This is a genomic window from Chengkuizengella sp. SCS-71B, from assembly GCF_040100845.1.
Classification (GTDB): Bacteria; Bacillota; Bacilli; order Paenibacillales; family KCTC-33759; genus Chengkuizengella.
This window is the reverse complement of the sequence record NZ_JAZHSH010000002.1, coordinates 1-42010: the sequence shown is the minus strand read 5'-3', so window position 1 is coordinate 42010 and position 42010 is coordinate 1. Positions and strand designations below refer to the sequence as shown.

Annotated in this window: 42 protein-coding genes and 9 tRNA genes; 48 read left to right on the top strand and 3 right to left on the bottom strand. The window is 34.7% G+C overall.

The genetic code is table 11. The features are described from left to right. Positions 1 to 38 precede the first annotated feature (38 nt). From VQL36_RS20890 to VQL36_RS20800, 19 genes are all read left to right on the top strand, one after another. Positions 39 to 129: transfer RNA gene (locus tag VQL36_RS20890), tRNA-Ser, on the top strand. Positions 130 to 146: 17 nt separating this feature from the next. Continuing rightward, positions 147 to 223: transfer RNA gene (locus VQL36_RS20885), tRNA-Met, on the top strand. Positions 224 to 285: 62 nt separating this feature from the next. After that, a tRNA-Val gene (locus tag VQL36_RS20880) sits at positions 286 to 361 on the top strand. Between the two features lie 3 nt (positions 362 to 364). Further along, positions 365 to 440, top strand: a tRNA-Thr gene (locus tag VQL36_RS20875). 11 nt (positions 441 to 451) lie between these two features. Further along, positions 452 to 528: transfer RNA gene (locus VQL36_RS20870), tRNA-Asp, on the top strand. Between the two features lie 258 nt (positions 529 to 786). Continuing rightward, positions 787 to 862, top strand: a tRNA-Phe gene (locus VQL36_RS20865). Positions 863 to 880: 18 nt separating this feature from the next. Beyond that, positions 881 to 965 (top strand) — tRNA-Tyr (locus VQL36_RS20860). A 6-nt stretch (positions 966 to 971) separates the two neighbouring features. Continuing rightward, a tRNA-Lys gene (locus tag VQL36_RS20855) sits at positions 972 to 1047 on the top strand. A gap of 314 nt (positions 1048 to 1361) precedes the next feature. Then, a complete protein-coding gene (locus VQL36_RS20850; RefSeq protein WP_349251265.1) occupies positions 1362 to 2159 on the top strand; it encodes a ParM/StbA family protein in 798 nt (265 codons plus the stop codon). Beyond that, positions 2156 to 2380, top strand: coding sequence for a hypothetical protein (locus VQL36_RS20845; protein ID WP_349251264.1), 225 nt, complete (start codon positions 2156 to 2158; stop codon positions 2378 to 2380). Before VQL36_RS20850 ends, VQL36_RS20845 begins: the two co-directional genes overlap by 4 nt. Positions 2381 to 2516: 136 nt before the next feature. Further along, positions 2517 to 2601, top strand: a tRNA-Leu gene (locus VQL36_RS20840). Positions 2602 to 2820: 219 nt separating this feature from the next. Further along, positions 2821 to 4242 carry a dihydrolipoyl dehydrogenase family protein gene (locus tag VQL36_RS20835; protein ID WP_349251263.1) on the top strand — a complete coding sequence of 474 codons (1422 nt, stop codon included), beginning with the start codon at positions 2821 to 2823 and terminating at the stop codon, positions 4240 to 4242. Positions 4243 to 4259: 17 nt separating this feature from the next. Continuing rightward, a complete protein-coding gene (locus VQL36_RS20830; protein WP_349251262.1) occupies positions 4260 to 4913 on the top strand; it encodes a TVP38/TMEM64 family protein in 654 nt (217 codons plus the stop codon). Positions 4914 to 4935: 22 nt separating this feature from the next. Further along, positions 4936 to 6183 carry an ABC transporter substrate-binding protein gene (locus VQL36_RS20825; protein ID WP_349251261.1) on the top strand — a complete coding sequence of 416 codons (1248 nt, stop codon included), beginning with the start codon at positions 4936 to 4938 and terminating at the stop codon, positions 6181 to 6183. Further along, positions 6167 to 7057, top strand: coding sequence for a sugar ABC transporter permease (locus VQL36_RS20820; protein WP_349251270.1), 891 nt, complete (start codon positions 6167 to 6169; stop codon positions 7055 to 7057). The genes VQL36_RS20825 and VQL36_RS20820 overlap by 17 nt, the downstream gene beginning before the upstream one ends. Next, the gene (locus VQL36_RS20815; RefSeq protein WP_349251260.1) at positions 7048 to 7851 is read left to right on the top strand and encodes an ABC transporter permease; all 804 of its coding nucleotides are present in this window, start codon (positions 7048 to 7050) and stop codon (positions 7849 to 7851) included. Before VQL36_RS20820 ends, VQL36_RS20815 begins: the two co-directional genes overlap by 10 nt. A gap of 33 nt (positions 7852 to 7884) precedes the next feature. Further along, complete coding sequence (locus tag VQL36_RS20810) at positions 7885 to 8985, top strand: ABC transporter ATP-binding protein (RefSeq protein WP_349251259.1); 1101 nt, start codon at positions 7885 to 7887, stop codon at positions 8983 to 8985. A 33-nt stretch (positions 8986 to 9018) separates the two neighbouring features. Beyond that, the gene (locus tag VQL36_RS20805) at positions 9019 to 9606 is read left to right on the top strand and encodes a CDP-alcohol phosphatidyltransferase family protein (protein ID WP_349251258.1); all 588 of its coding nucleotides are present in this window, start codon (positions 9019 to 9021) and stop codon (positions 9604 to 9606) included. Positions 9607 to 9802: 196 nt separating this feature from the next. After that, on the top strand, positions 9803 to 10837 hold the full coding sequence (locus VQL36_RS20800; protein WP_349251257.1) for an FUSC family protein: 1035 nt from the start codon (positions 9803 to 9805) through the stop codon (positions 10835 to 10837). Positions 10838 to 11016: 179 nt separating this feature from the next. Here the strand turns inward: VQL36_RS20800 and VQL36_RS20795 are convergent, their stop codons facing one another. Next, positions 11017 to 11595, bottom strand: a complete 579-nt coding sequence (locus VQL36_RS20795; RefSeq protein WP_349251256.1) for a cupin domain-containing protein — start codon at positions 11593 to 11595, stop codon at positions 11017 to 11019. A 163-nt stretch (positions 11596 to 11758) separates the two neighbouring features. On the opposite strand from VQL36_RS20795, the gene VQL36_RS20790 reads away from it, so the two are divergent. The 6 genes from VQL36_RS20790 to VQL36_RS20765 all read left to right on the top strand — a co-directional run bounded on the left by VQL36_RS20790 (position 11759) and on the right by VQL36_RS20765 (position 17886). After that, complete coding sequence (locus VQL36_RS20790) at positions 11759 to 12718, top strand: MraY family glycosyltransferase (RefSeq protein ID WP_349251255.1); 960 nt, start codon at positions 11759 to 11761, stop codon at positions 12716 to 12718. 508 nt (positions 12719 to 13226) lie between these two features. Beyond that, positions 13227 to 14966 carry an ABC transporter ATP-binding protein gene (locus VQL36_RS20785; RefSeq protein WP_349251254.1) on the top strand — a complete coding sequence of 580 codons (1740 nt, stop codon included), beginning with the start codon at positions 13227 to 13229 and terminating at the stop codon, positions 14964 to 14966. Between the two features lie 14 nt (positions 14967 to 14980). Continuing rightward, positions 14981 to 17005 carry an ABC transporter ATP-binding protein gene (locus VQL36_RS20780; RefSeq protein WP_349251253.1) on the top strand — a complete coding sequence of 675 codons (2025 nt, stop codon included), beginning with the start codon at positions 14981 to 14983 and terminating at the stop codon, positions 17003 to 17005. A 25-nt stretch (positions 17006 to 17030) separates the two neighbouring features. Then, entirely contained in the window at positions 17031 to 17189 is a 159-nt protein-coding gene (locus VQL36_RS20775) for a hypothetical protein (protein WP_349251252.1), read from the top strand. A 153-nt stretch (positions 17190 to 17342) separates the two neighbouring features. Then, entirely contained in the window at positions 17343 to 17543 is a 201-nt protein-coding gene (locus tag VQL36_RS20770; RefSeq protein ID WP_349251251.1) for a DUF378 domain-containing protein, read from the top strand. A 133-nt stretch (positions 17544 to 17676) separates the two neighbouring features. Continuing rightward, on the top strand, positions 17677 to 17886 hold the full coding sequence (locus VQL36_RS20765; RefSeq protein WP_162037967.1) for a DUF378 domain-containing protein: 210 nt from the start codon (positions 17677 to 17679) through the stop codon (positions 17884 to 17886). A 118-nt stretch (positions 17887 to 18004) separates the two neighbouring features. Here VQL36_RS20765 and VQL36_RS20760 read toward each other — a convergent pair whose 3' ends face one another. Together VQL36_RS20760 and VQL36_RS20755 are read right to left on the bottom strand one after the other, a co-directional pair. Further along, complete coding sequence (locus VQL36_RS20760; protein ID WP_349251250.1) at positions 18005 to 19216, bottom strand: MFS transporter; 1212 nt, start codon at positions 19214 to 19216, stop codon at positions 18005 to 18007. A gap of 181 nt (positions 19217 to 19397) precedes the next feature. After that, positions 19398 to 19859, bottom strand: a complete 462-nt coding sequence (locus VQL36_RS20755; protein ID WP_349251249.1) for a MarR family winged helix-turn-helix transcriptional regulator — start codon at positions 19857 to 19859, stop codon at positions 19398 to 19400. Between the two features lie 261 nt (positions 19860 to 20120). Between VQL36_RS20755 and VQL36_RS20750 the strand changes: the two genes are divergently transcribed. The 23 genes from VQL36_RS20750 to VQL36_RS20640 all read left to right on the top strand — a co-directional run bounded on the left by VQL36_RS20750 (position 20121) and on the right by VQL36_RS20640 (position 41979). Continuing rightward, on the top strand, positions 20121 to 21191 hold the full coding sequence (locus VQL36_RS20750; protein WP_349251248.1) for a PucR family transcriptional regulator: 1071 nt from the start codon (positions 20121 to 20123) through the stop codon (positions 21189 to 21191). An 86-nt stretch (positions 21192 to 21277) separates the two neighbouring features. Then, positions 21278 to 22399, top strand: a complete 1122-nt coding sequence (locus tag VQL36_RS20745; protein WP_349251247.1) for a sn-glycerol-3-phosphate ABC transporter ATP-binding protein UgpC — start codon at positions 21278 to 21280, stop codon at positions 22397 to 22399. A gap of 192 nt (positions 22400 to 22591) precedes the next feature. Beyond that, positions 22592 to 23527 carry an HPr(Ser) kinase/phosphatase gene (gene hprK, locus VQL36_RS20740; RefSeq protein WP_349251246.1) on the top strand — a complete coding sequence of 312 codons (936 nt, stop codon included), beginning with the start codon at positions 22592 to 22594 and terminating at the stop codon, positions 23525 to 23527. Between the two features lie 39 nt (positions 23528 to 23566). Then, positions 23567 to 24472 carry a prolipoprotein diacylglyceryl transferase gene (gene lgt, locus VQL36_RS20735; RefSeq protein ID WP_349251245.1) on the top strand — a complete coding sequence of 302 codons (906 nt, stop codon included), beginning with the start codon at positions 23567 to 23569 and terminating at the stop codon, positions 24470 to 24472. A gap of 37 nt (positions 24473 to 24509) precedes the next feature. Then, positions 24510 to 24995 carry an acyltransferase gene (locus tag VQL36_RS20730; RefSeq protein ID WP_349251244.1) on the top strand — a complete coding sequence of 162 codons (486 nt, stop codon included), beginning with the start codon at positions 24510 to 24512 and terminating at the stop codon, positions 24993 to 24995. Positions 24996 to 25139: 144 nt separating this feature from the next. Further along, positions 25140 to 26318 (top strand): ATP phosphoribosyltransferase regulatory subunit, encoded by a 1179-nt coding sequence (locus tag VQL36_RS20725; protein ID WP_349251243.1) that lies wholly within the window; start codon positions 25140 to 25142, stop codon positions 26316 to 26318. Beyond that, the gene (gene hisG, locus VQL36_RS20720) at positions 26319 to 26960 is read left to right on the top strand and encodes an ATP phosphoribosyltransferase (protein ID WP_349251242.1); all 642 of its coding nucleotides are present in this window, start codon (positions 26319 to 26321) and stop codon (positions 26958 to 26960) included. Positions 26961 to 26964: 4 nt separating this feature from the next. After that, entirely contained in the window at positions 26965 to 28254 is a 1290-nt protein-coding gene (gene hisD / locus VQL36_RS20715; protein WP_349251269.1) for a histidinol dehydrogenase, read from the top strand. Continuing rightward, positions 28247 to 28840, top strand: a complete 594-nt coding sequence (hisB, locus tag VQL36_RS20710) for an imidazoleglycerol-phosphate dehydratase HisB (protein WP_349251241.1) — start codon at positions 28247 to 28249, stop codon at positions 28838 to 28840. Before hisD ends, hisB begins: the two co-directional genes overlap by 8 nt. A gap of 3 nt (positions 28841 to 28843) precedes the next feature. Continuing rightward, a complete protein-coding gene (gene hisH, locus VQL36_RS20705; protein ID WP_349251240.1) occupies positions 28844 to 29461 on the top strand; it encodes an imidazole glycerol phosphate synthase subunit HisH in 618 nt (205 codons plus the stop codon). A gap of 28 nt (positions 29462 to 29489) precedes the next feature. Continuing rightward, on the top strand, positions 29490 to 30221 hold the full coding sequence (hisA, locus tag VQL36_RS20700) for a 1-(5-phosphoribosyl)-5-[(5-phosphoribosylamino)methylideneamino]imidazole-4-carboxamide isomerase (RefSeq protein WP_349251268.1): 732 nt from the start codon (positions 29490 to 29492) through the stop codon (positions 30219 to 30221). A gap of 3 nt (positions 30222 to 30224) precedes the next feature. Further along, positions 30225 to 30998, top strand: a complete 774-nt coding sequence (gene hisF / locus VQL36_RS20695) for an imidazole glycerol phosphate synthase subunit HisF (RefSeq protein ID WP_349251267.1) — start codon at positions 30225 to 30227, stop codon at positions 30996 to 30998. Positions 30999 to 31012: 14 nt separating this feature from the next. Beyond that, the gene (hisIE, locus tag VQL36_RS20690) at positions 31013 to 31678 is read left to right on the top strand and encodes a bifunctional phosphoribosyl-AMP cyclohydrolase/phosphoribosyl-ATP diphosphatase HisIE (RefSeq protein WP_349251266.1); all 666 of its coding nucleotides are present in this window, start codon (positions 31013 to 31015) and stop codon (positions 31676 to 31678) included. Further along, positions 31668 to 32474 (top strand): histidinol-phosphatase HisJ, encoded by an 807-nt coding sequence (gene hisJ, locus VQL36_RS20685; protein ID WP_349251239.1) that lies wholly within the window; start codon positions 31668 to 31670, stop codon positions 32472 to 32474. Before hisIE ends, hisJ begins: the two co-directional genes overlap by 11 nt. 18 nt (positions 32475 to 32492) lie before the next feature. After that, positions 32493 to 33443 carry a ribose-phosphate pyrophosphokinase gene (locus tag VQL36_RS20680; RefSeq protein WP_349251238.1) on the top strand — a complete coding sequence of 317 codons (951 nt, stop codon included), beginning with the start codon at positions 32493 to 32495 and terminating at the stop codon, positions 33441 to 33443. Between the two features lie 221 nt (positions 33444 to 33664). Then, entirely contained in the window at positions 33665 to 35353 is a 1689-nt protein-coding gene (locus VQL36_RS20675; RefSeq protein WP_349251237.1) for a tetratricopeptide repeat protein, read from the top strand. Between the two features lie 99 nt (positions 35354 to 35452). Then, on the top strand, positions 35453 to 36406 hold the full coding sequence (gene trxB, locus VQL36_RS20670; RefSeq protein ID WP_349251236.1) for a thioredoxin-disulfide reductase: 954 nt from the start codon (positions 35453 to 35455) through the stop codon (positions 36404 to 36406). A gap of 379 nt (positions 36407 to 36785) precedes the next feature. Next, positions 36786 to 37736: an ROK family glucokinase gene (locus tag VQL36_RS20665; protein WP_349251235.1), complete on the top strand. Its 951-nt coding sequence runs from the start codon at positions 36786 to 36788 to the stop codon at positions 37734 to 37736. 23 nt (positions 37737 to 37759) lie between these two features. Beyond that, the gene (gene rapZ / locus VQL36_RS20660; protein WP_349251234.1) at positions 37760 to 38644 is read left to right on the top strand and encodes an RNase adapter RapZ; all 885 of its coding nucleotides are present in this window, start codon (positions 37760 to 37762) and stop codon (positions 38642 to 38644) included. A gap of 15 nt (positions 38645 to 38659) precedes the next feature. Next, positions 38660 to 39637: a YvcK family protein gene (locus tag VQL36_RS20655; protein WP_349251233.1), complete on the top strand. Its 978-nt coding sequence runs from the start codon at positions 38660 to 38662 to the stop codon at positions 39635 to 39637. A 5-nt stretch (positions 39638 to 39642) separates the two neighbouring features. Continuing rightward, positions 39643 to 40569 carry a DNA-binding protein WhiA gene (gene whiA / locus VQL36_RS20650; RefSeq protein ID WP_349251232.1) on the top strand — a complete coding sequence of 309 codons (927 nt, stop codon included), beginning with the start codon at positions 39643 to 39645 and terminating at the stop codon, positions 40567 to 40569. Positions 40570 to 40687: 118 nt separating this feature from the next. Then, positions 40688 to 40957, top strand: coding sequence for an HPr family phosphocarrier protein (locus VQL36_RS20645; RefSeq protein ID WP_162037945.1), 270 nt, complete (start codon positions 40688 to 40690; stop codon positions 40955 to 40957). 272 nt (positions 40958 to 41229) lie between these two features. Beyond that, positions 41230 to 41979 (top strand): SIMPL domain-containing protein, encoded by a 750-nt coding sequence (locus tag VQL36_RS20640; RefSeq protein ID WP_349251231.1) that lies wholly within the window; start codon positions 41230 to 41232, stop codon positions 41977 to 41979. The last annotated feature ends 31 nt before the right edge of the window (positions 41980 to 42010 follow it).

Below are 42010 nucleotides of genomic sequence, written 5' to 3'. Positions count from 1 at the left end.
CAGGGAATAATACCTGAAAATAATTGATTTGACTTATTGGAGAGATACCCAAGTGGCTATAAGGGGCTCCTCTGCTAAGGGAGTAGTCGTGTAATGCGTGCGTGGGTTCGAATCCCACTCTCTCCGCCAGATCAAAATATTAATAGGGCGGTGTAGCTCAGCTGGCTAGAGCGTACGGTTCATACCCGTGAGGTCGGGGGTTCGATCCCCTCCACCGCCACCAAAAAGTACTTGATAAAGTGGACAGACCATGATAATATAGATAAAGTCTTGTCAAAAAGATAAGGACGCTTAGCTCAGCTGGGAGAGCATCTGCCTTACAAGCAGAGGGTCGGCGGTTCGATCCCGTCAGCGTCCACCATATGCCGTTGTAGCTCAACTGGTAGAGCAACTGACTTGTAATCAGTAGGTTGGGGGTTCAAGTCCTCTCGACGGCACCACTTTAAAATTAGGAGCTGTGGTGTAGAGGCCTAACATGCCTGCCTGTCACGCAGGAGATCGCGGGTTCGAATCCCGTCAGCTCCGCCATTACAATTATTATTAGGGATGATGAACCCATTGGGTTCGTCGGAGCATAAGCTTCTGAAGGATTGCATCGCAGTCTCGTAAAGAAGTGAAGAGTATCCCGTCAGCTCCGCCATTACAATTATTATTAGGATGATGAACCCATTGGGTTCGTCGGAGCATAAGCTTTGAAAGGATTGCATCGCAGTCTTGTAACGAAGTGAAGAGTATCCCGTCAGCTCCACCAATTATGTCCGGGATCCCCGGAAAGCGGTATAGTAGGGCTCGATAGCTCAGTCGGTAGAGCAGAGGACTGAAAATCCTCGTGTCGGCAGTTCGATTCTGTCTCGAGCCACCATTTCAATTGAATACTTGTGGAGGATTAGCGAAGTGGCCAAACGCAGCAGACTGTAAATCTGTTCCCATCGGGTTCGGTGGTTCGAATCCATCATCCTCCACCATTTTGAGAGCCATTAGCTCAGTCGGTAGAGCACCTGACTTTTAATCAGGGTGTCGAAGGTTCGAATCCTTCATGGCTCACCATTTTATTTCAAATCAACTTCCAATTGGAAGTTTTTTTTGTTTTTATTAAATGAAAAACTTTACTATTATTGATCCAAAATATTTTTGCGTACAGACGCCCATCTCTATAGATGCTATCTTCAAATCAGGTGGAGTACAGTCTCCATCTGATTTCTCGATGTTTAAGCTTTGCTTAAACGAGTTCACTAACAACGAATAAGCTACAGGGTCGTAGAATAAAATAGCATGTTGACCAATCCGTCGCACATAAATATTTATTATAGGTGAGTAATAAATGTAATTATTAACCTATTGATGTGCAAGGGAGGGATTTGATGAGTGCAGTTATCGGTTTAGATATAGGTAGAAGTTATGTGAAATCATATACTGGTACTAAAATATTTCATTTTCCTGGGATTATTGGAGAATGGAGAGAACGTAAGTTAATAACTGATTACGGTGAGAATGCGATTGAATGTAGATTTAATAATGAGAGATTTTTTATCGGAACGCTGGCGCAAAATGAATCAGATTTTTGTAGAAATATGATGACAGAGAATAAATCTCATGATGATGCACGTTTGTTAGCTTTAATATCCATTCATAAAGCAGCACTATCAGAAAATATAACAGTTGTCACAGGTTTGCCAGTAGCACAGCATAACGAGTCAAATAAAAAAGAATTACGGGACTTATTAACTGGTTATTGGGAAATTGAAGTAAACGGCATTCAAAGGAATTTTCATATTTCAAAGGTGAAAGTAGCTGTAGAAGGTGGGGCTGCTTTTTGGTCGTCACCTAAAGATGGATTAATTCGAGTTATTGATGGAGGAAGCAAAACGATTAATTATGTAACAATGGTCAATCGACGTTATGTTGATCGTGAATCCGGATCACTTCCTTTTGGGTTTGGCACGAATAAATCTGACAATCATAAAGAGCTTGCAAATCGAATAGCTGGAGAAGTAAGTAAGAAGTGGGGAGATTACGATGAAATATGGGTTGTTGGTGGGTGTGCAAGGGAGTTAGCGGGTTTATTACAACCTTATTTCCCTAATTCCAAATCATTACAAAATCCTTTATATGCGAATGCAATTGGTTATTATCGCATAGGAAAATCGGTAGAATCATGAATTACAAAAGAAAAACAGTATATTTCAATATGGAAAATGAAAAACAAAAAGAACTATATGAATGGTGTACTAGTGAAAGTTATAATTTTAGTATGTTTATAAGAACATTATTATCCATATATAAGGATAATAATGTATTAATTGAAAATACGTCAGTAGAAGACCTTTCTAAATTACAATCCACTGAAAAAGATAAAGTGTATATGAATGATATACTATAACTAAAATGTGTATGTAAATCGTGTGGATTCATTTTAAATAAATATAGTTTGTAATGTTAGCCAGTAGTTGACACTTAGCAGAAAAGTATGATAACATCAACTAGCATCATATTTTATTTTAATAATTTTATACTATGCGCGTGTGGCGGAATTGGCAGACGCACTAGACTTAGGATCTAGCGTTTTACGACGTGGGGGTTCGACTCCCTTCACGCGCACCAACCACCCGAACACTATTCACCGACAGGTGATTTTTTTTATTTTCTCATTAAACATTCTTACTCCGTACTTACGAATAATCCCTTTCATATTTGGACAAGTTTTTAAACGCTTACATATTTAATATGGATGTAATTTATATTACAGATAAATGTAATAACTTTTTGATATATTCATTTTAGAAAAGAAAATATCCTTTGCGGAAAAAAGGTGAGGAATAAATGAAACAATATGATCTAATAGTCATCGGAGGTGGGGCAGGTGGTTTAACTGCAGCTGCAGGTGGTGCAAATTTTGGAGCAAAAGTTGCTTTAATCGACAAAGGTTCATTAGGTGGAGATTGTCTATGGACTGGATGTGTACCTACCAAATCATTAATTCAATCAGCTAAAATTGTACAGACAGCAAAAAAAGCCAATATGTTTGACATAGAAGCTAAAGGTGTGCCAAATTTTAAGATTGCAAAAGATCGTTTAAATCAATCCATTGCAACAATTCAAAAACATGATGATGATCAGCGGTTTATTGACATGGGGATTGATGTATATCATGGAACTGCATCATTCAAAAATGCAAACGAAGTGAACATTGACAGACAAATAACGATAAAAGGTAAACGAATTGTAATAGCAACAGGTTCGAGACCCATGATCCCACCTATCGAGGGTATTAAAGAGGCAGGATTCCTAACAAATGAAACCGCTCTACAATTAGACACACAGCCTAAGTCGTTATTAGTGGTTGGGGGAGGTCCTATAGGATTAGAATTTGCACAATCGTTTACTAGGTTTGGAACCAAGGTAACCGTAATAGAAATGGGAACTTCTATTTTAGGTAAGGAAGATTCAGAACTTGTTCCTTATGTAATTGAATCTTTAGAAAAAGAAGGCGTTCAATTCATTACAGGTGCAAAAGTTTTAAAAACAGAGAGAACTGAATCCGGGAAGAAAGTTACAATTGAACAAAACAATCAGAAGAAAACTTTACAATTTGAAGAGATATTATTGGCTTCTGGTCGTGTTCCAAATTCTGATAAATTAGGGCTCGAAAATGCTGCTATCAATTCTAATCGAGGTTACATTACAGTAAATCAAAAATTACAAACAAATGTCCCTCACATATACGCTATTGGAGATGTGAATGGATATTATCCTTTTACTCATAAGGCTGGTTATGAAGGAAAACTAGTGGTTTCCAATGCTGTATTTGGTTTGAGGAGAAATGCTAATTACTCAAACCTCCCTTGGGTTACTTACACGGACCCTGAACTATTCCATTTAGGACTAACAGAGGAAGAAGCGAGAAAAACGGGGAAAGAGATTAAAGTATACAAAACAACATTAGATGATGTGGATCGTTTTGTATCCGATCATGAAACCAAGGGTTTAATAAAAATAATTACAGATAAAAAAGGTGTTATTTTAGGGGCGCATGCAGTTGGACCATCTGCAGGAGATTTCATGCAAGAGGTTGTTTTTGCAAAACAGTATGGTCATAAAATTGGCTCCATATCAAATGTCATTCATCCTTATCCAACACATGTTGGAGGCGTTCAGAGAACAGCGGATTTATATTGGAGAGAGAAGCTTAATTCAAGCTCAATCACAAATATTTTAAAAAAGTATGTGAAATGGTTTAGGTGAGAGGAGGGTGGAATAATATGCGAAAGAGTGGTCTCAAAAAATTACTATTATTTGCATTATTTATTGCTGTTGGAATGACCATTTTATTTGTTTTTGATCTTCGTCGATTTACTCCTGAAAATATAAGGGATTTTATTTTATCTTTTGGAATATGGGCGCCTTTATTATATATATTTCTTTATACAGTTCGACCTTTAGTTTTTTTTCCAGCCATCGTTTTAACTTTATCTGGAGGATATACTTTCGGTCCGTGGTGGGGTACCTTATACGATTTAATTGGGGCAACGCTTGGAGCATGTTTGGCTTTTGTTATTGCACGATCTTTGGGAAGAGAAACCATAGAACGTTGGCTTGGTGATAAAATGAAAAAAATGGATGATATTTCAGAGGAAAAAGGATTCCGTACCATTTTGTTTTTTCGCTTAGTTCCTTTGGTTCCTTTTGATGTAATAAATTATGGAGCAGGTTTATCTAAGGTAAAATTAAAAGACTATGCACTGGCTACTTTAATAGGAATTATACCTGGGGCATTTGCTTACAATTATTTGGGTGCATCCTTTCATAATTTTTCCTCACAATTTTATTCTGCAATCACATTAGTGCTTATTTTAATGCTGATTCCAACCGTATATAAATGGGCAAAAAAAAGAAAAAGTAAATTGAATATTTAGGATTTAAAAAGGGGATGTTTTTTTGAGAAAAATAATCTTTACTATAACAGGTTTTATTCTAATTTTTTCTATTGTTTTAACAGGATGCGGAGTTCAACAAGAGCAAGCAAAAGAAGACTTGACTTTAAACCTACTAGAAGCAGACTGGGAATCGATTTTAGAAGAGGCTAAAGGGCAAAAGGTCAATTTTCATATGTGGGGCGGAGATGATCGCTATAATCGTTATATTGATGAATGGGTTGCCCCTAAATTAAAAGAAGAAACAGGAGTTACTTTAAACCGAGTTGCAATTGCAGATACGAAAGATGTTATCAATAAATTACAAAATGAACAATCTGTTAATAAAACAGACGGGACTGTAGATATCATTTGGATAAATGGCGAGAACTTTAAACTAGCTAAAGATATTGGGTTGTTATGGGGCTCATTTGCTTCACAGTTACCTAATGTGAATCAATATGTAGATATCAATGCACCCGACATTCAATTTGACTTTGGTGAAAATACAGAAGGGATGGAAGTTCCTTGGGGAAAAGCACAATTTGTTTTTATATATGATCAAACAAAAATAACACAACCGCCAAAATCAATGAAGGAGCTGGGTGATTGGATCAAACAAAACCCAGGTAAATTTACTTATCCTGCTCCACCAGATTTTACGGGAAGTGCATTTGTACGACAAGCTTTATATGAAACTACAGGTGGTTATGAACAGTATTTAAATTCTGAAAAGGAAGAGGAATTGGACTTCAATCCATTATGGGATTATTTAAATAAAATTGAATCGAATTTATGGAGAGGTGGAGAAACCTACCCAGAGAGTTTAGCCAAGTTAGATCAGCTTTATAGCAACGGAGAAGTTTGGATGACGATGGCTTATGATCCAGGAAAGGCATCCAGTCAAATTGAAAAGGGAGTTTTCCCTGAGACAACAAGGACATTTGTTTTAGAAGGAGGTACATTATCTAATACACATTATTTGTCCATTCCTTTTAATTCGAAACATCAAGCAGGAGCGATGGTTGCTATTAATTATTTATTGTCACCTGAGGCACAACTTACAAAGATGAATCCAGCACATTGGGGAGAAGGGATGTCGTTAGACCCCTCTAAACTATCCAATAAAGATCGTGAACAATTAAACTTGTTGGATCTTGGCGAAGCTACTTTACCAGCGGATGAACTTGCTAAATTTAAAGTGCCAGAAATACCAGCTAATTATGTAAAAAGGATAGAGGAAGGCTGGTTTGAGTATGTGGCAAAAAGGTAATCCATATCTGTATGTGTTACCTGCAGTACTTTTTATGATTATATTTTTTTTCGGCGGGATTATACAGGGAGTGCTTCAAAGTCTTGGTGTATCGATACTTCATGATACACAGTTTACATTCAAAGCTTATCAGAAGTTAGCGCAATCTATGGACTTTTGGCAGTCCCTAATTCTAACCTTTAAAGTTTCTTTTATATCCACTTTATTATCGGCTATGTTAGGTATGATGTTTGCTTTTATTTTATTTATAATATCTTTAAAATCATACACGAACAAAAGTTATTCTTATTTTTATCGAATATTTCAATATCCTTTGGTGATACCCCATCTAGCAGCTGGTTATTTATTTTTACTGTTGTTGATGCAAAGTGGTTGGATTTCTAGAATAAGTTATCACTTAGGATGGATTGAAGAAATACATCAGTTTCCTGTGCTTGTGAATGATTCTTTTGGTTGGGGAATCATTTTAACTTACACTTGGAAAGAAGCACCCTTTATTACTTTAATGGTTTATCCTGTTTTGTTAAGAATTCATAGATCATGGTATGAAGTTGCAAGATTGTATGGTTCGAATACGAGTAATTTTATTAAGGATATTGCAGTTCCACTTGTTTTACCTGCTTGGTTATCTTCCATATTTATCGTATTTGCATTTACATTTTCAGCTTTTGAAATTCCATATTTATTAGGAGTGACTTATCCGCGGCTGCTTCCTGTTTACTCTTTTGATTTATTTATGGATGGGGGATGGGAGGAGCGTTCGCAATCTTTAGCATTAAATATAATTTTGGCAGTTATTACAGCGGTACTGGGAATGTTATCCTATAAAATGAGCAAACGTTGGTTACCTAGTGAGAGGAGAGGATGGGAATAAAGCTGAAAAATGGTTGGCAATTCCTAATGATTTTTGTATTAATTTTGTTTTCCATCCCACTTTTGCCGCTTGTTATCACTAGTTTTTCTGCAGGATGGAGATGGCCTGAAATTTTACCAAATCAGTTTAGTTTGAGAGCATGGGAATATGTTTTCTCACCTTATGCTGGCACTTGGGAAGCCATTGGGAATAGTGTATTCATAGCGATGATGGTAACTTTTATAAATATTCTTCTTTGTTTACCAGCGGCAAATGTAATTGCTAGAATGAGTTTTAAGGGAAAAATATGGATCGAGGGTGTATTATATTCACCTTTAATTATACCGCCATTTATTACAGTAATGGGAATCCATCTTACCTTCATTTATTTAGGTTTTACAGAATCCCTATTTGGTGTGATTATAGCTCATGTAGCACCAACTATGCCATATATGTTAAGGGCATTAGTTATTAGTTTTCAAACGTTAGGATACCAATGGGAGGAGCAGGCAAGAATGTTGGGTGCAGGAAGGTTAAATCGGTATCGACTTGTTTTGCTGCCTCACATACTTCCAGGTATCGTAGCAGGTTCTAGTCTGACGATTCTTATTTCATTAAGTCAATATTTAATTACCCTACTCATAGGTGGGGGTCATATAGTTACACTACCTATCATTTTGTTTCCATTTATCAGTGGTGGGGACATAGCCATAGGTTCAGCTTACACTATCATTTTTGGTGGTCTTGCTTTGTTATCCCTTTGGAGTATGAATGCGTTGTTAAAACGTTATTATAGAGCACGTATCACTTTATAGGTAATTTTAATTCATTTCAGAAGGAGGATATAAATGGGGGATTTAACGATTAATAGCGTTACGAAAAAGTTTCATAACCATCATAAAACTTCAAGTCAAAATCCTTTTTTTCAATTATATCCTATAGATCTAACTATAAAAGAAGGTGAATTTTTTGGAATTATTGGACCTTCAGGTTGTGGAAAAACAACGTTTCTTAAATGTATTGCTGGGTTAATTGTCCCGGATTCGGGGAAAGTGTCGTTAGGAAAGGAAAATTTAACGAATGTCCCTCCAGAGAAAAGACAATTTTCTATGGTGTTTCAACAGCCATTATTATTTCCTCATTTGAGAGTGATTGATAATGTTGCTTTTGGTTTAAAAATGCAAGGGATAAATAAAAAAGTGCGGTTAAATAAAGCAAAAGAAATGCTGCAAGCCGTCGGTTTATCTGGATATGAATTAAGACATCCCTCTGAATTAAGTGGAGGGCAGCAGCAGAGAGTTTCTTTAGCAAGAGCGATCATTATGAATCCTAAAGTGTTATTTTTAGATGAACCATTTAGTGCATTAGATCCTGATTTAAGAGAAGAAATGAGGGAGCTCGTAAAAAAACTTCATCAAACATTTAAGGTAACTGTATTAATGGTTACACATGACAGAGAGGAAGCTTTTCAACTAGCAGATCGACTTGCCATAATGGATGAGGGTAGAGTTTTGCAAGTAGGTACGCCAAAAAAATGTTATGAAGAACCTGAGAATATTAAAGTAGCGCAGTTTTTAGGTTCAAAGAATATGTTAGAAGGTGAAATTGCTAAAAGTAAATTTATCGGGAAATATATTGAAACATCTTTTAGTTATGATACCTTTAATAAATATAAAGGTTGGCTGATCATTCGACCAGAGTTATTTAAGCGCAATTATTCTAATGAATCGGATAATGAGGATCAGGATATGGAGGACTTTAGAGGGAGAATTAAGGAAGTATCTTATCGCTCTGGTTTTGTTCATTATAAAGTAGATGTAAACGGACAATCTCTTTATGTAATTGAACCAAATCAGTCTGATTTACCTAAGGTGAATGATAAGGTAACTTTACAGCTAAACATGGAAAAAGCCCACTTTATCCCGCAAAAAAGAGGAATAAAGGATTGAGGATAGTGTATAAAGTTGAGGAGTGAGTGTTGGATGTTAGATACACATGCACGACATATCGTACAACCCTTTATAAAACGAACAGCAATTTCACTTTTAAACTTAGGGTTTACAGCTAATCAAGTCACATGGATTGCATTTATTATCGGTATTAGTACTGGTATTTTTATATATTTAAATTATTTGGTTATTGCTGTTATCTTGCTTTGGATATCTGGATTTTTAGATGCAGTGGACGGTTCTATGGCTCGAGAGCAGAAGAATGCAACAGCTTGGGGTACGGTCATGGATATTACCTTTGATAGAATAGTAGAACTTTCTGTGATCATTGGATTAGCTATCGCTTTTCCAGAAGCACATTTTGTTTTATTGTTATTAACGGCATCGATTGTATTTTCAATGACTGTATTTTTAACCGTTGGTGCATTATCAGAGAAAAAAGGGATTAAATCTTTTTATTATCAAGCAGGATTAGCAGAACGAACAGAAGGGTTTATTTTGTTTTCACTCATGATTTTATTAAATAACTGGTTGATATGGATTACGCTTCTATTTTTTATCTTAGAAATGATTACGGCATTGCAACGATTGTTAGAAGCAAGAAAGATTCTGAAAGATTAGACATTGCCGTCTTTAGACGGTTTTTTTCTTTTTTCTAGACCAATGATCATAAAAGTAGTAAATTTATATAATAAAGAAATATAATTTAAGCATTTGTTAATTTAAGTGTATTTTAGACCGCTTTATTGTATAATGTAGGGTCACCGAGGGGTATTTTTTTAGTAGTTAATGTAATAGGAATTGAAGGGATCTAGACATGGATAAAGTAAAAAAATGGTTTGCTGTGTTACTTGGAAAACGAATTTTTAAAACTGGATTATCCGTTTTTATAACAGCAACCATTTGTGAATTTTTAAATTGGCCAGTATTGTTTGCAATCATTGCTGCAATTGTAACAATAGAACCTACAGTAAATGCATCGATTCAAAAAGGGAAAATTCGTTTACCAGCTGCCGCAATGGGGGCTGGTGTTGCTATGTTATTTGATTTTGCACTGGGACAATCTCCAATCTCCTATGCATTAGCAGCATCCGTTACAATATTATTATGTCATAAGTTTCGTTGGGACGATGCAATTATCGTCGCTACTTTAACAGCTGTAAACATGATAGCCATAACTGAAAATGATTTTTTCATTAGTTTTTTAACAAGAGTAGGTACAACTTCTGTAGGTATAATCACCTCTATTATTGTAAACTTTTTTGTGCTTCCACCTAATTTTATGGGACAAATATCGAAAGCCAAAATAAATTTAATGTCCGATACTAAAGAATTAGTAGACAAAATTATATCTTTTCAATTGGACCATAAAGGTAATTTTGAGGATTTGGAAAAATCACTGACTTCATTGCAGAAACGAGTAAATCATACGATTAAATTAATTGATTACCAGAAGGAAGAATACCGTTATCATCGTTTTAAAAAAACAGAATACAAACTATTAAAAAATATTCAGACAAAGATGAATCTTTTAGATAAAATAAATCATCATGTAGCGGACCTGTTGTATTTAACTTCTGAGGATCAATGTTTGCAGATCGATGATAAGGAAGTTCTAAAGAAGGCTTGGAGTGATATATCATTGTATTTTGATTGGCAGCAAAAAAATGATGATAAGACATATGAAATTCAACAGAATATTTCTTCACTCTTTTATATATTGCATCGACAAATTGATGTTGAGAAAACGGAAGATTATATGGATAAAAGTAGCTCAATTGCGTATGAGTTGTTAGCGATTCATTCTCTAATCTGCAAAAAGTCATTTTTAAAACCAACTGAAATTACTTAAAAAATATAATTGTTTAATTTAACAATCTGGAATAAAATTACATAAAAAAATTATTAAGTAACATGTTTATGTTACTAATATGTAATCCTAATCAACTCAAATACTTAAGTATTTGAGTTGATTAGGATATTTGAAAGAGTCGACTACTTCTACGAGAAGCTCCGATAGGAGCTTTTGTTCTAATAGTTAGTACGTTCTTCAGGAGGAGGCCCGATCACTACTCCTTCTGTTCCCTCGATTGGCTCAAGTGCACGGGAAATTTCTCTTGGATTGATATTGTATGCATTTTGATAAACTTCAGGAGGTATTCTGGTTAGTCCTACAGATTGTTCTACTGACATAAATTGATCGTTGTTAAAAAAGAGCAATAATTTAGTATTGTCTGATTTTGCTGATATCCAATGCATCCATCCCATAGGAATAAATGCTGTTAATCCAGGTCTATTTAATTTATAAGTAACTACATTGTTATTAACGGGATTAAGGATAGAAACATCTGCTTCACCTGATACAAGATAATCCAGTTCCCATGCATTTGTATGCCAATGTGGCTCTCGAATAAAACCTTTTGATAATTGTAAATCTGCAATGGACCCTCCAATCATGGAAGGCATTTGAGTCGATGTCAGAGCAAATGCAATATTTTCTGGATTTCTTTCAAACAAAACATTTTGCTTAATATCAAAAGAAAGGTTGGGTGTGCCTGCACCAACTAAATTTCGATTATCTGTGACATAACCTGAAACTGGGGTTGTCATGTTTTCACCTCCTTTCGAGAATGATAGTATTCGTTTTATCATATGTATCCACCGTTAGTTTTGAATGTGTGTATGTCCTCATGTATTTGAATCAATTTTTTTTGCTGTCGTATGAGCCAATGTCATTTCGGAAAAACTAACGATCATTGACGTGTTAGAGGATGTGATCGTAATTTTAATTTATCTAATCCCATTTATCGTGGCTTTTGGAACAGTGTATGTATTAGTACCTGTAATGAAGGATACAGCAGTAAAAATTAAATTTGTCGATCAGCCGAATAAAAGGAAAATACATCATAATCCGATTCCTTTAATGGGTGGTGTGATCATTTATCTCGGTTGTATATGCTCAATGTTGATTTTTGATGGATTTTCATCAAGGACATTGACATTGCTCATTGGAGGGACGATGCTGCTGTTCACAGGATTAATGGATGATTGGTATAAAACAAAAGGATTAGATTTTCCGGTACTACCTAGAATCATTGTTTATCTGTTAGCAGCATCTGTTCCAATTTATTATGGGTTGGAAATTAAAGGAATAACTAATATTACTGGACAAGGGATGATATTCTTCCCAAGCTGGATTAGTTGGGTAGTAACGATTCTTTGGGTTTTTTGTATTACAAATATGATAAATTTTATTGATGGGGTTGACGGTTTAGCGACAGGGATTGTGACTATATCTGCATGTACTTTATTTGTAGTTTCAATGTTAAAAGATCAGCAGGGATCAGCCATTATGGCAATCATAATTGTTGCATGCTGTTTAGCTTTTCTTGCATATAATTTTTACCCAGCAAAAATATTTATGGGTGATGCTGGCGCTATTTTTTTAGGTTATGCGCTCGCTATTCTCTCTTTGGATGGGGCCTTAAAAAGTGCGACAGTAGTTTCTATAATTGTATCTGTATTTGCAATCGGTGTTCCTATTTTCGATACGATTTTTGTATTGATCAGAAGAATGATTCAAAACAAAGGGTTGCATAAAGCAGATAATCTTCATACACATCATAGTTTAATGAAATGGGGACTAACCCAAATTCAAACGGTATCTTTTTTATATTTAATCGGTGTTGTTTTTTCATTGTTGTCTATCATTATATTTCTTGTTTTTAAATAATAAATGGGTGATTGTGTAAAAAATAAATTGACAACATTCTTGTTTTAGTGTTAAGGTTATATAGAAATTTTTTATATGAAATTTTTAGAAAAGGAGGGTTTTTAATGAACATTATGACAATGTTATTTCAAAAGTTTGATTCTAGAATTAATTTTAGAACATTTCATATCAATTTAGTGACCTCTCCGTCGGTGGATTTATATTAAAAAATAATCCATTTCATTTTCATAATCGATGGCACAGGTCACTTTATCTGATCTGTGCCTTTTTATTTTCTCTTTTTAGATAAAAGGCATATCATTCATTGGTATTGCCTTTTTTGTTTCTCTAAAAAGTGAAAATATAACAAAAATTAGTTTTATTTTCATATGAAAATGATTGATATTTTTAATGGAGGTGATGTTTATAGGAAAAAATAACTTGAAAAAGAACATGTGTATGATAATATATGGATACAAACATGTGTTCGTTAAAGTGTTAAATGCTTTTTATGAAAGGGGGAGAAACTTTGTTTTCAGTATTAGTGAAATTAAGCTGGTTCTTTAAAAGACATTGGATTCGTTACAGTATAGCTATATTCTTACTCATCTTAGTAGGTGTATTGGAAATCATTCCACCCAAAATGTTAGGAGTAGCCATAGATTATATTCAGGATGGTTCACTAACATTTAATAAATTGCTTGATTTGATTTTGATATTAGGTGGATTGGCACTTGTTATTTATGTGATTACCTACGTTTGGATGTATCAATTATTTGGTGGTTCATTTCTAGTTGAACGTACAAAACGCTCTAGACTCATGAAGCATTTATTGAAAATGACACCTACTTTTTATGAAAAAAACAAAACCGGTGATTTGATGGCTCGAGCTACGAATGATTTAAAGGCGATATCTATGACAGCTGGATTTGGTGTATTGACACTTGTAGATTCATCGATTTATGCCTCGGTCATATTATTGTCTATGGGTTTTATGATTAGTTGGAAGTTGACATTTGCAGCAATTATCCCGCTTCCTTTAATGGCTTTGGCAATGAATAAATACGGTAAAGTTTTGCATGAAAGATTTATAGAAGCTCAAAATTCATTCGGTGAGATGAATGACCAAGTGCTAGAATCCATTGCAGGTGTTCGTGTAGTTCGTGCTTATGTGCAGGAGAGAGCGGATCAGGGAAGATTTGCAGCAGCTACAACAGATGTATACAACAAAAATATATCAGTCGCAAAGGTTGATTCATTGTTTGAACCGACCATTAAAATATTGGTAGGATGCAGCTATTTAATTGGGTTAGGTTATGGAAGTTATCTTGTATTTCATAATGAGCTTACATTAGGGGAACTTGTCACTTTCAATATTTATTTAGGTATGATGATCTGGCCTATGTTTGCCATTGGCGAATTAATCAATGTAATGCAGCGTGGGAATGCATCTTTGGATCGCGTTAGTGAAACACTTTCGTATGAACCAGATATTAAGGAGAAGGAACAAACATTAAAAGTGATGGCTGCCAAGGATATTCAATATAAAAATGTCACTTTTAGATATCCATCTTCAACATTTGACAACTTAAAGGATATATCTTTCTCACTTGGTCGTGGTGAAACTCTTGGCATTGTAGGTAAAACAGGCAGTGGTAAAACTACTCTTCTAAAGCAGTTGTTGCGTGAGTATCCTCTTGGAAAAGGGAACATAACAATTACCGATACATCAATTGATGATATGTCACTCCATGATTTAGGAAAATGGATTGGGTATGTGCCACAAGAACAAATTTTATTTTCAAAAACCGTTCTTGAAAATATTTTGTTTGGAAAAAATGATGCAGACAAACATGACATTGAAAAAGCATTGGATCTCGCTTCGTTAAAAAAAGACCTGAATACCTTGCCTGAAGGATTAAATACTTTAGTTGGAGAGAAGGGTGTAGCCTTATCAGGTGGTCAAAAGCAAAGAGTTTCTATAGCTAGAGCGATAATTGCCAATCCAGAGATCCTAATTCTTGATGATGCATTATCTGCTGTAGATGGCAAAACGGAAGCAAGAATTATAAATAATTTACAAAGAGAACGAAAAGGAAAAACAACGCTCATATCTACACATCGTTTATCAGCTACACAACATGCGGACTGTATTCTTGTACTTGACAATGGAGAGATTGTACAACAGGGAACACATGAACAATTAGTTAAAGAAGATGGTTGGTATAAGGAGCAGTATGAACGTCAGCAGCTTGAGGACGTGGAATAGGAAGAGGTGGAAATATGAGTACTGGAAAAAGATTGTTTGCTTATGCAATGAAGTTTAAAAAGACGATTATATTGGCTTTGTTAATGTTATCTGTAGCAGTAGTGGCTGAATTGTCAGGTCCTTTAATTGCGAAGCAGATGATTGATAAACACATTCTAGGAATTGAATATAAGTGGTATGAAACTTCAGGCAAAGATGAATATTCTGTTCAATATGAAGGTCAATGGTACAAACGTAGTGATCATTTTGAAGGAATCGAGGAAAAAGGTTCAGAAATTCGAGTGCTTCAAGTGGAAAGAGATTATTATTTTATAGATGAACCCGTTTTATTTGATGGGAAGAGAAGTGTTGAAAACAATACTTTAACGATAACAAAGGGTAAGGAAATAGCAACTTATCCTGCAGAAAAATTGACAGCGGCACAACTGTTTCAGTTTTATAAACCAGAAACAAAAAGTTTAATTCAATTAAGTGGTATTTATTTGGTATTAATTTTGATTTCGGCTTTATTTCATTATGGTCAGACGTTTTTCCTGCAAAAATCAGCAAATCAGATCGTTCAGAAAATGAGGTCAGATGTATTTGAGCATATTCAAAAACTGCCTGTCCAGTATTTTGATCATCGACCTGCTGGAAAAATAGTATCTAGAGTAACTAATGATACCGAGTCAATTAAAGAGTTGTTTGTCAATGTATTAGCCAATTTTTTTACAAGTGCCGTATACATGATTGGAATATTCGGTTTTGTTTTTGTTTTAGATTATAAACTTGCTCTTATTACTTTAATTGTCATTCCAATCTTGATGATATGGATTGTTGTTTATCGAAAATTTGCATCTAAGTATAACCATGTTATTAAATCTAGATTGAGTGAAATTAATGGAATGATTAATGAATCCATACAAGGGATGACTATCATTAGAGCCTTTCGTAGACAAAAGGAAACAACAGAGGAATTTGAATTTTTAAATGAGGAATATTTTAAACATCAAAACAAATTACTGAATTTAAACTCATTCACATCTCATAACTTAGTTAACCTACTAAGAAACGGCTCATATGTAGCTATAATTTGGTACTTTGGAGGTGCCTCACTAGGAGTAGGAACGATTATTTCAGTAGGAGCATTGTATGCTTTCGTTGATTATTTAAACCGTTTGTTTCAACCCATTACTGGGGTAGTGAATCAGTTGGGTCATATGGAGGAAGCCATTGTCTCAAGTCAACGTGTTTTTCAATTATTAGATGAAAAAGGAGAAGCATTCTCTGATGGTCAAATGGAAAGATATCGTGGTCATGTCGTGTTTGATCAAGTGTCATTTGCTTATAAAGATGAAGATTATGTGTTGAATAACATCTCATTTGAAGCAAAACCTGGAGAAACAATTGCACTAGTAGGACACACAGGTTCGGGTAAGAGTTCAATCATTAACTTGTTATTGCGTTATTACGACATACAAAAAGGGAAAATTAAAATAGATGATCAGGATATTTCTGGATTTCCAAAACAGCTGATCAGACAGCATATGGCCATAGTATTGCAGGAACCGTTTCTTTTTACAGGAACCATAGCTTCCAATGTGAGTTTGAATGATCCAGCAATAGATCGATCCAAGGTTGAAAAAGCATTACAAGATGTTGGTGCAGATCAATTAATCAAAAATCTAGCAAAAGGTTATGACGAACCAGTAATTGAGAAAGGGAGTACATTATCTGCGGGTCAGCGTCAACTCATTTCCTTTGCAAGGGCGTTGGCATTTAATCCAGCGATTCTGATATTAGATGAAGCAACTGCAAATATCGATACAGAAACAGAAGCTATTATACAGAAAGCATTGGACGTACTGAAGAAAGGAAGAACGACGTTTATTATTGCACATCGTTTATCAACAATTCGAAATGCAGATCAAATTATCGTGTTAGATCATGGGAGGATATTAGAAAAAGGTAGTCATGAACAACTAATGAAAAATAAAAGTAATTATTATCAAATGTATCAAATGCAGCAAGGGAAGAAGAAAATAGCTTTAACAACATAAAAATGAAAATAAGGAGAGATTTATAATGAGTACATTATTAATTTTTATTATTGGTATGGTGAGTGGTGCAGGTTTAGTGGCAGGGAAAAGTAATGGTGGAGAGAATAGAAAAGTCTATATAAGGGAGTATTTTTCTTCCATGCCTTTTGATGGTGACGACGGCATTCGGAAACATGATTATTAGTGATGGGAAATTTGGTGATTTGGGATCTAATTTATTAGGTATACAGAAATTAATTTAAAAAAGTGAAATATTCCGTTCAATTCACCAATATACATGGTAGTGAAAGTAAATTCATGTAAATTCATTAAAAGGACGAATGGGAGGGGATTTCCTATGAAAACTTGTAATGTAATTGCTCTGCTGCTTGTTATTATTGGTGGTTTGAATTGGTTATTAGTTGGAATCTTTGAGTGGGATCTAGTCGCTGAATTGTTTGGGGGAATGGATTCGACTCTATCTAAAATTGTATATATTATTATTGGATTAGCCGCGATTTATTCACTAACTTTTTTCAACAAAATTAATCAGAAGTAAGGTTAACTAATTTATCATTTCCAAAGCCTGCTCTTTCTAAGCAGGCTTTTTGTGTCTTGTAATAATATTACATTTTATGGGTACCATAATAAATGAATGCAAATCTTCTCGAAATGTCAGGAGGTACTTTCTCATGAAAACACTAAACGTGATCGCGTTACTTTTAGTTATCATAGGTGGATTAAATTGGTTGTTATTTGGGCTTTTTCAATGGGATTTAGTAGGAGGGCTCTTTGGTGGGATGGATTCAGGCCTTTCCCGTACAATATATGTCATTGTAGGAATTGCAGCCGTTTATTCCTTTAGCTTTTTTAACAATGTAACATATGCAAGAAATGAGTAATTCAATTCAGAATTAGTATCAAAAAAAAGACTTTCATTTCTATCTGAAAGTCTTTTTATATTTTAATGAATTAACAAATACAACAAGAAGCTTATTTTATCCAATTGTGTCTTGTCTTCTATTCAGTATTATTTTTTAACTTTTTTTGAGTGTTTTTTAATTCAAGGTCCGTACTGATGATTGCACCAACGAAAATGATGATTGCAGAGATTATATAAGTAGTTATAAGTGATGTGAAAGTCACTAATGGTCCTGCAACAGCTGACCCGAGCAATATTCCTCCGATAAACAATGGAGTCAAAATTCCGTTTGTTCTTCCAACAAATTTTTCATCTATCATTTTAATAATGAGCATTCCTAACATAGTTTGCCACATGGCTAATATGAATCCTGTGATAAAATTCATTGTTGCTGTTAACACGAACCAAACAGATAAAACTTCTACAATAAGCGAGAGGGATAAGAAACATAAACCTCCAACAATAACTTTTTTCATATTTAGTTTGTTGCTTAGAATAGAAGCGACAATACTTCCAATAAACATTCCTATTCCTGCTAACATATAAAGCCATTGAATATTTTCTTTTTCTAGACCTAAACGATCAATGACAATAAAAACATCAAGTGGTTGAACAATTCCTGCCCCTAACCCGATGAATACAAATGTGATTGCAATGATTTTTAAGTTTTTAGAGTTTTTCACGTATTGAATGCCTTCTTGCATTTCTTTTATAAATTTAGATGAGATATTTTCCTTCTCTTTTTTTACTTTAGGCAGGAACAATAATATGATAGAGGAAATGAAAAATGCGATCGCAATGCTTACTAATGAAGCGGTAATGCCTAACCAACTGTAGATTAATGTTCCAATGATGGGTCCAATGATGAGAAATAAGGATTGCAAACTTTGAATGATTCCAATGGCTGGTGCGATCATTTCTTCAGGAATATGTCTTTTAAACATAATGGAAGATGAGGGCTGAGAAACCTGACTTACAATACTAGATATAAGTGTAGCCAAAAAAATGACTTGCCAATTTCCGTTTGTCACAAAAAAGATAATAATAATGATAGATAACGCGCTGGCAAAATCACCATATATCATTGTCTTTTTAGGATCCCATCGATCTGCTAAAGTACCTCCTATAAAAGAAAAAATAAATATAGGTGCGTATTCGATAACCGTTAAAAGTGAGACGTAAATCGGATTATTATTAGTTAAATCCATTACAAAAAATAACAAGGCAATGTTTCGAATCCAGATGGCAGTTTGTTGGATCAAATCAGTTAAAACAATAACTTGAAAAACTCTGTTTTTTAATAAAACCAATACTAAAACCTCCTCAATTTTAAATTTTTTTATCAATGATTTAGATGCATGTAAAGTTAAGTTAACTTAACTATTGATCGATATAACGCTGCATATCTATATTTACCTTTATAAATATGCTAATCTTTATATAGTTAAGATATATTTATAATTAATCAAACTTAACTATTAGTGAAAAAAATTAGTTTTCCTCTTCTTTTTGAATTTTAGTAACTATTTTATATATTTTTTCCTGTAAATCAACTAAATTTTCTAAATCCTTTTTATTTAATTTAGAATAATATTTTTGAATGAGATGTAATTCAAATTTTGACATCAAATTATGATATTCAATTCCTTTTTCATCAAGATGAACAATAATTTCTCTGCGATTATTTACATTAATTTCTCTTTTTACATAGCCTTTTTTTTCTAATTTGTTGATCAGTTGTGTTGCTGCACTAGGTGTAATGGAGAAATGTTTAGCAATCTCACTATTTGTCAAAGATTTTTTGTTTAGATAATCTAACAAGATGCTTTGTTTCGGGGTTATATTAAGCACTTCTTTATCCACAAATTTGTGATATTCATCTAAAAGTATAGAGTTTAGAGCGTCTGAAGAGGCTTTTATTTTTTTGTAATAAAAAGCTGTAATGTCTTCCATAAATTTCACCTTTATCATTTGATTATTTACAGTATAAAACATTTATAAATGTTAAGCAATCTAAAATGTTAATTTATTTAAATAGTTGTTTTTAAATAAATCTTTAATTAGTTATAAGCAGTGATTGAATTTAGCTTTGAAAATCTATACAGGTTGGTATATCTACATTCTGGGCGGTATAATAAAATGATTGAAAGTATGTTTGATAGGAGTAATTTTATACATTAAGATTAGTGTATACAATGTTAAGGAGTCCATGTTATGAATTGGGATAAAATAAAAACTAAACTAGAGCAAATTTTAAATTTACAATTTAAATGGGAAGTATTACAGAAAAATGAGTGGTTTTTTGATGGTAATACCATAGAGAAGAACGATCAAATTTACTTTTACTTATACTCTGAAGGTAGTTATTATTATGCCCTTTCTGTGAACCAAACTTTACTAACGTCTTCTGAGAAAAGTTTAATAGAAATGACTTTAAATACATGTCGAATGAATCAGAATCAAACTGAATCTGCAAGTGGGAATGAAAAGCCGATTTCTCTTCGTACGTGGATTTTAAATCAACTTCAGTATGATTTGGATGAGAAGCTTCCTGAATCATTACTACAAACTCCTCAACTATTAAAAAATAATATACCAATCTTGATACAAACACATGTATCAGACCAAAATATAGGAACAGATGAAGAATTGTTTAGTTTATTGCAGTCTTTTTATAATTCTCAAATTGTATTTGTTCCTCTTTCCAATAAAGAATATTTATTATTATGCTCTCTAGATTTATTAGAAGAGGAAATAGAGGAGCAAGGTAAGGATATAGAACATGAAATGGAGGAGTCTTTACAATTTTTTAGTTCTAGTTTATATGAGATGCTGTTGAGTGAGTGGGTTGGTAAATGTCACATCGCGATACATTATCCTATAGTACCGAGTGAATCAGTGATTCTTATCATTAAACAATTAAGAGAAATTATGGAGTTAGGTCGAAATTATTGCCAAAATGAGTACATACACTCCCCATGGAATTTATATTTAGAATCATTATTGGATATATTGTCAGATGAAGAGAGAAGACTTTTTATTGAACGTGTATTTAAACAAGTTGATTTTGTTTTGGATGTAGAAATGAAAACGACCTTAGAGCAATTTTTTAATACAAGTTGTAATGTGAGTGAAACAGCAAAAAAATTGTATATCCATCGCAATACATTAATTTACCGTTTAGATAAGTTTAAACAAGAAACTGGACTAGATGTAAGAGTTTTTAATCAGGCGGTATTAGTAAAGGTATCTTTATTATTGTATAAATTAACAAAACAACATTAGTTATTTTGTACAACTTGCACATAGGTTTTTTTATCTTGCTAAGATACAATTATGGATATAAATCATTGGCAAGGAGGAATTTTAACATGGCAGGTCTAAGTCTAAAAAACGTTTATAAAATATATCCAAATTCTGAAACTCCATCTGTATCTGATTTTAATTTAGAAATTGCAGATAAAGAATTTTTGGTACTTGTAGGTCCTTCTGGTTGCGGAAAATCTACTACGCTTAGAATGATAGCCGGTTTAGAAGAAATATCTAAAGGGGAATTGTATATTGGAGATCGTTTGGTTAATGATGTTGCGCCAAAAGATCGCGATATTGCAATGGTATTCCAATCCTATGCGTTGTATCCGCATATGACGGTTTATCAAAATATGGCATTTGGTTTGAAACTACGTAAAATGAAAAAAACAGAAATAGAAGAGCGTGTTCGTGAAGCTGCAAAAATTTTAGACATTGAGCATTTATTAGAACGTAAACCAAAAGCGCTATCAGGAGGACAACGCCAACGTGTTGCCTTAGGTCGTGCTATTGTCCGTGAACCACAAGTTTTCTTAATGGATGAGCCTTTATCTAACCTTGATGCTAAACTTCGTGTACAAATGCGTACTGAAATCGGAAAATTGCATAAACGTTTAGAAACAACGTTTATCTATGTAACACATGACCAAACTGAAGCAATGACAATGGGAACTCGCATCGTTATTATGAAGGATGGTATAGTTCAACAAGTAGACTCCCCTACACAAGTATATCATCATCCTATAAATATGTTTGTAGCTGGGTTTATCGGCTCTCCATCTATGAACTTTATTGAAGGTAAATTGGATGAAAAAGGGAAAGATATACACTTTACAGCTGAAGGTGTGGACATTGTAATTCCAGAAGGAAAAGCAAAAATTCTTCGTGAAAAAGGATACTTATTAAAGGATATTATATTAGGTGTACGTCCAGAAGATATTCATCAAGAACCTGTTTTCTTAGAAGCATCTCCGAACAGCATTGTTAATGCACACATTGATGTCGCTGAAAATTTAGGACATGAAATGAACCTATACCTTTCTGGGATTGGCAATAAGATGCTTACCGCTCGTGTGGATGGTCGTGCTAATATTAAAGAAGGTTCAAACATTCAACTTGCTTTTGATATGAACAAAATTCATATTTTTGATAGAGATACTGAATTAAATGTTTTTGAAAATTAAATTTAATTCATAATTTGTTAAAGGTCAGCTATATTGCTGGCCTTTCTCTGTTTTTCCCTTAGATGCTCGCCAATCTGCGAGTTTTTTTTGTATAGAGATGGTGAATTAGTAGTTAATATCTTGTTTTTTTAGATCATTTCCATTACGATGAAAATATAAATTTATGGGTGTCTAAAAGGAGAACATAATCATATGCCCAAAAAAGTAAAAGTAAAAGAATTAGTAAAGAAATTAGACTTGGAAGTTGTATGTGGGCAAGACGGGTTAGATCGATACATAACGGTCGCAGATATATCGCGCCCAGGGCTGGTGATGGCAGGGTTTTATGAATATTATCCTAAAGAACGCGTTCAGATTTTAGGAATGACAGAATTGACATATTTTAAAACTCTTAGTAAAGAAGAAAAAACTCGACGAATGCAAGAAATTTGCCACGATGAAACTCCTTGTATTTTTATTACGCGTAAATTGGAAGCACCGGTAGAATTAGAGATGATTGCATCAGAAAAAAATATTCCAGTTATTAGAAGTTCCTATTCAACTACGATTTTGATTAGCAGAATTACAGGATTTTTAGAAAATAAATTGGCTCCTACAACAACGATTCACGGTGTATTAGTAGATGTTAATGGAGTAGGGATGTTAATAACGGGACATAGTGGAATTGGAAAAAGTGAGACTGCATTAGAATTAGTTAAACGAGGACATCGTTTAATTGCGGATGATGCGGTTGAAATAAGACAGACTGCTGACAATGATCTATACGGTAGTGCTCCTGATCTAATTAAACATCTGTTGGAAATTCGTGGTGTAGGTATTATTAATGTAATGACCTTATTTGGTGCTGGAGCCATTCGAAATATTAAAAAAATAACACTTGTTGTGAAATTGGAAACATGGAATCAAGAAAAACAATATGATCGTTTAGGTTTGGATGAAGAAACAACTCAAATTATTGATACCAAAGTTCCTCTTGTTACAATTCCAGTTAGACCGGGACGTAACCTTGCTGTTATCCTTGAAGTTGCAGCAATGAATTATCGTTTGAAACGAATGGGATATAATGCAGCAATGCAATTTACGAATAAATTAACTGAAACAATAGCTGATGAAGAAGATATTGATTAGTTTATAAATGAAGTTGTTCAAAACAAAGGAGGAAATTGCATGTTTTATGTTATAGACCCTGTCTTTTTTTCAATCGGGCCAATTGATGTGCATTGGTATGGGATTATATTAGGCAGTGCAGCTTTAGCGGGTTTGTTATTAGCCATTTTGGAAGGAAAGAGGTTTAATTTGTCTTCTGACTTCTTTTTAGACTTACTATTAATTGGAGTCCCATCTGCAATTGTAGGAGCAAGGTTATACTATGTTGCTTTTAAATGGGATAGTTATAAAAACGACCCATTAGAAATTATCATGATTCAAAATGGTGGACTAGCTATTCACGGTGCTCTCATAGGTGCCGTTATCGGAGCGGCTATTTATTTTAGAGTGAAGCGAGTGAGCTTTTGGCGTATTGCAGATATTTGTGCACCATCATTAATTTTAGGACAAATGATTGGACGTTGGGGTAACTTTATGAATCAGGAGGCCCATGGCGGACCAGTAGCTGAATCTTTTTTAAGAGATACACTTCATTTGCCTGATTTTATTGTGAATCAAATGTACATAGATGGTATATTTTATCATCCAACGTTTTTATATGAATCGATTTGGAACTTAGCTGGATTATTGTTATTATTCGTTTTGAGAAGAAGATCATTTATGAAGTCTGGTGAAGTATTTTTCACTTATATTATGTGGTATTCTTTAGGACGATTTTTCATCGAAGGTTTGCGTACGGATAGTTTGGCATTTACAGGTTCTCAATTTTTCGTAGATTTTATGGAAATTTTATGGGCTCCGATGTCACTGATTTTTGGTGATGCAGGAAATATGGCTTATGGAAACATAAGAATCGCACAGTTCATTAGTTTATTGCTCATTTTGTTTGCTATAGTTATGATCATCGTACGCAGAATTAAAAATCCTAACCTACCAAAGTATTCAGATCCAATCGAACGATACTAAAGGTTATCGTACTATTATAGATAGTGAGGAAGTTAGCTTGAGAAAAACAGAACGATTCCCAATGCAAGGAAACAATTCATTATGGCAAATTTATAAAACGGTCAGCAAGTGGAAGGGGTTAAGAAATTTTATCTTCATCCAAATTACACGTTATTCCCCATCCTTAAAGCTGAAAAATTGGATTTATAGAAATATATTAGGGATGAAGGTTGGGGAGCAAACTGCCTTTGCATTAATGGTTATGGTAGATGTATTTTTCCCAGAAAAAATTCATGTTGGAGAAAACTCTATTATTGGATACAATACAACTATTTTAGCTCATGAATATCTCATTGACGAATATCGTTTAGGTGAGGTTTATATTGGCTCAAATGTATTAATTGGAGCAAATACAACCATCTTGCCAGGAGTTACCATTGGGGATCATGCAGTGATCGCTGCTGGATCAGTTGTACATAAAGATGTAGAGGCAGGTAGTTTTGTAGGTGGGAACCCTATTCAGGTCATAAAACCAAAACAATGAATTTTTTTTCTATTTAATTGAATGTGAGTAGAGCAATAACCGTTGACGTTATTGCTCTTTTTGTGTTAAAATTGATTACTCTTTAACTTGGTAGCATACTAAAGCATTTTGGGTTGATGAGAAGTATTTAATGGGGTGAAGTCGGTGTCAAAACCAAAAGTATTTGAAAAACCATTGGGCGTAAGAGATTATTTGCCTTATGCAGTCCGCGGATTGAGAACAATAGAAAATAATGTAATACATTGCATGGAAAAGTGGGGATATCAGGAAATTATTACACCTACATTAGAATATTACGATACAGTAGGTATGGCAAGTTTAACGTCAGACCACAAGCTTTTTAAGCTTTTAGATAAAAAAGGTACAACACTAGTATTAAGGTCAGATAATACAGCTCCCATTGCTAGAGTTGTTTCATCGCTGCTAAAAGATGAACCCCTTCCGATTCGATTGTCTTATCATTCTAACGTGTTTAGAGCGATGAAGGATGAAGCGGGAAGAGATGCTGAATTCGTTCAGACAGGTGCGGAGTTGATCGGAGATGGATCTCCTGATGCAGATGCTGAAATCATTGCACTAGCTATATCTTCTTTAAAAGCAGCGGGCATTAAGAATTTTAAAATTGCATTGGGTCATATGGGATTTCTACAAGGTTTATTTGAAGAAACATTAATCGCTAATCAAGAAGAACAAACCCTCTTGAAAAAGCATTTATTAAATAAAAATTATGTCGGTTATAAACAAGCAATTAAACATCTGTCAATTCCAAAGGAAGCAAAACAGGAGTTAGAGGGTATTTTAAAGCTAAGAGGCGGAAAAGAAATTTGTGAGCTAGCTAAAACCTATATCAACGATCCATCAACTAAACAATCCATTCATCATTTGTTTGAAGTGTGGGAAGTATTAGAAGCCTATGGTGTTTCTGAACACGTTGGTATTGATTTAACGATGCTTGGAGATTTCTCTTATTATACAGGAATGACTTTTGAAGGTTATGCAGGCAAACTTGGTTTCCCAGTATGCAGTGGGGGCAGGTATGATAACTTGCTCACTCAGTTTGGACGCCCTGCGCCTGCGACAGGATTCTCATTAAAAACAAATCGAATTTTAGAGGTTGTGAGTCACAATTCTAATCATGAATTTCCTCGTACCTTAATTTTATATGATGAACAAAACCGTACGGAAGCGTTAAAACATGCACAAATGTTAAGAACTGATGGTCAAATCATTGAAACTCGAAAAACAACTTCCTTAATTGAATCAAAGTCTCATCTATTACAAAATTACACTGACATTATAAATATGACGAAAGGGGGAAAGTAGATGGACATGTTAAAAGTAGCTATGCCTAAAGGTAGAATATTCAAACAAGCATCTCAATTATTTCGTGATGCAAACATACCTATTCCCAAAGATTTTGATGATTCACGAAAATTAATCATTCCTATTCCAGAAGCGAATATGGAGTTTATTATGGCCAAACCAGTAGATGTCCCCACCTATATTGAATATGGTGTAGCTGATGTTGGTATTGTTGGTAAAGATGTATTGATGGAGGAAAATCGAGATGTATATGAACTTATAGATCTTGGCATTGCTAAATGCAGAATGTCTGTGATTGGGCTTCCTAATTGGAAGGAAGTGATGAATCCAAAAGTTGCGACAAAATATCCTAACCTTGCTAGTCAATATTTTAGAGAACGCGGTCATCAAGTAGAAGTGATTAAATTAAACGGTTCTATTGAACTCGCTCCTTTAATAGGCTTGTCTGATCGAATTGTAGATATGGTAGAGACAGGTAGAACGCTTCGTGAAAATGGATTGATAGAATTAGAGGAAATGTTCTCTATTACAAGTCGTTTAATCGCAAATCGAGTGAGTTATCGGATGAAAAACCATGTTATTCAACTGCTTTGTGATCAGCTTCAATCTGCAATAGAAATTAAGGAAGGAGCGGAGGTGTAATATGATGAAAGTTTTACCTGCTAAACAATTTACTATAAATAAAAAAGTAGAATACGGCTCAGCGGAACAAAATAAAGCTGTACAAAATATTATTGAAACTATTATACGTGAAAAGGATGAAGCTTTAATTAGATTTACAGAGCAATTTGACGGTGTACAGAGTGTTAGGTTAAAAGTATCGAAACAAGAAATAGATGCGGCTTATGAACATGTAAATGATGAATTCCTAGTCGCTTTAAGGAAAGCCGCGGAAAACATAAAAGTTTTTCATGAAAAACAAAAGCGAAATTCTTGGATGGATCTTCAAGAGGATGGAAGTCTGTTGGGGCAAGTTATGCGACCTTTAAACAGAGTAGGCATTTATGTGCCTGGGGGAACAGCGGCTTATCCTTCATCTGTATTAATGAATGCGATACCAGCACAGGTTGCTGGTGTTAATGAAATTGTTATGGTAACACCTCCATCAACGAATGGGGAAGAAGGGATTAATCCATTTATTTTAGCAGCTGCTAAGGAGTTAGGCATCAAAGAAGTGTATCGTGTTGGTGGCGCGCAGTCGATTGCAGCTTTGGCATACGGTACGGAAACGATTCGACCTGTAGACAAGATCTGTGGTCCAGGCAACATTTATGTTGCATTGGCTAAACGAGAAGTATATGGGGTAGTTGATATCGATAGCATTGCTGGACCTACGGATATTACGATTTTAGCCGATCAATCAGCAGATGCTTCTTATGTAGCGGCTGATCTTTTATCTCAAGCTGAACATGATGAGATGTCTACTGCTATTTTAGTTACAAATTCCTCAAATCTAGCATTACATGTTCAAAAAGAGGTGGAGACTCAATTAAATGTTTTGCCGAGAAAAGAGATTGCAAGTAAATCTATCGAACAGAACGGTGTTATTTTAATCGTTGATCATATTGAGGAAGGGATTAAGGTTGTTAATGAATTGGCTCCAGAGCATTTAGAAATCATGATGGATGAGCCAATGAGCATTTTAGGAAAGATTGAAAATGCTGGAGCGATCTTCCTTGGCAGATATAGTGCTGAACCTGTAGGTGATTATTTTGCAGGACCGAATCATATTTTACCCACAAACGGAACCGCTCGATTTTCTTCTCCTTTAAATGTAGATGATTTTTTGAAGAAATCAAGTGTTATTTATTATAGCAAGAATGCGATTTTACAAAATGGTGAATATATTATGCAGCTTGCTAGACAAGAGGGTTTTGAAGGACATGCTAGATCAATTCAAATTCGTTTAGAAAAGGAAGGAAACCTTGATGGATAACAATCGTAATGCAGAAATCAAAAGGAAAACAAATGAAACGGATATTTCACTCCAATTCACAATAGACGGTACTGGAAAAACGAAAATTGAAACGGATGTCCCTTTTTTAAATCATATGTTGGATCTGTTCACAAAACATGGACAATTTGATTTATACGTAAAGGCTAAAGGTGATATAGAAATTGATGATCATCACACTGTTGAAGATATTGGGATATGTTTAGGTCAAGCGTTATACAACGCACTTGGAGATAAAAAGGGAATTAAAAGGTATGCAAGTGTTTTTGTTCCGATGGATGAAGCTTTAGCACAAGTGATTATTGATGTTAGCAACCGTCCACACTTTGAATATCGTGCTGAGTATCCCTCTAATTTAGTTGGAGGTTTTTCTACAGAGTTAGTTCATGAATTTTTATGGAAGTTTGCTCTTGAAGCTAGATTAACATTACACGTTATTGTGCATTATGGACATAACACACACCATATGATTGAAGCTGTGTTTAAAGCACTTGGGCGAGCATTGGATGAAGCAACTGCAATTGATTCACGTGTGCAAGGAGTTCCCTCAACGAAAGGGGTGTTGTAACCATTGATCGCAATCATTGACTATGGTATGGGCAATTTACACAGTGTAAGTAAAGCAGTAGAAAGGTTAGGATATATCGCTCTGATTACTTCTAGTGAACAAGAGATTCTTGATGCTGATGGAGCTATTTTACCTGGGGTCGGGGCATTTGGAGATGCAATGGAACAATTAAAACAAACCGGACTTCAAGAGGTTTTATATAAGTTTGTCCAGACTGGAAAACCTCTATTGGGTATTTGTTTAGGTATGCAGCTTCTTTTTTCAAGCAGTGAAGAATATGGAGAACACGAGGGTTTGAATTTGTTGCCTGGTCGAGTGACTCGTTTTCAAGGTGATTATAAGATTCCGCATATGGGCTGGAATCATTTGAATGTTAAAGTGAAGCATCCATTATTTGATGGTTTAGAGGCAGGTCATGTTTATTTTGTGCATTCTTTCCATGTTCAGCTTGATCAACCCACCGATTTGTTAGCAACGACAGATTACTTTCAAGAGGTTACAGCGATTGTAGGAAGAGAGAATGTGTACGGAATGCAGTTTCACCCTGAAAAAAGTGGAATCATTGGAATAAAATTATTAAGTAACTTTTTGAAAAAGACGGAAATATCTGTTTTGAATTAAAGATAAAGTTATGGGAGGAACGATCATGTTGTCATCATTTACAATTTATCCAGCAATCGATATTTTAGACGGAAAATGTGTACGATTAGTGCAGGGAGACTATAATCAAGAAACGGTATATCATCAAAGTCCAGTTGATGTTGCAAAAACTTGGGAGAAGCAAGGTGCATCATGGATTCATGTTGTAGATTTAGATGGTGCTAAAGCGGGTTATCCTGTGAATGAAAATATTATTGGAGAAATTGCCTCTGCAGTAAACGTGCCTATTCAAGTGGGTGGAGGCATACGCTCAATAGAAAGTATAAAACAACTATTAAAATGTAGTGTATCAAGAGTCATTATTGGAACGGCTGCCATTGAAGATCGTGATTTTGTTGAAGAAGTATTAGAACAATATGGAGACAAAATAGCAATAGGAATTGATGCAAGGGATGGATATGTTGCCACTCGAGGTTGGTTGGAAACATCTAAAGTGAAAGCAGATGAATTAGCACATCAATTAGCACAAAAAGGAGCAAAAACGTTTATTTTTACGGACATATCTAGAGATGGGATGATGCAAGGACCGAATGTAGAGTCCATCGTTAAGCTGGCTAAATCTTCAGGACAATCTGTTATTGCTTCAGGGGGGGTAAGTGATATAAGTGACTTAAAGAAATTAGCGGTTCATAAACAGGATGGCGTAATAGGTGCAATTATAGGAAAGGCACTATATACGAATAAAATCCATTTGACAAAAGCGATAGAGGAAGGATTTTAAATGATGTTAGCAAAACGAATTATCCCATGTTTAGATGTGAAAGATGGTCGTGTGGTGAAAGGAGTTAATTTTGTTAATTTACAAGATGCCGGTGATCCAGTTGAACTAGCAGAAATATATGATAAAGAAGGTGCTGATGAACTCGTTTTTTTAGATATATCTGCATCCGTTGAAGGACGTGCAACAATGGTAGAGGTTGTTAAACAAACGGCAGGTGAGATTGCTATTCCCTTTACAGTAGGTGGGGGCATTCGTAGTGTAGAAGATATGAAGAAATTGCTTAGAGCAGGAGCTGATAAGATCGGGATAAATACTGCAGCTATTCAAAATCCTGCACTAGTTTCAGAAGGAGCTCGTAAATTTGGGTCACAGTGTATCGTTGTAGCTATCGATGCGAAGTATAATGTTAATTGGAAAGATTGGGAGATTTATACACATGGAGGAAGAAATGCTACAGGTATTAAAGTCTTATTTTGGGCCCAAAAAGTTGCAAACTTAGGTGCTGGTGAAATTTTATTGACAAGTATGGATACGGATGGCACAAAAGATGGATTTGATATACAATTAACAAGGGCAGTTTCAGATCTTGTGAGTATTCCTGTCATTGCATCAGGTGGTGCAGGCAAATCTGAGCATTTTTATGATGTTTTTTCTCAAGGTAGGGCAGATGCTGGACTTGCTGCTTCCATTTTTCATTATAAAGAATTATCCATTAATAATGTAAAACAAGAGTTAAAGGAAAAAGGGGTGGAAGTACGTTGGCAAAGCAATACTTAAAAGCGTCTGATCCTATGATTGAACAAACTTTAAATGATGTATTAGACAGAATAACCTGGGATGATCAAGGTTTAGTTCCTGCTATTGTTCAAGATCAAAGCAGCAAAGATGTATTAATGGTGGCTTATATGAATAAAGAATCATTAAAGTTGTCATTGGAAACAAGAGAAACTTGGTTTTGGAGTAGGTCACGTCAAAAGCTATGGCACAAAGGGGAGACATCTGGTCATACTCAATCCATAGTAAAGATGAAATATGACTGTGATGCAGACACCTTGTTAGTGTTTGTCAATCAAAAAGGTCCCGCATGCCATACAGGAGAACAAAGCTGCTTTTTTAATGAAGTTGCTTTTTCAAAGTCAGATGATGATGTACCAAAAGATTATGAGGTAAATGATTTTAATATATTAGCTGTATTAGAATCTATAATTGCAAAAAGATATGAGGAAAGAACTGAAGGTGCATATACGACTTATTTATTTGAAAAAGGAATCGATAAAATTCTTAAAAAAGTCGGTGAAGAGACTGCAGAGGTCATCATTGCAGCTAAAAATAAAGATAATGTAGAATTGACCTACGAGGTAAGTGACTTAATGTTTCACCTTATGGTATTGTTGAAAGATAGAGATTTACCAATTAAAAATATAATGAAGGAGTTAGAGAAGCGTCATGTTAATTGATTATCATACACATCATGAGCGCTGTGGACATGCTTCTGGTTCCTTAGAGGATTACGTAAAAAAAGGCATTGAGATCGGTTTGCAGCAGTTGGGCTTATCGGATCATATGCCTTTAATTCATGTAGACCCAAAAACGTATTTACCGGGAATGGCTATGCCTGCAGATGAACTTCCTAAATATGTCGAAGAATGTTTTTTATTGAAGGAAAAATATAAAGATCAAATTGATATTAAAATAGGACTTGAGGCAGATTATATTGAAGGGTACGAAACTGAAATTGAAAAAATCATTTCTTCCTACTCATGGGACTATGTCATTGGTTCTGTTCATTTTTTAGGAGAATGGGATATTTCAGATTCCCGGCAACTAGATCATTGGGAAAGTCGAGATGTGGATAAAGTGTTTGTTCAATATTATGATGCTGTCCAAAAAGCGGTGAAAACAGGCCTCTATGACTACATTGGTCATATAGATGTGATAAAAAGGTTTGGTCAGAAGCCAAAAAGTGATATGATAGAGATGGAGAGGCAAACGTTAAATCTAATTAAGGAACATGATTTAGCGATAGAATTAAATGCCTCTGGTTTACGCATGCCCGTTGAAGAAATGTTTCCAAGTAAACGCATGCTCATCGAATCTCATAAACTTGGCATTCCTTTAACGATTGGCTCAGATGCACACAAACCAGAGCAGCTTGGTTTGTATCTAGACCAAGCGCGAAATTTGTTGAAAAAAATAGGTTTTACACAGTTGGCTACGTATGATCAACGTAAGCGGATCATGGTATGTTTATAAATTTTCAGGAGGTAAATCATGAATTATGAATGTGTGAAAGTATTCACAGGATCTGCCAATCCTCAGCTGGCACAACAAATATGTAATAATCTTGGAAAATCATTAGGAAAAATTAAAGTTTCCCGATTTAAAAGCGGTGAGATTTATGTCCATTTCGAAGAGTCTATTCGTAATTGTGATGTATTTCTCGTTCAATCCATTTCACACCCGATTAATGAACATTTGATGGAACTTCTTGTAATGATTGATGCTGCAAAAAGAGCATCTGCAAGAACTATCCAAGTTGTCCTGCCATATTATGGATATGCTCGTCAAGAAAGGAAAGCAGCACCACGTGAGCCTATATCTGCAAAGTTAGTTGCAGACTTATTAACTACGGCAGGGACTAGTCGCGTCATTACAATTGATTTACATGCTCCTGCAATCCAAGGATTTTTCAATATCCCAGTGGATCATTTAACAGCATTGGATCATATCACGCACTATTTAAAAGCACAAAATATTGAAAATCCAATCGTCGTTTCTCCTGATGCAGGTAGAGCATCCACTGCAGAAAAGTTGGCTAATTATTTAGACTCGCCTTTTGCGATCATGATCAAAAAACGCCCTGCGCATAATGAATCTGTGATTACACATATTATTGGGGATGTTAAAGGGCAAACGCCTATTATTATTGAAGATATGATTGATACTGGAACTACCATTGTCAATGTAGTAGAAGGTTTAAAAGAAAAAGGAGCCAATGATGTTTATGTCTGTGCAACACACCCAGTATTCTCTGGTCCAGCCTTAGAACGGTTAGACCATCCTAATATAAAAGAGATTGTAGTGACTGACTCCATAGCATTGCCAGAAGATCATCCAACTAAATTTAAAGTGATCTCAATGGCAGGGTTACTTGCGGACGCTATAAAAATTATTATGGAGGGTGGCTCCATCAGTACATTGTTTAAGTCAGGTGGAGTTTAAACCTTAGAGGTTATTCATCTACATGATTTGAGGTTGTCTTACAGATCATAATATTTAATAATCCCCCAAAGGTAGAGAAAAAGGGCTTTCCTTTCTTATTTACTTTTTGGGGGTTTTGATATAAACGTTACTTTTTTAGGTAGTTAAGATGTGTTATACTTTGTTTGATTCTTACTTATAAAGGTTATATGAACCTTACTTATATGGAGGTGCCTACAGACATGCAAAGAAAAAGAACAGTGGTTGGAAGGGATAAAACGAATATTGTATCACTAAGCATGAATGCCACATTCTTTTACGAAAAAGCTGTCCATTTTTTGGATCGTTACCAGTATAGTAAGGCACTAAAATATTTTAGGAGAGCTATGGAACTTGAACCGGAAAATCCGGTTAATCATGCTAACTTGGCTGGTGTATATTCTGAAATAGGCGATTATAGAGAATCGAATAAAATTTTAAAAAAGGTACTCGATGAAGTGGATCCTTCCATGACAGAGTGTCATTTTTATATGGCCAATAATTATATGAATATGGATTTATTTGAATCAGCTGAAGAGGCACTTGTATCTTATTTAGAAAAAGATGTTGAGGGACAATTTTTAGAAGAAAGTGATGAGATGATTGAACTTCTAAGCATTGAACTCAATCGAGAAATTCCAATTAAAAAATTGAAATCAAAAGAAAAGTTTTTTGATCACGATCGTGCAAGGCTTTTATTAGAAGAGGGCAAATGTTCGGAGGCAATTCATCTTTTAGAAAAAATTATCAAAAAATATCCAGACTTTGTAGCAGCCCAGAATAACCTAGCCTTAGCATATTATTATATAGGTGACTATGAAAGAACTTCCAAGCACATTGAAGAGGTTTTAAAGGTTGATCCAGGGAACTTACATGCTTTATGTAATTTAGCGATATATTATAGACAAATACAAGATGAGGAGAAATTATCCGAACTCTTGCAATTGTTAAGCAAAACGTATCCGTATCTTCCAGATCAGCTTTACAAACTTGCAATGACATTGGGACTATTAGGCAATCACGAAATGGCATACCATCATTTCTTAAGATTAATAAAAACAGGAGATGAGGTTGTTGAGCCGTCGCTGTATCATTACGCAGCTGTTGCCGCCTTTAATACGAAAAAGTATGAGAAAGCATTACGTCTTTGGAAACAAGCAAAAAGTATAGACGGTAAAGATACCGTTCCCAACTTTTTTATTGAAGAATTTGATACATTAATAACAGATCAAGAAATGATGTTAAGCTATCATTACTTTTTGCCATTTGAAGAGCATTTTCATATGCTTGGGAAGTGGAAGGAAAATGTATTAAATGAGTGGAATACAAATCATATCGTTCAAACTTCACTAAAATGGGGTTTGTTTCATGGTACGACGACAAATAAACTTCAAGTTTTGGAAATCATAAGCTATATTCAGAATAAAGATGTAGAGAAGTTATTAAGGAAATTTCTTTTAGAGCCAGATGAAAAAGATAAACTTAAAAGAATTGCTGTTTTTTTACTTCGAACTATGAAAGCTTCAGAACCCTACGAAATGGTATCAAATGGAGAAAAACTAAATATAGATTTATTGCCTCTTTCCAATAAACTCATGAGTTGGGATGAGAAGTGGCACTTGATTATTGAAGAGGCTTTAATAAACATGGAAGATCGATATGACTTACAGCAGAAATATGAACTATATACACTTTGGGTTAATTTCCTAACCATGAAATATCCAAATGTACCTAATATAAATAAACCAAATGGCTGGTCTGCAGCACTTGAGTATATAATCGCAAAAATGTACAATGTTGAACTTACCTATCGTGAAGTCTCGGAGATATATCAAATATCCGTGTCCACGATAAGAAAAAATGTGGAATTAATAAAAAATAATGTTTTGTAATATAAATTACTTTATTTTTTTGTTTTTTACTTTATAATGATTATTAGATAATATTAATTATAAAATATTGAAATAATTAACGAGTTGGGAGGAATTTTCATGTATAAATCAGTTGTTGTAGGAACAGGACCATCAGGATTAACTGCTGCTATCTATTTAGCTCGTGCAAATCTTGAGCCTTTAGTGATAGAAGGACCGGAACCAGGGGGACAGTTAACAATCACCACAGATGTAGAAAACTTTCCTGGCTTCCCGGATGGAATTATGGGACCTGAATTAATGGATAACATGCGTAAACAAGCCGAAAGATTTGGTGCTACGTTCAAAACGGGATGGGTGAATAAAATAGATGACTCCAAACGTCCTTTTAAATTATTCTTAGAAGGGTCAGAGGAAGTTGAGGCACAATCTGTCATTATTTCTACAGGTGCATCTGCTAAATTATTGGGAATCCCAGGTGAATCAGAAAATATGGGACGTGGGGTAAGTGCATGTGCAACTTGTGACGGATTTTTCTTTAGAGGTAAGAAAGTCATCGTAATTGGTGGAGGGGACTCCGCAATGGAGGAAGCGAACTTCCTTACTAAGTTTGCTACGGATGTGAAGGTTGTCCATCGTAGAAATGAATTACGTGCTTCTAAAATTATGCAGGATCGTGCACGTCAGAACGAGAAGGTAAGTTGGGCATTAAATAAAACACCGATTGAAGTTGTAGCTGGAGACAATGGTGTAACAGGGTTAAAGGTCAAAGATAATGAAACGGGACAAGAAGAAATTATTGAAACTGACGGTATTTTTGTTGCCATAGGCCATCGCCCAAATACTGGGTTTTTAAAAGGAGTTTTAGATACAGACGAAGTAGGGTATATTCAAGTAAAACCAGGCACAACACAAACGAATGTAGAAGGTATTTTTGCTTGTGGAGATGTTCAAGACAAAATTTATCGTCAAGCAATTACCGCTGCAGGATCAGGATGTATGGCTGCATTAGATGCAGAGAAGTTTTTAGAAGAAAGTGCAGTTCACGACTGGAGCCAAACGCTAGGCAGTTAAAATATCAACCACTTTCCTGTTTACAAAAAAGTAAAAGTAATTAGAAAACTCGCCAATTGGCGAGTTTTCTGTTTGCTTAAAAATAATAGAACATTGTCGGAATAAATCGGCTTATGACTATAGGTTGATAATTGCTTAATGGTAATATAAACCATTGTATTTTGCTGCAGATAAGTGTCTTGACCTTGTCATAAGCATAGCTTATAGTGAAGGTTAAAAGGTTATTCATTGATGGAGACGCTCTATATCGTTTAAAAAGTCCCCTTTTTTTCATTATATGATGTCAGCGAAGATAAGTTGAACATTGTCATTGGTGCTGAAAATGGAACTTTTTAGATGAGGATAAGTTAAATTTAATAAAAAATTAGAGGTGTAAAAAATGTCAGAGCAGATTTATATAGGAATAGATCTTGGAGGTACAACCGTAAAAGTTGGTATATGTGATAGTAAGGGGAAGCTAATTCAAACTTATGAAGGCCCTACAGAATCTGAAGGGGGTTATGAACAAGTTACAGACAATATCACAACCTATGTAAAAAAAATTGTTGAAGATTCTACTTTTAGCTGGGACAATGTAGCTGGTATAGGAGCGGGTATTGCAGGATTTGTGGACAAAAATGGATTAGTGAAAAGAGCAGCTAATTTAGGCTGGGACAATGTTCAAGTGAAGGAAATTTTAGAGGAGAAAACCGGAAAGCCAGTCACTGTAAATAATGATGCAAATGTTGCGGCGCTAGGGGAAGTTTGGAGTGGCGCTGGCGTAGGTGTTTCAGATGTCATTTGTTATACGTTAGGCACAGGTGTTGGTGGTGGTATTATTATAGAAAATAAAATACATCAAGGATTCAATGGAATGGCTGGAGAAATCGGGCATATGTCAGTTGTTCCCGATTTGGAAGCTATTCAATGTGGTTGCGGTCAAAAAGGATGTCTTGAAACAGTATCTTCGGCTACAGGGATTATTCGTATGGCTAAAGATGCAGTAGAGAGAGGAGAGAGAACGTCATTATCATTGCTTGACAATATTACTGCAAAGGACGTTTTTGATGCAGCAAGAGTAAATGACGAGGTCTCCATTCGAATTGTAAAGAGAGCGGCTTATTATTTAGGAAGATCAATGTCCATGTTGGCGTTTGTGTTAAATCCGCAAAGGTTTATTGTTGGAGGAGGGGTTTCTAAAGCAGGGGATATTTTATTTGATCAAATAAGAGAGAATTTTGAGAAATTCACTCCAGATGCGATAAAAGAAGGAGTGGATATCGTCCCTGCTACATTAGGAAATGATGCGGGTATCGTTGGCGCTGCAGGTTTGAATTTATTTAAAGTTTAAACTTACCACAAGGGGGAGAAATCATGGAGAGCTCCAATCATATAGCTAAATTAGTGATTGTAACGGGGATGTCGGGTGCAGGTAAAACTGTGGCTGTTCAATGTTTAGAAGACTTGGGTTTTTTCTGTGTAGATAATTTACCACCGGTATTAATTCCCAAGTTTGCTGATTTGATCGAACAATCAAATGGTAGAATTGGTAAAGTGGCGTTAGTTATCGATTTAAGAGGAAGAGAGTTTTTTGAAGCATTATCTGACTCTCTTAAATATATAAAAAACAATTACACAATAAAGTGTGAAATCCTGTTTTTAGATGCTACAGACTCTGTGCTTGTGCAAAGATATAAAGAAAGTCGCAGACGTCATCCATTGGCGGCAGAAGGACTACCATTAGATGGTATTCAGTTAGAACGTAAATTGCTTGAGGAATTAAAAGGTTCATCCACCTTAGTTGTGGATACGAGCCATTTAAAATTGGCAGAACTTAAGCAAAAAATCTCATCTAGTTTTACAGAAAACGAACAAAATGGAATCCATATAAATGTAATGTCGTTTGGCTTTAAATACGGAACACCTATTGATGCAGACTTAATTTTTGATGTTCGTTTCTTACCTAATCCACATTATATTGAACATCTTAGACCGCATACTGGGAAAGATACTGAGGTTTATGATTATGTTATGAAGTGGGGCGACACACAAACCTTTTTAACGAAATTATTAGATTTACTACATTTCCTGATCCCACAATATATCAAGGAAGGCAAAAGTCAAATTGTGATAGGAATTGGATGTACAGGTGGTAAACATAGATCTGTTGCTATTGCTGAATATTTGGGGAAAATGATCGGCAATAGTGAGCCAGAAGTAATTAGAGTGAGCCACAGAGATTCAGATAGAGATCATTAATTGGAGGGAGCTTAAATGGATAGTAACTTAGAGCTTCCTAAAATTGTAGTCATAGGTGGCGGTACTGGTCTTTCTGTTATGTTAAGAGGTTTGAAAAAGAAACCGTTGGATATTACAGCTATTGTCACTGTAGCTGATGATGGTGGTAGTTCAGGTATTCTAAGAACTGAGCTGCAAATTCCTCCACCAGGTGATATTAGAAATGTTATAACAGCCTTAGCAGATGCTGAACCTATACTATCTCAAGTTTTATCTCATCGCTTTACAAGTGGGACTGGACTTGCTGGTCATAGTGTGGGTAATTTAATTCTTGCAGCGATGACAGATATTACAGGTGACTTTGTTACGGGAATAAAAGAATTAAGTAGGGTATTAGCTGTTAGAGGTAGAGTTTTACCTGCTTCAGGTCAGGCTATTGTTTTAAAAGCTGAGATGGAAGACGGTAGTATTATTGTAGGGGAATCTCAAATCCCAAAAATGGGTAAAAAGATAAAGAAGGTTTTTATTGAAAAAAATGAAGTTACACCTTTATTGGAAGCAATAGAAGCGATTAAGGAAGCAGATGCCATTTTGATTGGACCAGGAAGCTTATATACTAGCATCATTCCTAATTTATTAGTTCCGCAAATAGCGGATACGATTGATCAATCTTCTGCTGTTAAAATATATGTCAGCAATGTAATGACGCAACCAGGAGAAACAGATAATTATACCGTGAATGACCATTTACAAGCGATTTATCAACATATCGGACATCATATTTTTGATTATGTCATTGTAAACAATGAAGATATTCCATCACATGTTCAACAAAAGTATGCAGAAAAAGGAGCCATACCAGTAAAAGTAGATATAGATGAGATTTTAAAAAATGGTTTTGAAGTCATATCTGACGACTTGGTATTATATCGAACTTATTTAAGGCATAATGCTGAAAAACTGAGCATGCATATTTATCAATTAGTTGAACGTGGGATGTTAAGGAAGAGGTGATTCGTTTGTCCTTTGCGGCACAAACGAAAAAAGAACTAACGATGATTGAAGTGGATCGCTGCTGTGCGATGGCTGAGCTTTCCGCATTAATTCGTATGAATGGAACGATTAAAATAACCAATCAGAGAGTGGTTTTGGATATTTTAACTGAGAATGCAGCTATCGCTAGGAGAATGTATTCTTTAATAAAAAAACAATTTAACATTCATACTGAAATTTTAGTTCAAAAAAAAATGCGGTTGAAGAAAAATAATGTATATATTGTTAGAATACCTGATCAAGTCCAGCCATTATTGTCTGAGTTGAGAATTGTCTCAGAAGGCTTTATATTTAAAACGAACATTGATCAAAAAATCATTCAAGATACATGCTGTAAAAGAGCATACTTAAGAGGTGCTTTCCTTGCAGCAGGGTCAGTTAATAATCCAGAAGGTTCTTCGTATCATTTAGAAATTGCTTCGATGTATGAGGACCATTGTAATGCACTTTGTGATCTAGCGAATGAATTTGATTTAAACGCTAGATGTATTGAAAGGAAAAAAGGCTTTATTTTTTACATCAAAGAAGGGGAGAAGATCATTCATTTGTTAAATATAATCGGAGCTCATCAAGCTTTGCTCAAATTTGAAGATGTTCGGATTATGAGAGATATGCGGAATTCAGTGAACAGGTTGGTGAACTGTGAGACAGCTAATCTTAATAAAACAATTGGCGCTGCGATGAGACAAATAGATAATATCAAGTTAATTCAAGATACAATGGGTCTCGATCATTTACCAGATAAATTGAGGGAAGTAGCTGAACTGAGATTACAACATCCAGATTTAAACTTAACAGAGTTAGGTGAGCTATTAAAAGATAAAGTGAGTAAATCAGGAGTGAATCATCGGTTAAGGAAAATTGATAAGATAGCAGATCAGATTCGAAATTGATCAAGTAATAGATTACCTCTCAGAGGCATTCAATAAGGTTTTTCTTTATAGAATTAAAACATTAATAATGGTATAATATAAATATTTATAGAAGTAGTATAGGGGGGTATTGAAGTTAATGGTAAATCACCCAGTCGTTGTAAAATTGAAAACAGGACTTCATGCAAGACCAGCCGCATTGTTTGTACAAGAAGCTAATAAGTTTTCTTCAGAAATCTTTGTAGAAAAAGATGATAAAAAAGTAAATGCAAAAAGTATTATGGGAATTATGAGTTTAGCTATTAGTTCAGGTACGGAAATTAATATTAGTGCTGAAGGTTCTGATGCAGAACTAGCTGTAAACGCTCTAGTTGATTTATGCAGTAAGGAAGAATTAGAAACTCAGTAATAAATTATAAACAATGCTAGCCAGTATTTAACTTCTTAGGAAGCTTGAATGCTGGTTCTTTATTTTCTTTATACATATTAGATATTGTTTTTAATTTTATTTTATGAAAAACTGCAACCTTTTATTTCCACAAATCGTCTATTTGTTTGAGAGCCTTAAAAAGAAGGAGATGTTATTTTGCAAATTACGAATGTTAGTGTACAACATGAATTTTGTAGCATAATTTTAAAAAATAAGATAAAAGTTTATATCTAAAGAAGGAGAGAATAATGATGCAAATCACAAAAAAAACAATTTCAATTACTTTATTAAGTGTATTGTTAGCTGCAGCAGCTTGGATTGGTTTTTTACAAAACTCAGATGTAAAAGGGAATGTATTGGCACAGGAAGGACAAAAGAATAATACAATTACGGTGACAGGCAACGGAGAAATTATGGTAGAGCCTGACGTAGCTTATGTTCATGTTACAGTTGAAACTAAAGCAGATACAGCTAAAAAATCACAAGATGCAAATGCTAAAAGTATGGAAACTGTTGACAAGATGTTATATGACACTTATAAATTTGATAAAAAAGATGTAAAAACAACAAGTTTTAATGTATATCCTGAATATCAGTATATGCAGGATGAAGCTCCAAAACTATTAGGTTATAAAACGACCCATAGTGTACAAATCACATATAGAGAGATTGATGAGATAGGAAAGTTAGTAGATGATTTGACTAAAGCTGGTGTAAACCGTGTGGATAATATTCAGTTCGGAACAGAAAAATCAGATGAATATGAATTGCAAGCGATCGAAAAAGCCATGGCAAATGCAAAAGAAAAAGCAACGGTGATTGCGAAAACGGATAATAGATCGATAAAAGGAATAGTAAATGTGGTTCAAGGTCAAGGTGTATCTATCAGTCCTTATGGTGGTGCTACTGCTAAATTATATGCTGCTGAAGACTCAGTCACCTCAATATCAACTGGTCAGATTAGTATTACAACACAAGTAACAGTACAATACGACTTTTAAATTACCCTAAAAAGTGAAGAGTGAATTAAAC

What these genes read in the sequence shown, in the direction of transcription:
- VQL36_RS20680 (WP_349251238.1), top strand. Translation starts at nt 32,493, where the DNA reads ATGAATTATGAATGTGTGAAAGTATTCACAGGATCTGCCAATCCTCAG.
- lgt (WP_349251245.1), top strand. Translation starts at nt 23,567, where the DNA reads ATGTTTTATGTTATAGACCCTGTCTTTTTTTCAATCGGGCCAATTGAT.
- VQL36_RS20765 (WP_162037967.1), top strand. Translation starts at nt 17,677, where the DNA reads ATGAAAACACTAAACGTGATCGCGTTACTTTTAGTTATCATAGGTGGA.
- trxB (WP_349251236.1), top strand. Translation starts at nt 35,453, where the DNA reads ATGTATAAATCAGTTGTTGTAGGAACAGGACCATCAGGATTAACTGCT.
- VQL36_RS20675 (WP_349251237.1), top strand. Translation starts at nt 33,665, where the DNA reads ATGCAAAGAAAAAGAACAGTGGTTGGAAGGGATAAAACGAATATTGTA.
- rapZ (WP_349251234.1), top strand. Translation starts at nt 37,760, where the DNA reads ATGGAGAGCTCCAATCATATAGCTAAATTAGTGATTGTAACGGGGATG.
- hisJ (WP_349251239.1), top strand. Translation starts at nt 31,668, where the DNA reads ATGTTAATTGATTATCATACACATCATGAGCGCTGTGGACATGCTTCT.
- VQL36_RS20645 (WP_162037945.1), top strand. Translation starts at nt 40,688, where the DNA reads ATGGTAAATCACCCAGTCGTTGTAAAATTGAAAACAGGACTTCATGCA.
- hprK (WP_349251246.1), top strand. Translation starts at nt 22,592, where the DNA reads ATGCCCAAAAAAGTAAAAGTAAAAGAATTAGTAAAGAAATTAGACTTG.
- VQL36_RS20800 (WP_349251257.1), top strand. Translation starts at nt 9,803, where the DNA reads ATGGATAAAGTAAAAAAATGGTTTGCTGTGTTACTTGGAAAACGAATT.
- VQL36_RS20770 (WP_349251251.1), top strand. Translation starts at nt 17,343, where the DNA reads ATGAAAACTTGTAATGTAATTGCTCTGCTGCTTGTTATTATTGGTGGT.
- hisB (WP_349251241.1), top strand. Translation starts at nt 28,247, where the DNA reads ATGGATAACAATCGTAATGCAGAAATCAAAAGGAAAACAAATGAAACG.
- hisIE (WP_349251266.1), top strand. Translation starts at nt 31,013, where the DNA reads ATGATTGAACAAACTTTAAATGATGTATTAGACAGAATAACCTGGGAT.
- VQL36_RS20850 (WP_349251265.1), top strand. Translation starts at nt 1,362, where the DNA reads ATGAGTGCAGTTATCGGTTTAGATATAGGTAGAAGTTATGTGAAATCA.
- VQL36_RS20775 (WP_349251252.1), top strand. Translation starts at nt 17,031, where the DNA reads ATGAGTACATTATTAATTTTTATTATTGGTATGGTGAGTGGTGCAGGT.
- VQL36_RS20815 (WP_349251260.1), top strand. Translation starts at nt 7,048, where the DNA reads ATGGGAATAAAGCTGAAAAATGGTTGGCAATTCCTAATGATTTTTGTA.
- VQL36_RS20830 (WP_349251262.1), top strand. Translation starts at nt 4,260, where the DNA reads ATGCGAAAGAGTGGTCTCAAAAAATTACTATTATTTGCATTATTTATT.
- VQL36_RS20795 (WP_349251256.1), bottom strand. Translation starts at nt 11,595, where the DNA reads ATGACAACCCCAGTTTCAGGTTATGTCACAGATAATCGAAATTTAGTT.
- VQL36_RS20750 (WP_349251248.1), top strand. Translation starts at nt 20,121, where the DNA reads ATGAATTGGGATAAAATAAAAACTAAACTAGAGCAAATTTTAAATTTA.
- VQL36_RS20810 (WP_349251259.1), top strand. Translation starts at nt 7,885, where the DNA reads ATGGGGGATTTAACGATTAATAGCGTTACGAAAAAGTTTCATAACCAT.
- VQL36_RS20745 (WP_349251247.1), top strand. Translation starts at nt 21,278, where the DNA reads ATGGCAGGTCTAAGTCTAAAAAACGTTTATAAAATATATCCAAATTCT.
- VQL36_RS20640 (WP_349251231.1), top strand. Translation starts at nt 41,230, where the DNA reads ATGCAAATCACAAAAAAAACAATTTCAATTACTTTATTAAGTGTATTG.
- VQL36_RS20655 (WP_349251233.1), top strand. Translation starts at nt 38,660, where the DNA reads ATGGATAGTAACTTAGAGCTTCCTAAAATTGTAGTCATAGGTGGCGGT.
- hisD (WP_349251269.1), top strand. Translation starts at nt 26,965, where the DNA reads ATGAAAGTTTTACCTGCTAAACAATTTACTATAAATAAAAAAGTAGAA.
- hisG (WP_349251242.1), top strand. Translation starts at nt 26,319, where the DNA reads ATGGACATGTTAAAAGTAGCTATGCCTAAAGGTAGAATATTCAAACAA.
- hisF (WP_349251267.1), top strand. Translation starts at nt 30,225, where the DNA reads ATGTTAGCAAAACGAATTATCCCATGTTTAGATGTGAAAGATGGTCGT.
- VQL36_RS20780 (WP_349251253.1), top strand. Translation starts at nt 14,981, where the DNA reads ATGAGTACTGGAAAAAGATTGTTTGCTTATGCAATGAAGTTTAAAAAG.
- VQL36_RS20835 (WP_349251263.1), top strand. Translation starts at nt 2,821, where the DNA reads ATGAAACAATATGATCTAATAGTCATCGGAGGTGGGGCAGGTGGTTTA.
- VQL36_RS20755 (WP_349251249.1), bottom strand. Translation starts at nt 19,859, where the DNA reads ATGGAAGACATTACAGCTTTTTATTACAAAAAAATAAAAGCCTCTTCA.
- VQL36_RS20820 (WP_349251270.1), top strand. Translation starts at nt 6,167, where the DNA reads ATGTGGCAAAAAGGTAATCCATATCTGTATGTGTTACCTGCAGTACTT.
- VQL36_RS20805 (WP_349251258.1), top strand. Translation starts at nt 9,019, where the DNA reads ATGTTAGATACACATGCACGACATATCGTACAACCCTTTATAAAACGA.
- VQL36_RS20845 (WP_349251264.1), top strand. Translation starts at nt 2,156, where the DNA reads ATGAATTACAAAAGAAAAACAGTATATTTCAATATGGAAAATGAAAAA.
- VQL36_RS20665 (WP_349251235.1), top strand. Translation starts at nt 36,786, where the DNA reads ATGTCAGAGCAGATTTATATAGGAATAGATCTTGGAGGTACAACCGTA.